Source organism: Pseudomonas sp. GW821-FHT09A09, from assembly GCF_059418405.1.
The window spans coordinates 1-53,629 of sequence record NZ_JBWKPU010000040.1 but is presented as its reverse complement, the minus strand read 5'-3'; the positions used below and the strand labels follow the sequence as shown (position 1 = coordinate 53,629).

The 53,629-nt window shown below is 62.4% G+C and carries 60 protein-coding genes (1 of these 60 cut by a window edge); 35 read left to right on the top strand and 25 right to left on the bottom strand.

The window, feature by feature from the left end; genetic code table 11:
* The 4 genes from ftsY to rpoH all read left to right on the top strand — a co-directional run.
* Positions 1–936: the 3' portion of a signal recognition particle-docking protein FtsY gene (gene ftsY / locus AC07OV_RS26380; protein WP_176996777.1), read on the top strand. Its footprint begins 420 nt before the window's first position; 936 of the gene's 1,356 nt are visible here — the last part of the coding sequence; the start codon falls outside the window, past its left edge; its stop codon occupies positions 934–936.
* Positions 933–1,604: a cell division ATP-binding protein FtsE gene (gene ftsE / locus AC07OV_RS26375; protein WP_003234627.1), complete on the top strand. Its 672-nt coding sequence runs from the start codon at positions 933–935 to the stop codon at positions 1,602–1,604. The genes ftsY and ftsE overlap by 4 nt, the downstream gene beginning before the upstream one ends.
* Entirely contained in the window at positions 1,601–2,626 is a 1,026-nt protein-coding gene (ftsX, locus tag AC07OV_RS26370) for a permease-like cell division protein FtsX (RefSeq protein ID WP_176996776.1), read from the top strand. Before ftsE ends, ftsX begins: the two co-directional genes overlap by 4 nt.
* 129 nt (positions 2,627–2,755) lie before the next feature.
* Complete coding sequence (gene rpoH / locus AC07OV_RS26365; protein ID WP_016972967.1) at positions 2,756–3,610, top strand: RNA polymerase sigma factor RpoH; 855 nt, start codon at positions 2,756–2,758, stop codon at positions 3,608–3,610.
* A gap of 188 nt (positions 3,611–3,798) precedes the next feature.
* Here the strand turns inward: rpoH and mtgA are convergent, their stop codons facing one another.
* On the bottom strand, positions 3,799–4,521 hold the full coding sequence (mtgA, locus tag AC07OV_RS26360) for a monofunctional biosynthetic peptidoglycan transglycosylase (RefSeq protein WP_176996775.1): 723 nt from the start codon (positions 4,519–4,521) through the stop codon (positions 3,799–3,801).
* A gap of 74 nt (positions 4,522–4,595) precedes the next feature.
* On the opposite strand from mtgA, the gene AC07OV_RS26355 reads away from it, so the two are divergent.
* The 5 genes from AC07OV_RS26355 (at position 4,596) to AC07OV_RS26335 (ending at position 7,718) form a co-directional block, all read left to right on the top strand.
* On the top strand, positions 4,596–4,973 hold the full coding sequence (locus tag AC07OV_RS26355; protein WP_494996233.1) for a DUF423 domain-containing protein: 378 nt from the start codon (positions 4,596–4,598) through the stop codon (positions 4,971–4,973).
* Positions 4,974–5,044: 71 nt separating this feature from the next.
* Entirely contained in the window at positions 5,045–5,245 is a 201-nt protein-coding gene (gene thiS, locus AC07OV_RS26350) for a sulfur carrier protein ThiS (RefSeq protein WP_025859525.1), read from the top strand.
* Positions 5,246–5,297: 52 nt separating this feature from the next.
* The gene (locus AC07OV_RS26345; RefSeq protein WP_105521099.1) at positions 5,298–6,092 is read left to right on the top strand and encodes a thiazole synthase; all 795 of its coding nucleotides are present in this window, start codon (positions 5,298–5,300) and stop codon (positions 6,090–6,092) included.
* A 9-nt stretch (positions 6,093–6,101) separates the two neighbouring features.
* Positions 6,102–6,827 (top strand): tRNA (guanosine(46)-N7)-methyltransferase TrmB, encoded by a 726-nt coding sequence (trmB, locus tag AC07OV_RS26340; protein ID WP_178920035.1) that lies wholly within the window; start codon positions 6,102–6,104, stop codon positions 6,825–6,827.
* Between the two features lie 78 nt (positions 6,828–6,905).
* Entirely contained in the window at positions 6,906–7,718 is an 813-nt protein-coding gene (locus AC07OV_RS26335) for a hypothetical protein (protein WP_494996232.1), read from the top strand.
* Between the two features lie 176 nt (positions 7,719–7,894).
* On the opposite strand, the gene AC07OV_RS26330 is transcribed toward AC07OV_RS26335, so the two are convergent.
* The 10 genes from AC07OV_RS26330 to AC07OV_RS26285 form a co-directional block, all read right to left on the bottom strand.
* The gene (locus AC07OV_RS26330; protein ID WP_495093277.1) at positions 7,895–8,443 is read right to left on the bottom strand and encodes an RNA 2'-phosphotransferase; all 549 of its coding nucleotides are present in this window, start codon (positions 8,441–8,443) and stop codon (positions 7,895–7,897) included.
* Between the two features lie 170 nt (positions 8,444–8,613).
* A complete protein-coding gene (locus AC07OV_RS26325) occupies positions 8,614–8,937 on the bottom strand; it encodes a DUF3392 domain-containing protein (RefSeq protein ID WP_010207241.1) in 324 nt (107 codons plus the stop codon).
* 18 nt (positions 8,938–8,955) lie between these two features.
* Complete coding sequence (gene hemW / locus AC07OV_RS26320; protein ID WP_495093276.1) at positions 8,956–10,158, bottom strand: radical SAM family heme chaperone HemW; 1,203 nt, start codon at positions 10,156–10,158, stop codon at positions 8,956–8,958.
* Entirely contained in the window at positions 10,155–10,751 is a 597-nt protein-coding gene (rdgB, locus tag AC07OV_RS26315) for an RdgB/HAM1 family non-canonical purine NTP pyrophosphatase (protein ID WP_176996771.1), read from the bottom strand. The genes hemW and rdgB overlap by 4 nt, the downstream gene beginning before the upstream one ends.
* Positions 10,748–11,182 (bottom strand): DUF4426 domain-containing protein, encoded by a 435-nt coding sequence (locus AC07OV_RS26310; RefSeq protein ID WP_159960660.1) that lies wholly within the window; start codon positions 11,180–11,182, stop codon positions 10,748–10,750. The genes rdgB and AC07OV_RS26310 overlap by 4 nt, the downstream gene beginning before the upstream one ends.
* A 21-nt stretch (positions 11,183–11,203) precedes the next feature.
* Positions 11,204–11,824 carry a methionine biosynthesis protein MetW gene (gene metW / locus AC07OV_RS26305; protein WP_016972957.1) on the bottom strand — a complete coding sequence of 207 codons (621 nt, stop codon included), beginning with the start codon at positions 11,822–11,824 and terminating at the stop codon, positions 11,204–11,206.
* A gap of 7 nt (positions 11,825–11,831) precedes the next feature.
* A complete protein-coding gene (gene metX, locus AC07OV_RS26300) occupies positions 11,832–12,971 on the bottom strand; it encodes a homoserine O-succinyltransferase MetX (RefSeq protein WP_494996230.1) in 1,140 nt (379 codons plus the stop codon).
* Between the two features lie 227 nt (positions 12,972–13,198).
* A complete protein-coding gene (locus AC07OV_RS26295) occupies positions 13,199–13,786 on the bottom strand; it encodes a YggT family protein (RefSeq protein ID WP_494996229.1) in 588 nt (195 codons plus the stop codon).
* A 23-nt stretch (positions 13,787–13,809) separates the two neighbouring features.
* Positions 13,810–14,628 carry a pyrroline-5-carboxylate reductase gene (gene proC, locus AC07OV_RS26290; protein ID WP_494996228.1) on the bottom strand — a complete coding sequence of 273 codons (819 nt, stop codon included), beginning with the start codon at positions 14,626–14,628 and terminating at the stop codon, positions 13,810–13,812.
* Between the two features lie 33 nt (positions 14,629–14,661).
* The gene (locus AC07OV_RS26285; protein ID WP_495093275.1) at positions 14,662–15,348 is read right to left on the bottom strand and encodes a YggS family pyridoxal phosphate-dependent enzyme; all 687 of its coding nucleotides are present in this window, start codon (positions 15,346–15,348) and stop codon (positions 14,662–14,664) included.
* Between the two features lie 57 nt (positions 15,349–15,405).
* On the opposite strand from AC07OV_RS26285, the gene AC07OV_RS26280 reads away from it, so the two are divergent.
* Positions 15,406–16,440, top strand: a complete 1,035-nt coding sequence (locus tag AC07OV_RS26280) for a type IV pilus twitching motility protein PilT (protein ID WP_495093274.1) — start codon at positions 15,406–15,408, stop codon at positions 16,438–16,440.
* A gap of 137 nt (positions 16,441–16,577) precedes the next feature.
* Here AC07OV_RS26280 and AC07OV_RS26275 read toward each other — a convergent pair whose 3' ends face one another.
* On the bottom strand, positions 16,578–17,216 hold the full coding sequence (locus AC07OV_RS26275) for a C40 family peptidase (protein ID WP_259172546.1): 639 nt from the start codon (positions 17,214–17,216) through the stop codon (positions 16,578–16,580).
* Between the two features lie 250 nt (positions 17,217–17,466).
* Here AC07OV_RS26275 and AC07OV_RS26270 point away from each other — a divergent pair, with 250 nt between their 5' ends.
* Positions 17,467–17,895, top strand: coding sequence for an NINE protein (locus AC07OV_RS26270; RefSeq protein ID WP_495093273.1), 429 nt, complete (start codon positions 17,467–17,469; stop codon positions 17,893–17,895).
* Positions 17,896–18,043: 148 nt separating this feature from the next.
* Here the strand turns inward: AC07OV_RS26270 and AC07OV_RS26265 are convergent, their stop codons facing one another.
* From AC07OV_RS26265 to gshB, 7 genes are all read right to left on the bottom strand, one after another.
* A complete protein-coding gene (locus AC07OV_RS26265; RefSeq protein WP_495093272.1) occupies positions 18,044–19,315 on the bottom strand; it encodes a dihydroorotase in 1,272 nt (423 codons plus the stop codon).
* Positions 19,312–20,316 (bottom strand): aspartate carbamoyltransferase catalytic subunit, encoded by a 1,005-nt coding sequence (locus AC07OV_RS26260; protein ID WP_010207224.1) that lies wholly within the window; start codon positions 20,314–20,316, stop codon positions 19,312–19,314. Before AC07OV_RS26260 ends, AC07OV_RS26265 begins: the two co-directional genes overlap by 4 nt.
* A gap of 24 nt (positions 20,317–20,340) precedes the next feature.
* Positions 20,341–20,847, bottom strand: a complete 507-nt coding sequence (pyrR, locus tag AC07OV_RS26255; RefSeq protein ID WP_176996761.1) for a bifunctional pyr operon transcriptional regulator/uracil phosphoribosyltransferase PyrR — start codon at positions 20,845–20,847, stop codon at positions 20,341–20,343.
* Between the two features lie 73 nt (positions 20,848–20,920).
* Positions 20,921–21,358, bottom strand: a complete 438-nt coding sequence (gene ruvX, locus AC07OV_RS26250; RefSeq protein ID WP_003195067.1) for a Holliday junction resolvase RuvX — start codon at positions 21,356–21,358, stop codon at positions 20,921–20,923.
* The gene (locus tag AC07OV_RS26245; RefSeq protein ID WP_176996760.1) at positions 21,358–21,927 is read right to left on the bottom strand and encodes a YqgE/AlgH family protein; all 570 of its coding nucleotides are present in this window, start codon (positions 21,925–21,927) and stop codon (positions 21,358–21,360) included. Before AC07OV_RS26245 ends, ruvX begins: the two co-directional genes overlap by 1 nt.
* A 177-nt stretch (positions 21,928–22,104) precedes the next feature.
* Entirely contained in the window at positions 22,105–23,010 is a 906-nt protein-coding gene (locus AC07OV_RS26240; RefSeq protein ID WP_495093271.1) for an energy transducer TonB, read from the bottom strand.
* Between the two features lie 77 nt (positions 23,011–23,087).
* Positions 23,088–24,041 carry a glutathione synthase gene (gene gshB, locus AC07OV_RS26235; RefSeq protein ID WP_159960633.1) on the bottom strand — a complete coding sequence of 318 codons (954 nt, stop codon included), beginning with the start codon at positions 24,039–24,041 and terminating at the stop codon, positions 23,088–23,090.
* A 239-nt stretch (positions 24,042–24,280) separates the two neighbouring features.
* Here gshB and pilG point away from each other — a divergent pair, with 239 nt between their 5' ends.
* The 18 genes from pilG to madM all read left to right on the top strand — a co-directional run bounded on the left by pilG (position 24,281) and on the right by madM (position 42,968).
* Entirely contained in the window at positions 24,281–24,688 is a 408-nt protein-coding gene (gene pilG, locus AC07OV_RS26230; RefSeq protein ID WP_016972942.1) for a twitching motility response regulator PilG, read from the top strand.
* A 46-nt stretch (positions 24,689–24,734) separates the two neighbouring features.
* Positions 24,735–25,100, top strand: coding sequence for a twitching motility response regulator PilH (gene pilH / locus AC07OV_RS26225; RefSeq protein WP_016976047.1), 366 nt, complete (start codon positions 24,735–24,737; stop codon positions 25,098–25,100).
* A gap of 12 nt (positions 25,101–25,112) precedes the next feature.
* Positions 25,113–25,637 carry a chemotaxis protein CheW gene (locus AC07OV_RS26220; RefSeq protein ID WP_494996222.1) on the top strand — a complete coding sequence of 175 codons (525 nt, stop codon included), beginning with the start codon at positions 25,113–25,115 and terminating at the stop codon, positions 25,635–25,637.
* Complete coding sequence (locus tag AC07OV_RS26215) at positions 25,634–27,685, top strand: methyl-accepting chemotaxis protein (RefSeq protein ID WP_176996757.1); 2,052 nt, start codon at positions 25,634–25,636, stop codon at positions 27,683–27,685. Before AC07OV_RS26220 ends, AC07OV_RS26215 begins: the two co-directional genes overlap by 4 nt.
* 185 nt (positions 27,686–27,870) lie before the next feature.
* Positions 27,871–33,690: an Hpt domain-containing protein gene (locus tag AC07OV_RS26210; RefSeq protein ID WP_495093270.1), complete on the top strand. Its 5,820-nt coding sequence runs from the start codon at positions 27,871–27,873 to the stop codon at positions 33,688–33,690.
* Positions 33,683–34,138, top strand: coding sequence for a chemotaxis protein CheW (locus tag AC07OV_RS26205; protein ID WP_495093269.1), 456 nt, complete (start codon positions 33,683–33,685; stop codon positions 34,136–34,138). The genes AC07OV_RS26210 and AC07OV_RS26205 overlap by 8 nt, the downstream gene beginning before the upstream one ends.
* A 253-nt stretch (positions 34,139–34,391) precedes the next feature.
* Entirely contained in the window at positions 34,392–34,775 is a 384-nt protein-coding gene (locus tag AC07OV_RS26200) for a polymorphic toxin type 44 domain-containing protein (protein ID WP_176996754.1), read from the top strand.
* Complete coding sequence (locus AC07OV_RS26195) at positions 34,753–35,172, top strand: hypothetical protein (protein ID WP_495093279.1); 420 nt, start codon at positions 34,753–34,755, stop codon at positions 35,170–35,172. The genes AC07OV_RS26200 and AC07OV_RS26195 overlap by 23 nt, the downstream gene beginning before the upstream one ends.
* Positions 35,173–35,313: 141 nt before the next feature.
* Positions 35,314–35,547, top strand: a complete 234-nt coding sequence (locus AC07OV_RS26190; protein ID WP_495093268.1) for a DUF6124 family protein — start codon at positions 35,314–35,316, stop codon at positions 35,545–35,547.
* A gap of 300 nt (positions 35,548–35,847) precedes the next feature.
* Entirely contained in the window at positions 35,848–37,518 is a 1,671-nt protein-coding gene (gene mdcA, locus AC07OV_RS26185) for a malonate decarboxylase subunit alpha (protein WP_495093267.1), read from the top strand.
* Positions 37,519–38,352 carry a triphosphoribosyl-dephospho-CoA synthase gene (locus AC07OV_RS26180; RefSeq protein WP_495093266.1) on the top strand — a complete coding sequence of 278 codons (834 nt, stop codon included), beginning with the start codon at positions 37,519–37,521 and terminating at the stop codon, positions 38,350–38,352. It abuts the gene before it with no gap.
* Positions 38,352–38,651: a malonate decarboxylase subunit delta gene (locus tag AC07OV_RS26175; protein ID WP_494996215.1), complete on the top strand. Its 300-nt coding sequence runs from the start codon at positions 38,352–38,354 to the stop codon at positions 38,649–38,651. The genes AC07OV_RS26180 and AC07OV_RS26175 overlap by 1 nt, the downstream gene beginning before the upstream one ends.
* Positions 38,644–39,486 carry a biotin-independent malonate decarboxylase subunit beta gene (locus AC07OV_RS26170; protein ID WP_494996214.1) on the top strand — a complete coding sequence of 281 codons (843 nt, stop codon included), beginning with the start codon at positions 38,644–38,646 and terminating at the stop codon, positions 39,484–39,486. Before AC07OV_RS26175 ends, AC07OV_RS26170 begins: the two co-directional genes overlap by 8 nt.
* Entirely contained in the window at positions 39,483–40,253 is a 771-nt protein-coding gene (mdcE, locus tag AC07OV_RS26165; protein ID WP_495093265.1) for a biotin-independent malonate decarboxylase subunit gamma, read from the top strand. The genes AC07OV_RS26170 and mdcE overlap by 4 nt, the downstream gene beginning before the upstream one ends.
* The gene (locus AC07OV_RS26160) at positions 40,247–40,834 is read left to right on the top strand and encodes a malonate decarboxylase holo-ACP synthase (RefSeq protein WP_495093264.1); all 588 of its coding nucleotides are present in this window, start codon (positions 40,247–40,249) and stop codon (positions 40,832–40,834) included. The genes mdcE and AC07OV_RS26160 overlap by 7 nt, the downstream gene beginning before the upstream one ends.
* Complete coding sequence (gene mdcH, locus AC07OV_RS26155; RefSeq protein ID WP_495093263.1) at positions 40,831–41,730, top strand: malonate decarboxylase subunit epsilon; 900 nt, start codon at positions 40,831–40,833, stop codon at positions 41,728–41,730. The genes AC07OV_RS26160 and mdcH overlap by 4 nt, the downstream gene beginning before the upstream one ends.
* Before the next feature lie 67 nt (positions 41,731–41,797).
* Positions 41,798–42,202, top strand: a complete 405-nt coding sequence (gene madL / locus AC07OV_RS26150; protein WP_429474993.1) for a malonate transporter subunit MadL — start codon at positions 41,798–41,800, stop codon at positions 42,200–42,202.
* 1 nt (position 42,203) lies between these two features.
* Positions 42,204–42,968, top strand: a complete 765-nt coding sequence (madM, locus tag AC07OV_RS26145) for a malonate transporter subunit MadM (protein WP_176996745.1) — start codon at positions 42,204–42,206, stop codon at positions 42,966–42,968.
* A 154-nt stretch (positions 42,969–43,122) separates the two neighbouring features.
* On the opposite strand, the gene AC07OV_RS26140 is transcribed toward madM, so the two are convergent.
* The 3 genes from AC07OV_RS26140 to AC07OV_RS26130 are packed head-to-tail and all read right to left on the bottom strand — an operon-like array spanning position 43,123 to position 45,183.
* Entirely contained in the window at positions 43,123–44,037 is a 915-nt protein-coding gene (locus AC07OV_RS26140; RefSeq protein WP_176996744.1) for a LysR family transcriptional regulator, read from the bottom strand.
* A 37-nt stretch (positions 44,038–44,074) separates the two neighbouring features.
* Positions 44,075–44,617, bottom strand: a complete 543-nt coding sequence (locus AC07OV_RS26135; RefSeq protein WP_178920062.1) for a chromate transporter — start codon at positions 44,615–44,617, stop codon at positions 44,075–44,077.
* Positions 44,617–45,183: a chromate transporter gene (locus AC07OV_RS26130; RefSeq protein WP_494996210.1), complete on the bottom strand. Its 567-nt coding sequence runs from the start codon at positions 45,181–45,183 to the stop codon at positions 44,617–44,619. The genes AC07OV_RS26135 and AC07OV_RS26130 overlap by 1 nt, the downstream gene beginning before the upstream one ends.
* 242 nt (positions 45,184–45,425) lie before the next feature.
* Between AC07OV_RS26130 and trhA the strand changes: the two genes are divergently transcribed.
* Entirely contained in the window at positions 45,426–46,043 is a 618-nt protein-coding gene (gene trhA / locus AC07OV_RS26125) for a PAQR family membrane homeostasis protein TrhA (protein WP_178920063.1), read from the top strand.
* 88 nt (positions 46,044–46,131) lie between these two features.
* Here trhA and AC07OV_RS26120 read toward each other — a convergent pair whose 3' ends face one another.
* A complete protein-coding gene (locus AC07OV_RS26120) occupies positions 46,132–47,040 on the bottom strand; it encodes a LysR family transcriptional regulator (protein WP_495093262.1) in 909 nt (302 codons plus the stop codon).
* A gap of 108 nt (positions 47,041–47,148) precedes the next feature.
* On the opposite strand from AC07OV_RS26120, the gene AC07OV_RS26115 reads away from it, so the two are divergent.
* From AC07OV_RS26115 to AC07OV_RS26105, 3 genes are read left to right on the top strand one after another with little or no spacing between them, the layout of a single operon-like run.
* A complete protein-coding gene (locus tag AC07OV_RS26115; RefSeq protein ID WP_495093261.1) occupies positions 47,149–48,381 on the top strand; it encodes a D-amino acid dehydrogenase in 1,233 nt (410 codons plus the stop codon).
* 9 nt (positions 48,382–48,390) lie between these two features.
* Complete coding sequence (locus AC07OV_RS26110; protein WP_495093260.1) at positions 48,391–48,741, top strand: RidA family protein; 351 nt, start codon at positions 48,391–48,393, stop codon at positions 48,739–48,741.
* A gap of 24 nt (positions 48,742–48,765) precedes the next feature.
* On the top strand, positions 48,766–49,668 hold the full coding sequence (locus AC07OV_RS26105; protein WP_495093259.1) for a transporter substrate-binding domain-containing protein: 903 nt from the start codon (positions 48,766–48,768) through the stop codon (positions 49,666–49,668).
* A gap of 142 nt (positions 49,669–49,810) precedes the next feature.
* On the opposite strand, the gene AC07OV_RS26100 is transcribed toward AC07OV_RS26105, so the two are convergent.
* Positions 49,811–50,530 (bottom strand): 16S rRNA (uracil(1498)-N(3))-methyltransferase, encoded by a 720-nt coding sequence (locus AC07OV_RS26100; RefSeq protein WP_176996736.1) that lies wholly within the window; start codon positions 50,528–50,530, stop codon positions 49,811–49,813.
* 123 nt (positions 50,531–50,653) lie between these two features.
* The gene (locus AC07OV_RS26095; protein ID WP_494996205.1) at positions 50,654–52,060 is read right to left on the bottom strand and encodes an adenosylmethionine--8-amino-7-oxononanoate transaminase; all 1,407 of its coding nucleotides are present in this window, start codon (positions 52,058–52,060) and stop codon (positions 50,654–50,656) included.
* Positions 52,061–52,332: 272 nt separating this feature from the next.
* On the opposite strand from AC07OV_RS26095, the gene AC07OV_RS26090 reads away from it, so the two are divergent.
* On the top strand, positions 52,333–52,884 hold the full coding sequence (locus AC07OV_RS26090) for a cytochrome b (protein ID WP_176996734.1): 552 nt from the start codon (positions 52,333–52,335) through the stop codon (positions 52,882–52,884).
* 32 nt (positions 52,885–52,916) lie between these two features.
* Positions 52,917–53,495, top strand: coding sequence for a YceI family protein (locus AC07OV_RS26085; protein ID WP_176996733.1), 579 nt, complete (start codon positions 52,917–52,919; stop codon positions 53,493–53,495).
* Positions 53,496–53,629 lie beyond the last annotated feature (134 nt).

Here is a 53,629-nt window from a genome sequence, read left to right as displayed (position 1 = left end):
ACCAGCAAAACCGGCTTCTTCGCCCGCCTCAAGCAAGGCCTGAGCAAGACCAGCGCCAGCATCGGCGAAGGCATGGCCAGCCTGTTCCTGGGCAAGAAGGTCATTGATGACGAGCTGCTGGAAGACATCGAGACTCGCCTGCTCACCGCCGACGTGGGTGTCGAAGCTACCGCCGTGATCATCCAGAGCCTGACCCAGAAGGTCGCGCGCAAGCAGTTGACCGACGCCGACGCCCTCTACAAATCCCTGCAGGCCGAGCTGGCCGCGATGCTCAAGCCTGTGGAAGCTCCGCTGGTGATCAAGCCGAACAAGCCGTTCGTGATCCTCGTTGTGGGCGTGAACGGTGCGGGCAAGACCACCACCATCGGCAAGTTGGCCAAGAAGCTGCAGTCCGAAGGCAAAAAAGTCATGCTGGCGGCCGGTGATACCTTCCGTGCCGCCGCCGTAGAACAGCTGCAAGTCTGGGGTGAGCGCAACAAGATCCCGGTGATTGCCCAGCACACCGGCGCCGATTCCGCTTCCGTGATCTTCGATGCCGTGCAGGCCGCCAAGGCCCGTAACATCGATGTGCTGATCGCCGACACCGCAGGCCGCCTGCACACCAAAGACAATTTGATGGAAGAGCTGAAGAAAGTACGCCGCGTGATCGGCAAGCTCGACGCAGACGCTCCCCACGAAGTGTTGCTGGTGCTTGACGCCGGCACTGGCCAGAACGCCATCAGCCAGGCCAAGCAATTTAACCAGACGGTGCAACTGACCGGCCTGGCATTGACTAAGCTCGACGGCACGGCCAAGGGCGGCGTGATCTTTGCCCTGGCCAAACAGTTCGGGTTGCCGATTCGTTATATCGGCGTCGGTGAAGGCATCGATGACCTGCGCACCTTTGAAGCCGAACCCTTTGTACAGGCACTGTTTGCCGAGCGGGAGCGTTCATGATTCGATTCGAACAGGTCGGTAAACGCTATGCCAACGGGCATGTGGGCTTGCATGAGCTGAGCTTTCGAGTGCGTCGCGGCGAGTTTCTGTTTGTAACCGGCCACTCCGGTGCCGGCAAAAGTACCTTGTTGCGCTTGCTGCTGGCCATGGAACGCCCGACCACCGGCAAGCTGCTGCTGGCCGGCCAGGATCTGGCAACCATCAGCAATGCGCAGATTCCGTTCCTGCGCCGCCAGATCGGCGTGGTGTTCCAGAACCACCAGTTGCTGTTTGATCGCACCGTGTTCAATAACGTGGCGCTGCCGCTGCAGATCCTCGGGCTGTCCAAGGCCGAGATCGTCAAGCGCGTGGATTCGGCCCTGGAGCGCGTGGCGCTGTCGGACAAGACCGATCTCTACCCGGGCGACCTGTCCACCGGCCAGCAACAGCGCGTCGGCATCGCCCGCGCCATCGTCCATCGCCCGGCCCTGCTGCTGGCGGACGAACCCACCGGTAACCTCGACCCGCGCCTGGCGGCCGAGATCATGGGCGTGTTCGAAGACATCAACCGCCTGGGCACCAGCGTGCTGATCGCCAGCCACGACCTGGCGCTGATTGCCCGCATGCGCCACCGCATGCTGACCCTGCAACGCGGCCGCCTGATCGGTGACGGGGAGGCCGGAGTATGAGTGCAACACGCAGCCCCAAGGTTTCCGAGCGCGTGGCGCCCAAAGCCGCCGACCCGCAACCGCAGAAAAAGAAAAAACACGACGAGGATGATGGCCCGGACTTCGGTACGCTGCTGCGCGCCTGGATCGAAAGCCATCGCGCCAGCCTGCTGGACAGCCTGCGTCGTCTGGGCAAGCAGCCCATCGGCAGCTTCTTTACCTGCCTGGTGATGGCCGTGGCCTTGAGCCTGCCGATGGGCTTGTCGTTGCTGCTTAATAACGTGGAGCGCCTGGGCGGCTCCTGGCAGCGTGCGGCGCAGATTTCGCTGTACCTGAACATCGATGCCAGCGCCAAAGAGGGCGAAGCCCTGCGCGACGACATCAAGAACCTGCCCGGCGTGGCAGACGCCGAGTACATCAGCCGCGACCAGGCCCTGGAAGAGTTCCAGCAACAGTCCGGGCTGGGCGAAGCGCTGAAAGAGCTGCCGCAGAACCCGCTGCCGGGCGTGGTGCTGGTCACGCCAAATGAAGTGGACAAGCCCGCGCTGGAAGCCCTGCGACAAAAACTCGCAGAGATGCCCAAGGTGCAGCAGGCGCAGCTTGATCTAGTCTGGGTGGAGCGCCTGGCGGCGATTCTCAAGCTGGGCGACCGCTTTGTGTTCGGCCTGACGGTGTTGTTGGTGTCTGCATTACTTTTGGTGATAGGTAATACCATTCGTCTTCATATTGAAAACCGTCGCACCGAGATAGAAGTGATTAAACTGGTCGGCGGCACAGACAGCTATGTGCGTCGTCCTTTTCTGTACATGGGCGCGCTTTATGGCTTTGGTGCCGGGATTTTGTCCTGGGGAGTGCTGGCGTTTGGCCTTGACTGGCTGAACGACGCGGTTATCGGGCTGGCTGGCTTGTACGGCAGCGATTTCGCCCTGGCGGGCGTGCCGGTAGCCGATGGTCTGAGTCTCTTGCTTGGCGCAGTCTTGTTGGGGTATATCGGTGCTTGGATTGCGGTCGCCCGTCACTTACGTGAGTTGGCACCGAAGTAGTTAATGTCAGATTAATGTGGTTTCGTTTGTATTGACCGTATTGGTGGTTTAGGGAACTTGTCCTACGGTTCCCGGTCAATTTTCGCAGTGCTTCACTGCACGAGTTATGTGAGTCGGAGGTTTTTTCGTATGACCACTTCTTTGCAACCTGCTTATGCCTTGGTCCCGGGTGCGAACCTGGAAGCCTATGTGCACACGGTCAACAGCATTCCATTGCTGACGCCCGAGCAGGAGCGTGAACTGGCCGAGAGTCTCTACTATGAGCAGGATTTGGGGGCGGCTCGGCAGATGGTGCTCGCCCACCTGCGTTTTGTCGTACATATCGCCCGTAGCTACAGCGGCTACGGCCTGGCCCAGGCTGACCTGATCCAGGAAGGCAACGTCGGCCTGATGAAGGCTGTGAAACGCTTCAACCCTGAAATGGGTGTGCGCCTGGTGTCGTTTGCCGTGCACTGGATCAAGGCGGAAATCCACGAGTTCATCCTGCGCAACTGGCGCATCGTGAAAGTCGCGACCACCAAGGCCCAGCGCAAGCTGTTCTTCAACCTGCGCAGCCAGAAGAAACGCCTGGCGTGGCTGAACAACGAGGAAGTCCACCGCGTGGCTGAAAGCCTCGGCGTGGAGCCCCGTGAAGTGCGCGAGATGGAAAGTCGCCTGACCGGCCATGACATGGCCTTCGACCCTGCTGCTGAAGCAGACGACGACAGCGCCTTCCAATCGCCGGCCAACTACCTGGAAGACCACCGGTACGACCCGGCGCGTCAACTGGAGGATGCGGACTGGAGCGACAACTCCAACCACAACCTGCACGAAGCGCTGGAAGTGCTGGACGACCGCAGCCGTGACATCCTCTACCAGCGCTGGCTGGCAGAAGACAAAGCCACGCTGCACGACCTGGCGCAGAAGTACAACGTGTCGGCCGAGCGAATTCGTCAGCTTGAGAAGAGCGCGATGAACAAGCTGAAGTTGTCGATCGCCGCTTAACACGCAGTGATAAGACAAAAAAATGCCCCGATCGAAAGATCGGGGCATTTTTGTTTCCGGCCTCACGCACCCCGTGTAGGAGCTGGCTTGCCAGCGATAGCGGTCTACCGGTGGAAAATGAACTGCCTGACACACCGCCATCGCCGGCAAGCCGGCTCCTACAGGGTGTCAGCCAGTTTTGTGCTGTGTCAGTCGGACCAGGGCGCTTTGCGCGAGTTGTTCAACTCCACCAGATAGCCATCCCCACCCAACTGACTCATCTGCTGCCGAATCCACGCCGCCCGCCTTGCCACATACGCCGTCGGATGGCTGGCACTCCACACCCTCGGATTAGGCAACACCGCCGCCAGGTAACTGGCCTGCTGCCGCGAAAGCGCCTTGGCACTCACCCCAAAGTGATGCCGGGCGGCCGCTTCTGCGCCAAACACCCCTTCATCCCATTCCACGCTGTTGAGGTACACCTCAAGAATCCGCTGTTTGGGCCACAACACCTCGATCAGCCCGGTAAACCAAGCCTCCAGGCCCTTGCGCAGATAACTGCGGCCGGCCCACAGGAACAGGTTCTTCGACACTTGCTGGCTCAAGGTGCTGGCGCCACGGATCGAGCCACCGCGCTCGTTGTGCAGGATCGCTGCCTGGATCGCGCCAAAGTCGAAACCCCAATGCTGCGGAAAGCGCTGGTCTTCACCGGCCATCACCGCCACTTTGAGGTCATCGGAGATCTCGTCCCACGGCACCCAGGTGCGCTGCAGGTCAATCGGTTCGCCGTCGACCCAGGACTCCACCTTGCGCTCCACCATCAGCGCGGTGCCGGGCGGCGGGACGACACGGAACAGCAGCACCAGCAGCACACTGCCGATGGCAAACCATTTCACGACTTTGAGAAAACGTTTGAAGAGGAGACGCAGCATAGAGATGGCTTGGCCGAACCCGTTGAGCGGGCCATTATACAGACCCGGCCCTTTGCGTCTGACTGGAGTTCCTCATGTTGCGTGGCTTTCTGATGTTGGCTGCCTTTTTCGGCTTCACCGGTGTCGCCCTTGGCGCCTTCGCGGCCCATGGTCTGAAAAACCGCCTGAGCGCCGAGTACCTGGCGATCTTCCATACCGGCGTGACCTATCAGTTGATACACACCTTGGCGTTGTTCGGCGTGGGGTTGCTGGCGGCGCATATTCCTGGCCGGTTGGTCAGCTGGGCGGGTATCTCGTTTACCGTCGGCATCCTGCTGTTCTCTGGCAGCCTGTATGTGCTGACGCTGACAGGTTTCAGCAAGCTGGGCATCATCACACCGTTTGGTGGCTTGGCGTTCCTGCTGGGCTGGTTCTTCCTCGGCTTGGCGGCGTGGCGCCTGCAAGCGGCCTGACCAAGGGACTTGGGCCCGCAACCCCAATCGGGCTAGAATGCGGGCCCCTAAAAACGATGGCGGCCCGTGGCATGCGCATTCAGTTGAACGGCGAATCCTTTGAACTGCCCGACGGTGAAACCGTTGCGGCCCTGCTGACCCGTCTGGACCTGACCGGGCGTCGCGTCGCAGTGGAACTCAACCTGGATATCGTCCCGCGTAGCCAGCACGCCGAGACCGCGCTCACCGACGGTGACCAGGTGGAAGTGGTCCACGCCATCGGCGGCGGTTAGTCGCGCAGCTTTCTGAATTCTGCAGAACCTCACCCCATTTCGAGGATTTCCCATGAGCATCGTTCGTAGCGACAAGCCCTTCGTCCTGGCCGGTCGTACCTACCAGTCCCGTTTGCTGGTCGGCACCGGCAAGTACCGCGACATGGAAGAAACCCGCCTGGCCATCGAGGCCTCCGGCGCCGAGATCGTCACCTTCGCCGTGCGCCGCACTAACCTCGGCCAGATCGAAGGCGAGCCGAACCTGCTCGAAGTACTGTCGCCAGACCGCTACACCTTCCTGCCGAACACCGCCGGTTGCTACGACGCCATCGAAGCCGTGCGCACCTGCCGCCTGGCCCGTGAGCTGCTCGACGGCCACAACCTGGTGAAGCTGGAAGTGCTGGCCGACCAGAAAACCCTGTTCCCCAACGTGATCGAAACCCTCAAGGCCGCTGAAACCCTGGTCAAGGAAGGCTTCGACGTGATGGTCTACACCAGCGATGACCCGATCATCGCGCGCCAACTGGCGGAAATCGGCTGTATTGCGGTGATGCCGCTGGCCGGCCTGATCGGTTCCGGCCTGGGGATCTGCAACCCGTACAACCTGCAGATTATCCTCGAGGAAGCCAAGATCCCGGTGCTGGTGGACGCGGGCGTAGGCACGGCCTCCGACGCGACCATCGCCATGGAACTGGGCTGTGACGCGGTGCTGATGAACTCGGCCATCGCCCATGCCCAGCAACCGGTCATGATGGCCCAAGCCATGCAACACGCAATCGTCGCAGGCCGCCTGGCGTACCTCGCCGGGCGCATGCCGAAAAAACTCTACGCCAGCGCCTCTTCGCCGCTGGATGGTCTGATCAAGTAAGAGCCATTGATGACTGAATCAAACGAAACGCCGAACACCGTGGAAGAAGGCGACGAGTCCAAGCACCGCCGCATCAAGAGTTTTGTGATGCGCGCCGGTCGCATGACCGAAGGCCAGCAAAAGGGCCTGGAGCAAGGTACGCCGCTGTTCGTGCTGCCATTGGCGGATGCGCCAGTGGACTACGACCAGGTGTTCGGCCGTTCGGCCCCGCGTTCCCTGGAAATCGGTTTTGGCATGGGCCACTCCCTGCTGGAAATGGCGGCCGCCTCGCCGGAACAGGATTTCATCGGTGTGGAAGTTCACCGCCCGGGTGTCGGCGCGCTGCTCAATGGCGTGCTGACGCAAGGCCTGACCAACCTGCGGGTGTATGACTGCGACGCGATCGAAGTGCTCAACCGCTGCATCGCCGACAACAGCCTCGACCGCCTGATGCTGTTCTTCCCCGATCCATGGCACAAGGCCCGTCACCACAAGCGTCGCATCGTCCAGGCGTCCTTCGCGGAACTGGTGCGCAGCAAGCTGAAAGTGGGCGGCATCCTGCACATGGCCACCGACTGGGAACCCTATGCCGAGTACATGCTGGAAGTGATGAACGTCGCCCCTGGCTACCGCAACATCGCCGAAGACGGCAAATGCGTACCGCGCCCGGCGGAGCGCCCGATCACCAAGTTCGAACGTCGCGGTGAGCGACTCGGGCATGGGGTGTGGGATTTGAAGTTCGAGAAGCTGGCTTAAACGGCTACGCATCAGCGGCGGTGAAGCAGGTTTGCTTCACCGCCGTTTTCGTTTCTACTTGTAAAGGAATACAAGGGTTTGAAATTTACGTTCCCCTGCTTGTTGCTGCTGAGTCTGCTGTCCGCGGCAGTATTCGCCACCACGACCGCCTCCCTTCCAGTGATTTCTCCGGACGACTACTTTGAGCGTGCTCAAAAGAAAGCGGAACAACTGCGCGTGTTGATTGAGGAAAACCTGCCTCTGGAAGCCAGTGGCAAACTGGATCCCAAGGTCTCGGCTGAGTTGGCCAAAGAAGGTAAGGATAAGATAGCTGCGTTGCAAAGCGACCTGAAGATGGCTTCCGACGGTGGGCATACGGTAGCGACTTACATGCTGGCCAATATGCAAAGTCGGTTCGGGATGTCGGACGCCGAGCGCAAACAGGTCTGCGAACCGATGCACAGGGCAATGGATCAAGGCCTGTTGGCAGCCGCGGTAGGTTATTACTACCAATGCGACCAGACTTACATGCGCCTTAATTTTCTTGACCCAGGCCATGTGAAGTATCTGGAGGATCTTAAGCAGATGCTCCTGCGCGCTGATGGGTTTCAGGGCTATTACCCTTTGTACACACAGCGCTCGCTCTGTTTCGAGAAAGATCGTCTGGCTGAGATCAAGGAGGAGTGGACCGTAGCCAACCAGCAGGCGCAGGCCAGTGCGCGAATGCTGACCTATGACCAGTACCGAGCCGACGCCTACTACATACTGGCCGCAACTCGAATGAACGAAAAAGGTATGCCCGACAGCCTCAACCTGACCTATCTGAACCAAGCGCTGGCGTTGGGCTGCAAAGACCCGATGACGCTTAAAGAGTATTACGAGAAAGCGTTTGGAGGGCCGGCGTCCAAATAGGGATGCTTCGTTTAACGCTGGTCAGTGACCTGTGTCGCTGAAATTCAAAAAATCGGCCAGCCCAAAACGCACCCCTGTAGGCGCTGGCGTGCCAGCGATAGCGGTCTATAGGCGGCCAATGAACTGCCTGACACACCGCCATCGCCGGCAAGCCGGCTCCTACGATGTCTGTCGAGTCAAAGCACTTCGAGGAACCGCGCAGGCACCCGCTCTGTCAGCCAAACCCCATTCTCAGCCTGAAAAAACCTGTAGCCCTCGGCGAGCATCTTCGGGGTGTCTATCTGCAGAATCGCCACTTTCCCATAGCGTTGCCCGACTTCTCTGGCCGTCTCAAGTTGTTCACTGAGGTGTACATGATGACGCGAGCCTGGAATCAGGCCCTGCTGGCTGATTGACTCCATGAAGCGGGTCGCGGTGCCATGGAAAAGCACCGCGGGCGGTTGTTTTTCGTCGAGTTGCAGCTGGACGTTCTTGTTGGAGTGGCCTTGCACGGCCCGGATACGTCCGTTGTCCTCAGAGAATGCAAAGCGCTTCTTGTCGTTGCCGGACACCACCTGCTCAAGCAATTCACGGGTAAGGCTGCGCCCGTTATTGGCAGCGGCCTCGATCAGTTCGGCAACGCTTGCCCAGCCCTCTGAGTCTAGGGAAAGACCAATTGCCTGAGGCTCGTGACGCAGTACATAGCTAAGGAATTTACTGGTGTCGTCCAGAAGCTTTTTGCTCATGAGATGTCCTTGGCTTTGTCTGGATGAAATCAGCGTCGACCTACTCGTACACGACCCCTGTAGGAGCTGGCTTGCCAGCGATGGCGGTCTATCAGCTGCCCATGAGCTACCTGACATACCGCCATCGCCGGCAAGCCGGCTCCTACAGTTGATTTGTGTCGGGCCTTAAGTCAGCGGCGGTCGGCGACTACGCCAATCAATACCAGCACCACGACTAACACCGGTGCCAGGCTGTAGTTATTGAACTGGCTCAAGCCCCGCACAATCCACGGCGTGGCGTAGATCAGCGCCGCGCCGCTGCCGATCATGCACAGCAGCGCCATCAGCGGCACGCGCAAGGCGCCGGCGACGCTGCCCAGGCGGGCTTCCACCCAACCTTTGATGTCGGCGCCGAACAGCACCAGCAGGCAGCCCACAAGGGCCAGGGAGATTTCCGACAGGTTGCTACGGCTCCAGCGGGATACGGTGGCGAGCAGGTCGAGTACCAAATCCATGTGATTTCCTTAAGAGCGTCAGCTCAAAAACTTCTGCAGCAGGTCATTGAGAAAGAGTTGCCCGCGGTCGGTCGCCGCCAAGCGTGACGGTTCGACCTGCATCAAGCCACTTTGTTCGGCCTGGCGGCGGCCTTCATCCAGGCTCGCCAGGTCCAGCCCGGTGCGCTCGGCGTATAGCTTGGCGTCCACACCTTCGGTGAGGCGCAAGGCGTTCATCAGGAACTCGAACGGCAGCTCCTCGTTCGTCAGCTCTTTCGCACCGGCCTGAAAGCTTTTGGCCGGGTTGAGGTAGTCCTTCGGTGCGCGTGTCTTCCAGGTGCGCACGATGCGCCCGTCCGGGTGGCTGAGCTTGCCATGGGCGCCCGCGCCGATGCCGATGAAGTCGCCAAAACTCCAGTAGTTCAGGTTATGCCGTGCCGGGCGACCCGGTTGGGCGTAGGCCGACACTTCGTATTGCGCATAGCCGTGCTCGGCGAGCAGCGCCTGACCCGCTTCCTGGATATCCCACAAGGTGTCGTCTTCCGGCAGCGCCGGTGGCTGGTTCCAGAACACCGTGTTGGGCTCCAGGGTCAGCTGGTACCACGACAAGTGCGTCGGCTTGAGCGCGATCGCCTGGCGCAGGTCGCTCAGGGCGTCGTCCAGGGACTGATCGGGCAAACCATGCATCAAGTCCAGGTTGAAGTTATCGAAGCCGGCCTGGCGCGCCATGCCGGCCGCACGCACGGCTTCGTCGCCGTTGTGGATGCGCCCCAGGGCTTCAAGCTTCTGCTGTTGGAAACTCTGGATGCCAATGGACAGCCGATTGATCCCCAGCTTGCGGTACGCCACGAACTTCTCTTGCTCGAAGGTGCCGGGGTTGGCTTCCAGGGTGATCTCGATATCGCTGGCAAACGGGATGCGTGCTTCCACGCCCTTGAGCAAACGGCCCAGCGCCGCAGCGCTGAACAGGCTCGGGGTGCCGCCACCAAAGAAGATCGAACTCAGCTCGCGGCCATACACCGCGTGCAGGTCCTGGTCGAGGTCGGCCAGCAGCGCGTCCACATACTCTTCTTCCGGCAGCACCTTGCTGGCGGTGTGGGAGTTGAAGTCGCAATAGGGGCATTTGCGCACGCACCACGGGATGTGGATATACAGCGCCAGGGGCGGCAGCACCGGCAGCGCCGCCCGAGGAGTTTGCGCGCCGCCGTGGATCAGCGGCTGCGCGGAGGTGTTCTGGGTCATTTCAGGCTCAGGCGTTGGCGCAGCAAATCCATTGCGCGAGCACGGTGGCTGATCTGGTTCTTGTCGGCGGGGCTCAGTTCGGCGCTGGAGACATTGCGCTCCGGCACCCAGAACAGCGGGTCGTAGCCAAAGCCATGCTCACCGCTGGCCGCATGCAGGATGCGCCCGTGCCACAGGCCTTCACACAGGATCGGCAACGGGTCGTCGGCGTGGCGCACCAGCGCCAGCACGCAGACGAACTGCGCGCCGCGCTCGGCGTCCGGCACGTCCTTGAGGGCGTCCAGCAGCTTGGCGTTGTTGGCCGCATCGCCCTTGCCGTCGGCATAACGCGCCGAATAGATGCCCGGGGCGCCGCCGAGGAAATCCACCGCCAGGCCCGAGTCGTCGGCCAATGCGGGCAGGCCGGAGATGCGTGCGGCGTTGCGTGCCTTGAGGATGGCGTTTTCGACGAACGACAGGCCGGTCTCTTCCGGTTCTACCTGGCTGAACTCGCCAATCGAGCGCAGCTGCACGGACTCACCGAGCATGGCTTGCAGTTCTTTGAGTTTGCCGGCGTTATGGCTGGCCAGTACGAGTTGGGTGAGTTTCATCATTCGGCCGGGAAGAGTTCTTGGACAAAACTGAAGCCGTGGGCCTTGCCGCCGGTTTCAACATTGATGGTGAAAGTCTTGAATTCCTGCTGCGGCACCGAGTAGGGCGCGAGGTAGTTGGTCACGCCTTTTTCGGTGATCTGCTTGAAGGTCAGCACTTCGCTTTTGCCGAGCGAGTCCTTGATGGTGCCGGTCACTTGCGCCACCACCGGGGTCACGCCCTTGAACACGGACACGTTGATCAGGCCCTTGTTCTTGCTGCGCACCACGCCGACGGCCTGGGCGGTTTCCGGCTGCAGGAAGCTGGAAGTGAAGGTGTTGTAGCGCACGGTGATATCGCCGAATTCCTTCGTGCGGTTAGGGTCGATAACGTCGGCGGCCATGGCGTTGGCGCCAAGCAGTGCGGTCAATAGAAAAACAGCCAAACGACTCATGAGCGTCCCTCTTGAAAATGATTAGACGGCAATCTTGTGGTCGGTCAGGCCAGGGCTGCTGACCCGGTAAATGCCGATTTCTCCCAACAGATTAGGCCACAGCTTACTCGCCCAGCCATGGCGGTGCTGTTGATCGACGGCAAGGCGGTTGATCACCTTGGCTTCACGCTCGCCACACAAGGCTTCGAAGTCTTCGAAGGTGCAGAAGTGGATGTTCGGCGTGTTGTACCACGTGTACGGCAGGAAGTCCGACACCGGCATGCGGCCCTTGGTGGCCAGGTACCAGCGGCAGCGCCAGTGGCCGAAGTTGGGGAAGGTGATGATGCACTGGCGGCCTACGCGCAGCATCTCGTCGAGGATGCGGTCCGGGTAGTGCACCGCCTGCAGGGCCTGGGTCATCACCACGATGTCGAAGCTGTTGCTGGCAAAGTTGCCCAGGCCCTTGTCCAGGTCCTGCTCGATCACGTTGATGCCCTTGGCCACGCACTGGGCGATGTTGTCCGGGTCGTTTTCCAGGCCGTAGCCGGTGACTTGCTTGTTGTCGCGCAGCCAGCTCAGCAGTTCGCCATCGCCGCAGCCCAGGTCGAGCACGCGGCTGCCGGCGGGGATCCAGTCTTGGATGATTTCCAGGTCGGCTCTCATGGCGTTCTCACACAGTAATCCGGTTCATGTAGTTGCCGAACGCCTGCAGGTAGCGCGGGATCGGAATCAGGAAGGCGTCGTGGCCCTGCGGTGCGTCGATCTCCAGGTAGCAGACGTCTTTGCGCGCCGCCATCAAGGCATCCACCAGCTCGCGGGAGCGCGCCGGCGAGAAGCGCCAGTCGGTGGTGAACGACATCACGCAGAACTTGGCCGTGGCGCCCTCGAAGGTTTTCGCCAGGTCATCGTCGTGGTTGGCCGCAGGGTCGAAGTAGTCCAGGGCCTTGGTCATCAACAGGTAGGTGTTGGCGTCGAAACGCCCGGAGAACTCCTCGCCCTGATAACGCAGGTAGCTTTCCACCTGGAACTCGACGCTGTGGAAGTCGTAGTTGAGCTTTTCGCTCTTGAGGCCACGGCCGAATTTCTCGCCCATGGAGTCATCGGACAGGTAGGTGATATGCCCGACCATCCGCGCCAGCATCAGGCCGCGCTTGGGGATCACACCGGCTTCCTGGAACGAACCGCCGTGGAACTCGGGATCGGTGAGGATGGCCTGGCGCGCCACTTCGTTGAAGGCGATGTTCTGCGCCGACAACTTGGGGGCCGAGGCGATAGCCAGGCAATGACGCACGCGGTCCGGGTAGGTGATGGTCCATTGCAGGGCCTGCATGCCGCCCAGGCTGCCACCGATCACGGCGGCCCACTGGCTGATGCCCAGCAGGTCGGCCAGGCGCGCCTGGCTGTGCACCCAGTCTTCCACGGTGAGCACCGGGAAGTCGGCGCCGAACGGCTTGCCGGTTTCCGGGTTGAGGCTGCTCGGGCCGGTGGAGCCGTTGCAGCCGCCGAGGTTGTTCAGGCTGACCACAAAGAACTTGTTGGTGTCGATGGGCTTGCCGGGGCCGATGCAGCTGTCCCACCAGCCGGGCTTGCGCTCGTCGGCCGAGTGATAGCCTGCGGCGTGATGATGGCCGGACAGGGCGTGGCAGATCAGCACGGCATTGCTCGCTGTAGCGTTCAATTGGCCGTAGGTTTCGTAGATCAGGTCGTAGGCTGGCAGCGACCGGCCGCAGGCCAGGGCCAGCGGTTCGCTGAAGTGCGCCATTTGGGGCGCGACCAGTCCAACAGAATCGGGGGGGAAGGCAGCTGGCATCGACCCTGCTCTCGTTTAAATGAGGCGTAAGTCTAAAGAGCGGGGGGGCCAGCGGCAAGCAAAGGCCTGCACGGATTCAAATCAGGGCACAGATACAAAATGTGGGGGCTGGCTGTGTGGGAGCTGGTTTGCCTGCGATACAGGCACCTCGGTCTTTCAGATGCACCGCGGTGATGCTATCGCAGGCAAGCCAGCTCCCACACAAGCCAGCTCACACAGGAGGCTTGTCAGATCAGGCCGAACAATTCCTTAGGCATGAACGCGTAGTAGGCCAGGCGCGGGATCACCCAGCTTTGCAGCAGCTGGATCGCGATGAATGCAAAGATCGGCGAGATATCCAGGCCGCCCAGGTTGGGGATCAAGCGACGGAACGGCGCCAGCACCGGCTCGGTGATCTGGTACACCAGCTCGGCGCCCGGGCTGCGGCTGCCGGGAGCGACCCACGAGAGGATCACGCTGATGATCATCGACCAGAAGATGATCTTCAAAAACAGCGAGAAAATGCCGATCAGGCCCCACGGCAACAGCAGCACGGTGTTGGCCTGGTAGCCGTTGAGCAGCAGGATCACCGCAAACAGCAGGATTTGCAGCAGCAGTGCCAGCACCAGCGACGACATGTCCAGGCCGAACATGCTCGGCACAACCCGGCGCAGTGGCTTGAGCAGCGGCTGGGTGGCCTTCACCACGAACTGGCACAGCGGGTTGTAGAAGTTCGCCCGCACCAGTTGCAGGATAAAGCGCATCAGCACGATCAGCAGGTACAGGCTGCCCAGGGTCTGGATGATGAAAATGGCAGCGTCATTGATTCCAAGCATGTTTGATTCCTTGTAGGGGACGACTATTTGCCCAGCTGCTCGGCCATCTCGGCCGAACGATGTGCTGCAGCACCCAGTGCTTTTTCCACCAGGGCTTCAAAGCCCCCGGCCTGGAACGATTCGATGGCAGCCTGCGTGGTACCGCCCGGGGAGGTCACGCGGCGGCGCAGTTCGGCGGCGTCCACGTCGCTGGTCACCGCCATCTTCGCGGCGCCCAGGGCCGTTTGTTCGGCCAGTTGCTTGGAAATGTCCTGCGGCAGGCCCAGTTTCACGCCGGCGGCGGTCATGGCTTCGATCAGCAGGAAGAAATACGCCGGGCCGCTGCCTGACACGGCGGTGACGGCGTCCAGTTGCTGTTCCTGTTCCAGCCACAGCGCGATGCCCACGGCAGACAGCAGTTCCTGAGCCTGGCCACGCTGCTCGGCGCTGACTTCGGATGTGGCGTACAGGCCACTCACACCCTGGCGCAACAACGAAGGCGTGTTGGGCATGCAACGCACGATCGGCTGCGCGCCAAGCCAATTAGTCATGCTGGCACAGGTGATGCCAGCGGCAATCGAGACCACCAGTTGATGGGGCAGCAGGCTTGGGCGCAGGCTTTCGCACACGGCCTTCATGGCTTGCGGCTTGACCGCCAGCACGATCACGTCGACGCCTTGAATGGCCTCGGCGTTGTCGGCAAAGGTTTCAATGCCGTGCTCGGCGCTGACGCGGGCGCGGGTTTCGGCGCCCGGGTCGCTGGCGCGGATCTGCTGGGCTTGCAAGCCCTTGGCCCGCAGGCCACCGATCAGGCTGGCCGCCATGTTACCGGCGCCGATAAAGGCAATACGCGTGTTACTCATGACAGGTCCTTACTCAGAGGGAAGTCAGCCATTTCAAGGCTGGCCGTAGTCGCGGGCGCCAAACAGGGCGGTACCGATCCGCACCCAGGTGGCACCTTGGGCGATGGCCGACTCAAGGTCGTGGCTCATGCCCATGGAAAGTGTGTCCAGCGGCAGGTTCAAACTGGCTTGCAGGTTACGCACCGTGGCGAAGGCTGCATCTTGCGCGGCACGATCTTCCGTCGGCTCAGGGATTGCCATCAAGCCCCGCAGTTGCAAGCGCGGCAGTGCGCTGATCGCCTGGGCCAGCGCCGGCAGGTCGGCGGGCGTACAGCCGGACTTGCTGGCTTCGCCACTGACATTGACCTGAATGCAGATGTTCAGCGGCGGCAGGTCGGCCGGGCGTTGTTCGGACAGGCGTTGTGCGATTTTGAGGCGGTCCACGGAATGCACCCAAGCGAAGTTCTCGGCGATAGCGCGCGTCTTGTTCGATTGAATGGGGCCGATGAAGTGCCAACTCAAGGGCAGGTCGGTTAATTCGGCCTGTTTGCCCAAGGCTTCCTGCAGGTAGTTCTCGCCAAAGTCGCGCATCCCGGCGGCGTAGGCTTCACGCACGGCTTGCGCGGGTTTGGTCTTGCTCACGGCCAGCAGGTGGATGCTGCTTGCGTCACGTTGCACGGCGTCGGCTGCGGCGCGGATGCGCTGGCTAACCAGGCCAATGTTGTCTGCTATCGTCGACATTCAAGATGCGCCCGTGGATATGGAGTCCGCGGCATTCTACTGGAAATGGAAAGCCCTATGGATATCACTGAATTGCTGACGGTCAGCGTGCGCCGAGGCGCCTCCGACCTGCATTTATCGGCCGGCCTGGCGCCGATGCTGCGTGTGGATGGGGAGGTGTGGCCTTTGGACGGGCCGGTGCTTTCAGCCTCGCACGTTGCGGATTTATTGCGCCCTTTGCTCAACCAATACCAACAAAAGGATTTCGAAACATCTCTTGAAACGGATTTTGCCTTCGCGTTGCCGGGCGTAGGGCGTTTCCGTGCGAACGTGTTCCAGCAGGACCGTGGCATGGGGGCCGTATTTCGTACGATTCCCGCTGAGGTCCAGAGCCTGGAAAGCCTGGGACTGGGCGAGGTGTTCCAGCGTATCGCCCAGTTACCGCGTGGCCTGGTGCTGGTCACCGGGCCTACCGGGTCCGGCAAGTCCACGACACTGGCGGCGATGATCGATTACCTCAATCAGCATCGGCGCCAGCACATCCTGACTCTGGAAGACCCCATCGAATTTATCCACCGGCCGAAAACGGCGTTGATCAACCAGCGCCAGGTGCATCGGGACACCCACAGCTTCTCGACGGCCTTGCGCTCGGCGTTGCGCGAAGACCCGGACGTGATCCTGGTGGGCGAACTGCGCGACCTGGAAACCATCCGCCTGGCCCTGACGGCGGCCGAGACCGGGCACCTGGTGTTTGGCACCCTGCACACCACGTCGGCGGCCAAGACCGTGGACAGGCTGGTGGATGTGTTCCCGGCAGGGGAAAAGACCATGGTGCGCTCGATGCTGTCCGAGTCGCTGCAGGCGGTGGTGTCTCAGGTGCTGGTGAAGAAGATCGGCGGCGGGCGCGTGGCGGCCCATGAAATCATGCTGGGCACGCCGGCAATCCGGAATTTGATTCGTGAGGACAAGGTGGCGCAGATGGTCTCGGCGATCCAGACAGGCGGGGCGCTGGGGATGAAGACCCTGGATATGAGCTTGAAGGCGCTGGTGAGCGAGGGGGTGATCAGCCGGGAGCACGCGCGGGAGAAGGCGAGGGTGCCTGCAGATATCTAAAGGATACAAAAATCACTGTGGGAGCTGGCTTGCCTGCGATAGCTGTCTGGCAGCTTGCACAGATATTGCCTGACAGTCCGCTTTCGCAGGCAAGCCAGCTCCCACAGTTGATTGCATTTCAAATGGGGAGCTAGGTATCAGCGCTGAACGACGCGCAGGTTGTTCTGCTCTTTTGGCAACACCCGCTTGGCAATCACGTAGTTCTTGTCCCAGAACGGCTTTTTCAGCGTGTCGATGCTGACGGCCTTGCCGCGACGCGGTGCGTGGATAAAGCGGTCATTGCCCAGGTAGATGGCAACGTGGTTGACCTGGCGGCTCTTCAGTTTGAAGAACAACAGGTCACCGGGTTTCAGGTCCTTGCGATCAACCTTCAGCCCGTGGCCAGCGGCCATGGCGTTGGAAGTACGCGGCAAATCCACGGCTTTTACGTCGTTAAACGCATATTTCACCAAACCACTGCAGTCGAACCCTTTACTTGGGCTGCTGCCGCCCCAACGATAAGGAGTACCGAGCACGTTGACGGCGCGGCTGAGGACGTTGCTGCTTTGCTTGGTGTTGCTGGCAGCCAGTGCGGTGTGAACAGCTTTACCGTGAACCTTGCTCACTTGAGTCGGGCGGTTGACGGTCAGCTTTACCGACTTGGCGGTGCTCGGTGTGCTGTGGACTTTAGGGGTGAAACCATTAACGTTCGGAAGTCGTTGCTCACGATTGGTGGCGTGGGCGGCCAGTGGCATTAATAGGCAGATGGTTAGCCATGTCTTGAAAAATGGTCGCATTAGGCGTGGCTCTTTTAGGTTTGCGCGCAACTTTATAACAGCTTTTTGTGTCGTTCTCAGGCCGTTTGTCGACTGAATGTTGACGTCAAAATCAGGAAATACGCGACGAAACGCCGCAATTGTCCTACACAAGTCAGGTGGCATAAGGCTTTCAGGGGAGGGAAGATACCATTTGCCGTACGTCGGGCGCCCGTAAAAAAGTCACAAAGAAAATGAAAAAATTTATCTATCGAGGCAAAAGAGGTCCTTCATGAACACCTATCGACAGGATTATTCGCAGTCAGACACCCATAGCAAGGTGATTGGCTACCTGCTGTGGATTTTCGGTTTTACCGGTGCCCATCGCTTCTACTACGGCAAACCGGTGACCGGGACGATCTGGTTTTTCACCTTCGGCTTGTTGGGCGTAGGTTGGCTGATCGACCTGTTCCTCATCCCGGCCATGGACCGTGAAGCGGACATGCGTTTTACCGCCGGACCGATCGAATACAACGTGGCCTGGATTCTATTGGCGTTCCTCGGCGTGTTCGGTGTGCACCGCATGTACCAGGGTAAATGGATCACCGGCCTGATCTACCTGCTGACCGGCGGCTTGTTCCTGGTGGGGGTGCTGTACGACTTCTGGACGCTGAATACGCAGATTTCGATCCGCAATGCCGAGCGCAATAACGGCCGCTGAATCTGCACACCCTTAAATGTGGCGCCGACTTGTGTGGGAGCTGGCTTGCCTGCGATGCAGGCACCTCGGTCTTTCAGTTCAACCGAGGTGATGCTATCGCAGGCAAGCCAGCTCCCACAGGGACCGAACCCACATTAGATGTGTTCTATCAGGCCTGGTAGCTGATGCGTCCGTCTACCAGCGTGTAACGCACCGTCGCCGGCAGGCTATGGCCGATGAACGGGCAGTTTTCACCCTTGGACAGCCACTGCTCCCCGGCAACCGTTGAGCTGCCCAGGTCGAACAGCACCAGGTCGGCCGGCGAACCCACCGCCAACTTCCCCGCCGGCAGGCGCAAAGCCTGGGCCGGGCCTGCGCTCAGGCGTGCCAGCAGTGTCGGCAAGTCCAGCAAACCGTCTTCCACCAGCGTCATGGCCAGCGGCAGCAACAGTTCGACACTGCTGATGCCCGGCTCAGTTGCACCAAACGGTGCCAGCTTGGCATCCCGCTCGTGCGGCTGGTGATGGCTGGAGATCGCCGAAACCACACCCGACTTCACCGCCGCGCGCAAACCTTCGCGGTCGGCGTGGGTGCGCAGCGGCGGCTGCACGTGGTAAAGGCTGGAGAAATCGATCAGCGCCTCATCCGTCAGAATCAGCTGATACAGCGCCACGTCCGCCGTGACCGGCAGGCCACGGGCCTGGGCCTGGGCGATCAAGGCGACACCGCGTGCGCTGGTCAACTGGCTGAAGTGCGCGCGTACCCCGCTTTGTTCCACCAGCAGCAGATCGCGGGCCAGGGCCACGGTCTCGGCGGTTTCCGGAATGCCCGGCAAGCCGAGGAAGCTGGCCACGGCGCCTTCATGGGCCAGGCCGCCTTCGGCCAGGTCGCGGTCCTGGGAATGGAAGATCACCGTCAGGTCGAAGGTGGCTGCGTATTCCAGGGCGCGCAACAGCGTGCGGGTGCTGCGAAAGCTCTCCAGGCCATTGCCGAAGGCCACGCAACCGGCGTCACGCAAGGCGATCAGCTCGGCGAGCTGTTCGCCTTCCAGGCCTTTGCTCAGGGCGCCGATAGGGAACACCTTGCAATTGCCGGCTTCGCGGGCGCGGTCGAGGATCAGCTCGGTCACGGCCGAGGTGTCCAGGATCGGCTTGGTGTGCGGCGGGCAGCACAGGCTGGTCACGCCACCGGCAGCGGCGGCGCGGGTTTCGCTGGTGATGTTGCCTTTGCGGCTGTAGCCCGGCTCGCGCAGGGCGACGTTCAGGTCGACCAGGCCGGGTGCAGCCACCAGGCCTTTGGCATCGATGGTTTCAATCGCGCTGAAACCCGCAGGCGCAGCGCCGATGGCGATGAGCTTGCCGGCTTCCATGTGCAGATCGGTAACGTGATCCAGGCCACTGGCCGGATCAATGACTCGGGCGCCGAGAATGCTGAGCTTCACTGGGCGTTCTCCTGCTCGAATTGACGTTGCGCGGTTTGCCCGCTCATGGCCATGGACAGTACGGCCATGCGCACGGCGATGCCGTAGGTGACCTGGTTGAGTATCACCGACTGTGGGCCGTCGGCCACCGCCGACTCAATCTCCACCCCCCGGTTGATCGGGCCCGGGTGCATCACGATGGCATCCGGCTTGGCGCCGGCCAGGCGCGCAGTGGTCAGGCCGAACAGGCGGTAGAACTCGCCCTCGCTCGGCAGCAGGCCGCCAGCCATGCGCTCGCGCTGCAGGCGTAGCATGATCACCACGTCCACATCCTTGAGGCCTTCGGCCATGTCGGTGTAGACCTTCACGCCGTATTGCTCGATGCCGATCGGCAGCAGGGTTTTGGGTGCGATCACGCGGATATCCGGGCAGCCCAGGGCCTTCAGGGCCAGCATGTTCGAGCGTGCTACCCGCGAGTGCAGGATGTCGCCGACGATGGCCACCGAGAGGTTTTCAAAGCTGCCCTTGTGCCGACGGATGGTGAGCATGTCGAGCATGCCCTGGGTCGGGTGGGCGTGACGACCGTCGCCGCCGTTGATGATCGCCACCTGTGGGCACACGTGCTCGGCGATGAAGTGCGCGGCGCCGGAGTCGCCGTGGCGCACCACGAACATGTCGGCGGCCATGGCTTCCAGGTTGCGCAGGGTGTCGAGCAGGGTTTCGCCCTTGCTCGCCGACGAGGTGGACACGTTCAGCGTGATCACGTCGGCTGACAACCGCTGGGCCGCCAGTTCAAAGGTGGTGCGGGTGCGGGTCGAGTTCTCGAAGAACACGTTGCAGATGGTCTTGCCGCGCAGCAGCGGGACCTTCTTCACCGCCCGGCCACCGACTTCGAGGAACGAGTCGGCGGTGTCGAGGATCTCGGTGAGCAGTTCGCGGGGCAAACCGTCGAGGGACAAGAAGTGTTGCAACTGGCCCTGAGCATTGAGCTGCAGCGGGCGCTTGGCATCTAGAGGCGTCATCGCGGGGACTCTTTACAAGGCGGTTTAAAGGGCGAGGTCTTGCAGTTCGAGTTCGAGCGGCGTAGGACCGGTCAATTTTACCCGCTGGTGGGGTGCAAGCGACAGTGTGGCGCCGACCACATCCGGGCTGATAGGCAATTCGCCGGCGTCCAGGTCCAGCAGGCATACCAGGGTCACGCTGGCCGGGCGGCCGTAGTCGAACAGTTCGTTCATGGCGGCGCGGATGGTGCGGCCGCTCATCAGCACGTCGTCGATCAGCACCAGGTGCTGGCCTTCGATCTCGAACGGCAGGGCAGAAGGGCGCACTTGCGGGTGCAGGCCGTTCTGGCTGAAGTCATCGCGGTAGAAGGACACGTCGAGGGTACCCAATGGCGAATCGCTGCCCAGCGCTTCCAGCAGCGCCTGGGCCACCCACACGCCGCCGGTGCGAATGCCGATGAAGCGCGGCTCGCTGATGTTGCGGTGTTGCAGATGGGCCGTGAGGCTTGTGGCCATCTGGCTGATCAGTTCGGCGGGGTTCGGCAGGCTCATGCAGGCTCCTTCAGGACCTTGCCGCAGGCAGGGTCCGGGCTCAAACGTAAAAAGACGCGGCAAGCCGCGTCAGTCAGGATTCAAATAAAGCGGTGTTTTCATCCAACCAGCCCTGCAACAACAAGGCGGCGGCGATGGCGTCCACGGGGTTGTCGCGGTAGCTGCCTTTCTGCCCGCCACGGTCACGGCGTTCACCCTTGGCTTCAAAGGTGGTGAGGCGTTCGTCGTGGGTATAGAAGGGCAGGTTGTAGCGGCCGTTGAGGCGGCGGGCGAATTTCTCAGCGCGCAGGCACATGTCGCTGGGAGTACCGTCCATGTTCAAGGGCAGGCCGACCACCACGGCGTCGGGCTTCCACTCTTTAATGAGGGCTTCGACCTGGTTCCAGTCCGGCACGCCGTTCTGGGCTTTCAAGGTGCACAGCTCGCGGGCCTGGCCGGTAATGACCTGGCCGACCGCCACGCCGATCTGTTTGGTGCCGTAGTCAAACCCTAAAATCAGCCGCAAAGCCATCAGGCGTGCCCCGCCTGGCTGGTCAGCAGGCTGAGGTTGACCCGCAGCTTGGCCGCCGCTGCTTCCAGGCGCAGTTCGCTGGGGGTGTTGAACAGGATTTCGGCATCGAACGGGCAGGTCAGCCAGGCATTACTGGCCAGTTCGGCCTCCAGCTGGCCTGCTTCCCAACCGGCGTAACCCAGGGTGATCACGCTTTGTTCGGGGCCTATGCCGTCGGCGATGGCGAACAGCACGTCCTGGGACGTGGACAGCGAAACCCCTTCAAGGTCGACCGTGGCCTGGAACTTCGGCCCGGTGGGGTGCAGCACGAAACCGCGATCGGTCTGCACCGGCCCGCCAACGTAGATCGGTACATGCTGGCAACGGGCTGGCGGATCGATTTCCGGGCGCAGTTGCTCAAGGATGTCCGCCAGGTTCAGCTCTTGCGGGCGGTTGATCACCAGCCCCATGGCACCATTGGCGGTGTGCTCGACGATGTAGGTCAAGGTCTGCGCAAAGTTCGGGTCGGCCATGTGGGGCATGGCGATCAGGAATTGGTGCTTGAGGTAGGTCGGGCTGACATTTTTCATGTCCGCTAGTGTGGCGGTGGAGGGGCGAACTGACAAGCCGGGGATGCACGGCAGGCCCACCTTTCATGTTAAACGCGAACCCTGTAGGAGCCGGCTTGCCGGCGATGGCGTCCGTTCAGACACCGCAAGACACACATGCCGCATCGCCGGCAAGCCGGCTCCTACGCGGGATCTGCGTCAGTTGCTGGACAGGCGGTCGCCCTTGGCGAACTTCCAGGTGCGGATAATTTCCAGGCGGTCGACATCGTTCAGGTCCCCGGTAAACGGGGCAAAGGGCGCGGCCAGGCGCACGATGCGCTGGGCGGCCTGGTCCAGCAGCGGCTGGCCGGACGATTCCAGCACCTGCACTTCATAGAGTGTGCCGTCGCGGTTGATCGACACCAGCAAGCGCAAATTGCCGTAAATCTGCTGGCGACGTGCCTCATCCGGGTAGTTGAGGTTGCCGATGCGCTCGACCTTCTTGCGCCATTCGTCCTTATACCAGGCGCCTTTGTCGCGCATGGTCGAGGCCGCGTTCAGCCGGTAGATGCGCGGGCGCTTGGCGTACAGCTGTTGTTCGTTGGCCAGTTCGGCTTCCAGGCTGGAGATCTGGTCGGAAAGCTGTGAGCTGTCGAAGGTGGGCGCCGGCTTCACCGGTTCAGGGGTTGGTTCGGTCTTGGCTTTTACGCGCTGGGTTGGTGCTTTTTGCGGCTTGGGCGCGACGGTAGTCACGGCGGCCTTGGGCGCGGCTTGCTTGACCTCGGGTTTGGGGGCCGGAGGCGGGGTGACTTTATTGACCTTGTTGTCCTGGAACGGCGCCACTTCGGTGGTCTTGGGCACGGCCTTCTTGTCGAGGGTGCCGCTGCCTTGCTGGTTCTCCTGGGCGAGAAAGTCGGCTTTTTCCGGCTTTTTCTCGCTCTTGAACGTGGCGAGGGTGATTTCCAGGGTCTTGGTGATCTGCTTGGGCTCGACCATGGTGAAACCCACGCCGAGGATCAGGGCCAGGTGAATCAATGCTGCCAGGAACAGGGTAAATCCGAGCCGATCAGCCGGGCGCACGCCGCTGTGGGAGAGTTCGGGGGGCAGATCGGACGGGAGTGTCATGACAAAAAAACCAACATCGCGCGTTTCACAGGTGGCGCATGATAACGCAATGTTGGTTGGTGTCCGGCTGTTCTATGTCACTTGGCTTGTAGCTTGCGCTCGATGGCGGCCATCAACATTTCGCCGATGTTGGTACCAAAGGCGTTGTCGATCTCGCGGATGCAGGTCGGGCTGGTCACGTTGATTTCGGTGAGGTTTTCACCAATCACGTCCAGGCCTACAAACAGCAGGCCTTTTTCGCGCAGGGTCGGGCCGACCTGGGAGGCGATCCAGCGATCCTTGTCCGACAACGGGCGTGCTTCGCCACGGCCACCGGCCGCCAGGTTGCCACGGGTCTCGCCGGCTGCCGGGATGCGCGCCAGGCAGTAATCCACGGGCTCGCCGTCGATCATCAGGATGCGCTTGTCGCCGTCCTTGATCGCCGGCAGGTACGCCTGGCCCATGATCTGCTGGGTGCCCAGCGCGGTCAGGGTTTCGAGGATCACCGACAGGTTCGGGTCTCCGGCGCGGTGACGGAAGATCGAGGTGCCGCCCATGCCGTCCAGTGGCTTGAGGATTACATCACCGTGCTTGGCCGCGAATTCACGCAGCACGTCGGCGCGGCGGCTGACCACGGTCGGCGGCGTGCACTGCGGGAACAGGGTGGCGAACAGCTTTTCATTGCAGTCGCGCAGGCTCTGCGGCTTGTTGACGATCAACACGCCGGCGCGCTCGGCCTGCTCCAGCAGGTAGGTGGAGTAGACAAACTCCATGTCGAACGGCGGGTCCTTGCGCATCAGGATCACGTCCAGATCGCTCAGCGGGCTGTCGATTTCGTCGGCCAGCTCGAACCACTTCTCCGGGTTGGCAAACACCTGCAGCGGGCGCATGCGTGCACGGGCCTCGCCGTCGCCCTGGTAAAGGTCGCGCTGCTCCATGTAGAACAGGGTCCAGCCGCGGGCCTGAGCGGCCAGGAGCATGGCCAGCGAGCTGTCCTTTTTATAGGAAATGCTGGCGATAGGGTCCATGACAATGCCGACGCGAACGCTCATGGGGGATTTCCTCTAGCAAATTAGGGCGCATAAAAGTGGCGTCAGAGTGGCGCTGCGGCTGTTGTGGGTCAAGGAAAAACCACCGGGCAGGCCGCTCGATAGATTGCACCCCAAGACTGTGCTAAAAAGACTGCCACGGTGCAGCAGCCCTTGGATTTCAGGGCTTGCGGCGCTCATCCTGTGAGACATCAGGCAGTACACACCGAAAACCGATTCGCTGTGGCGATGGTAGAGCAGATATGGAACAGCATTCCAACGCCTTGAGAGTGATGGTGATCGACGATTCGAAAACGATCCGCCGCACCGCCGAAACACTGTTGAAGAACGCAGGGTGCGACGTCATCACGGCCATCGACGGTTTCGATGCCCTGGCCCGGATTGTTGATCATCACCCGCACATTATTTTTGTCGACATCATGATGCCGCGCCTGGATGGCTACCAGACTTGCGCGCTGGTGAAGAACAACCCGGCGTTCAAGTCGATCCCGGTGATCATGCTGTCCTCCAAGGACGGCCTGTTCGACAAGGCCAAGGGGCGCATCGTGGGTGTCGATCAGTTTTTGACCAAGCCTTTCAGCAAGGAAGAACTGCTGGGTGCGATCAAGGCCTACGTGCCTGCCTTCGCCGCAGTAGAACAAGCACACTGACGTCGCCTCACAAGGGCTGGCGCCAACCAATGTAGTGGGGAAAACCATGGCACGTGTTCTGATCGTCGACGATTCGCCGACCGAAATGTACAAACTGACCGGCATGCTGGAAAAGCATGGCCACCAGGTCCTGAAAGCCGAAAACGGCGCGGACGGCGTGGCCCTGGCCCGCCAGGAACTGCCCGACGCTGTGCTGATGGACATCGTGATGCCGGGCCTCAATGGCTTCCAGGCCACCCGCCAGCTGTCCAAGGAGCCGGAAACCAACGGTATCCCGATCATCATCATCACCACCAAGGACCAGGAGACCGACAAGATCTGGGGCGCCCGCCAAGGGGCCAAGGACTACCTGACCAAGCCGGTGGACGAAGAAACCCTGATTGCCACCCTGAACAAGGTGCTGGCCGGCTGACGGTTCGCCACCATGACCGAGTCGCAAACCGCCTTCGAGCTGTTGCTGGACATTGACCGCCGCTGCCGCCTGCTGGCCGCCGACCTGCCATCCCAGGAAACCCGCCTGCAACGCTGGAGCGGGATCGGCTTTCGCCTGGGGCCGCACTGGTATGTGGCGCCCATGGGCGAAGTCGCCGAAGTCCTGCATGAGCCGCGCTGCACCGTGATGCCGGGCGTAAAACCCTGGGTCAAGGGCGTGGCCAACCTGCGCGGGCGCTTGCTGCCGGTGATGGACCTTGGCGGTTTTCTCGGCCTGGAGCTGTCCCGGGTGCGCAAGCAGCGGCGGGTACTGGTAGTGGAATACAACGACCTGTTCGTCGGACTGCTGGTAGACGAGGTGGTGGGCATGCAGCATTTCGCGCAAGACGCATTGTTGACGGGCACGCTCTCCAGCGCGCCGTTTATCCAGGGCCAGTTCGACGGCGACCAGCTGTGGCAGGTCTTCAGCCCCTTCGCTCTGGCCCAGGCCCCAGGCTTCATGGATGTTGCCGCATGACCACCGCTACCACGCCCAAACCCCAAGCCGCCTCGCGCAGTCGCTCGCAGATCATCGTGCTGTTCATCGCGTTGATCGTGTTCATCATGTTGCTGTTCGCCAACTTCGCGTACCTCAACACCCAGTCCACCTACGACAAACAGTACATCGGCCACGCCGGCGAGCTTCGCGTGCTGTCCCAGCGTATCGCCAAGAACGCCACCGAAGCCGCGGCCGGCAAGGCGGCGGCGTTCAAGTTGCTGTCTGACGCGCGCAACGACTTCGCCCAGCGCTGGGGCTACCTGAAAAAAGGCGACATCGAGACCGGCCTGCCTGCCGCACCCAACGCCGTGCGTGCCGAGATGCGTGCGGTGCAGACCGATTGGGAAGCGCTGCTGAAAAACACCGACGCGATTCTCGCCAGCGAGCAGACGGTGCTGTCATTGCACCAAGTGGCCGCGACCCTGGCCGAAACGGTGCCGCAGTTGCAGATGGAGTCGGAAAAAGTCGTCGACATCCTTCTGCAACGTGGTGCCCCGGCCAGCCAAGTAGCCCTGGCCCAACGCCAGTCGTTGTTGGCCGAGCGAATCCTGGGCGCCGTGAACACTGTGCTCGCCGGCGACGAAACCGCCGCCCAGGCCGCCGACGCCTTTGGTCGCGACGCCAACCGCTTCGGCCAGGTGCTCAACGGCATGCTCCAGGGCAACGCCGGGTTGCGCATCAGCCAGGTCGAAGACCACGACGCCCGGGCACGGCTGGCGGAAATCGCCGAGTTGTTCGAATTCGTCTCGGGCTCTGTGGATGAAATCCTCGAAACCTCGCCGCAACTGTTCCAGGTGCGGGCGTCGGCGAGCAATATCTTCAACCTGTCGCAAACCCTGCTCGATGAAGCCTCGCACCTGGCCACCGGGTTTGAAAACCTCGCCAGCGGGCGCAGTTTCGACACCATCGGCGGCTATGTGCTGGGCCTGCTGGCGCTGACCTCGATCATCCTGATCGGCCTGGTAATGGTGCGCGAAACCAACCGCCAGCTGCATGAAACCGCCGAGAAGAACGAGCGCAACCAGAACGCGATCATGCGCCTGCTCGATGAAATCGAAGACCTCGCCGATGGCGACCTGACGGTGACTGCTTCGGTGACTGAAGACTTCACCGGCACCATCGCCGATTCGATCAACTACTCCGTGGACCAACTGCGCGACCTGGTCGCCACCATCAACCTCACCGCCGGCCAAGTCGCCGGCGCGGTGCAGGACACCCAGGCCACCGCCATGCACCTGGCCCAGGCTTCGGAGCACCAGGCCCAGCAGATTGCCGAAGCGTCCACCGCGATCAACGAGATGGCCCAGTCCATCGACCAGGTCTCGGCCAACGCCGCCGAATCCTCGGCGGTGGCGGAGCGCTCGGTAGAGATCGCCAACAAGGGCAACGAGGTGGTGCACAACACCATCCACGGCATGGACAACATTCGCGAGCAGATCCAGGACACCGCCAAGCGCATCAAGCGCCTGGGCGAGTCGTCCCAGGAGATTGGCGACATCGTCAGCCTGATCGACGACATTGCCGACCAGACCAACATCCTGGCCCTCAACGCCGCGATCCAGGCGAGCATGGCCGGGGACGCCGGGCGCGGTTTTGCCGTGGTCGCCGACGAAGTGCAACGGCTGGCCGAGCGCTCGTCGGCGGCTACGCGGCAGATCGAAACCCTGGTGCGCGCGATCCAGGCCGACACCAACGAAGCCGTGATTTCCATGGAGCAGACCACCACCGAAGTGGTGCGCGGTGCACGGCTGGCCCAGGACGCGGGGGTGGCCCTGGAAGAAATCGAAGGCGTGTCGAAAACCCTGGCGGCGTTGATCCAGAGCATTTCCAACGCGGCGCAGCAGCAGACTTCGTCGGCAGGGCAGATTTCCCTGACCATGAACGTGATCCAGCAGATCACCACCCAGACCTCGTCGGGCTCCACGGCCACCGCCGAAAGCATCGGCAACCTGGCGAAGATGGCCAGCCAGTTGCGGCGGTCGGTGTCGGGGTTCACCTTGCCGCCGCCCAAGCAGGTCGACAATTGAAATGCATTTTAAAGAACACCACTGTCCAATTGTGGGAGCTGGCTTGCCTGCGATAGCGATCTATCAACTGGCCCATGTATAGCTGACCCACCGCTATCGCAGGCAAGCCAGCTCCCACAGTTGATCTCCACCCGTCTGGAGATCCTAGCAACACCAGCAACCCACGAATTCTAAGCGGAGCAGTTATGGTTGATCGGCACGACTACGTGGCCCTCGAATGGGTCAAGGGCGACATTGCCGAAACCCTGAAACAGGCGCGTTCGGCGCTGGATGCCTTCGTCGAGACCGCTGACGCCGACGCCATCGGCGAGTGCCTGGCCGGCATCCATCAGGTGCATGGCGCGCTGCAGATGGTCGAGTTCTACGGCGCGGCCCTGCTGGCCGAAGAGCTTGAAGAACTCGCCCTGGCACTCCAGGCCGGGCACGTCAGCCAGCGCGACGAAAGCATCCGCCTGCTGCAACAGGCCCTCAACCAGCTGCCGCTGTACCTGGACCGCGTGCACAGCGCCCGCCGCGACTTGCCGCTGGTGGTCTTGCCACTGCTCAACGACCTGCGCAGTGCGCGCGGCGAAAGCCTGTTGTCGGAGACCAGCCTGTTCAGCCCGCAGCTGCTGTCGATTGCGCCGCTGCCCGACGAAGCCCTGGCCCAGCGTGCGTTGCCCGACCTGCACGAACAACTGCGTCAGTGGCACCAACTCTTGCAACAAGCCCTCGCCGGCCTGCTGCGCGAAGACCACGGCCCCAGCAACCTGGAAGACATGGCGCGGGTCTTTGCGCGCCTCGAAGCGCTGTGCCAAGGCGCGCCGCTGCTGCCGTTGTGGCAAGTCACCTCGGCGCTGGTCGAAGGCATGCTCACCGGCGTGATCGCCAACAGCCCGGCCCTGCGCAGCCTGCTCAAGGCCAGCGACAAGCAACTCAAGCGCCTGTTGGCCCAAGGCATCGGCGGCATCAACCAACCAGCGCCGGATGAACTGCTCAAAAGCCTGTTGTTCTACGTCGCCAAAGTGACCCGACCGACGCCGCGCATGCAAAGCCTGAAAGAACGCTACGGCCTGGACGAAGCCTTGCCCGACAGTGCCGTGGTCGATGCCGAGCGTGCGCGCCTGGCCGGGCCGGACCGCAATGCCATGGGCTCGGTGCTTGGCGCGTTGTGCGAAGAACTGGTGCGGGTCAAGGAGCGTCTCGACCTGTTCGTGCGCAGCGATCGCCAGCACACCAGCGACCTTGAGGCCTTGCTCGCGCCGCTGCGGCAGATCGCCGACACCCTGGCGGTGCTGGGCTTCGGCCAGCCGCGCAAAGTGATCATCGACCAGTTGGCCGTGGTACTGAGCCTGGTCCAGGGCCAACGCGAACCCAACGACGCCGTGTTGATGGACGTTGCGGGCGCCTTGCTTTATGTCGAAGCCACGCTGGCGGGCATGGTCGGCACCGTCGAACCGGAAAGCCGCGAAGAAAGCCGCCTGCCCACCACCGACCTGACTCAGATCCACCAGTTGGTGATCCGCGAATCCTGCCAGTGCCTCAAGCAAGCCAAGGAACTGGTGATCGACTGCATCGAGGCCCATTGGGACCGCCAGCGCCTGGAGTCTCTGCCGGAGTTGCTGAGCCAGGTGCGCGGCGCCCTGGCGATGATTCCCCTGCCACGCGCAGCGAGCCTGATGCGCGGCTGCACCGATTACGTCGATGAGCAGCTGATGAGCGGCGACACGACGCCGTCCGAGGTGCAACTGGGGCATTTTGCCGATGTGATCAGCAGCCTGGAGTACTACCTGGAACGCATGCTCCAGGACCCGGATGCCGCAGGCGAGCGGGTGCTGGAATTGGCCACCGAAGGCCTTGCGGCACTCGGTTACCTGCCGGCTGAAAAACCGTGGCGCCAGGCGCTGGTTGCGCCGGAGGGTGCGCTGACCACCGAAGCCACCCCGAGCCAGTCCCAGTTCGATGCGCTGGCCAGCCCGACGTCGCGCCTGAACCCGCCGGCCCTGCAACGCCCGGGCAGCCTGTTGCCACCCCCGGACGATGAAGAACCCATCGACGACGAACTGCGCGAAGTCTTCCTTGAAGAAACCGACGAAGTCCTCGAGGTGCTGCACCGCTACCTGCCCAACAGTGCCGACAAAACCGCCCAGGGCGAAATGCGCCGCGCCTTCCACACCTTGAAAGGCAGCGGCCGCATGGTGCGCGCCCTGGTGCTGGCCGAGCTGGCCTGGGCCGTGGAGAACCTGCTCAACCGCGTGCTGGAACGCAGCGTGGCTTTGGGCCCCGAAGTACAAGAAGTGTTGGATGAAACGGTGGCCTTGCTGCCGGAGCTGATCGCCGATTTCGCCACCGACGATCAACACCAGCGCGATGAAGTCGACGCCCTGGCCGCCCGCGCCCACGCCTTGGCCAGCGGCACGCCCGAGCCAGCGGCTGAAGCCCATGACCCGATGTTGCTGGAGATCTTCCGCAACGAAGCCCAGAGCCATCTGGACAGCCTCAACCACTTCCTGCAACAGGCCGCTGAACATGTGCCGCTGCAAGTCAGCGATGAACTGCAACGCGCCCTGCACACCCTCAAGGGCAGTGCCTATATGGCCGGCGTGTTGCCTATCGCCGAACTGGCCCGCCCGCTCGACCACCTGACCCGCGAGTACAAGGCTCACCGCCTGCCGCTGGACCTGGACGAAGTGGAGTTGCTGCTGGAGGCCGAAGGCCTGTTCCAGCGTGGGGTGCGCCAGCTGGACCGCGACCCGCTGGCGCCGATCAAGGGCGCCGAAGACTTGATCAGTCGCACCCAAAGCCTGCTCGACAGCCAACTGACCGCGCTGCTCGACGCCCCGCACACGGGCCTGCGCATCAAGCGCGACCCGCAGTTGATCGCCAACTTCCTGGCCCAGGGCATGGACATCCTGCTCGACGCCGAAAACCTGCTGCGCCGCTGGCAACAGCACCCGGGCGAGCGTCAGGAACTGACGGCGCTGCTGGATGAGCTGACCACCCTGGGGGAGGGCGCGCACATCGCCGACCTGCATGCCATCGACGCCCTGTGCGAAGCGCTGCTCGACCTGTACGGCGCGGTGGAAGAGAGCAGCCTGGCGGTGAGCGAGCGGTTTTTCCATGAGGCCGAACAGGCCCATGAAGCCCTGATCAACATGCTCGACCAACTGGCGGCCGGCCAGGAAATCAGCCCGGCCCCTGCTCGGGTCGAGGCGCTGCGTGAGCTGCTGGATGAGGCGTTGGATCCATCTGCCACTGGCCTGATCAAAAGCGATGGCAGCCGAGCGCTGAGCATTGCCGAGCTGGGTGCCGCGACCCAGCAGTTGGAGCATGAAACGGCCATGGACGACGAGATCGTCGAGATCTTCCTCGAAGAGGCCGTGGACATCCTCGACAGTGCCGGGCAGTCGCTCAAGCGTTGGCTCCTGGAGCCTGAAAACGCCGCGCCGTTGTCGTCGTTGCAACGCGACCTGCACACCCTCAAGGGCGGCGCGCGCATGGCCGAAATCGGCCCGATCGGCGACCTGGCCCATGAGCTGGAATGCCTGTACGAAGGCCTGGTAGACCGTCGCTACAGCTACAGCGCCGAGCTGTCCCAGGTGCTGATGGCCAGCCATGAACACCTGGCCTTGCAGCTGGAAGAGCTGCAAGGCCAGCAACCCTTGAGCGACAGCCGTGAGCTGGTCGACAAGCTGCGCGCCGTGCGCCAGGGCAACCCACCGACGGCACCCGCGGTGGTGGCGCCAGCGTCGGGAGCCGACCCTGAGTTGCTGGATATCTTCCTCGAAGAAGCCGCCGACATTCTCGACAGCTCCAGCAGCGCCTTGGTGCGCTGGCAAGCCGAGCCTGGCAACCGCCAGGAAGTGGAAACCCTGCTGCGCGACCTGCACACCCTCAAGGGCGGTGCGCGCATGGTCGAGATTGTGCCGATTGGCGATCTGGCCCACGAGTTGGAGACGCTGTACGAAGGGCTTTCGGCGGGGTTGTTGGTGCCGTCGGCAGAACTGTTTGCGCTGCTGCAAGGCTGCCATGACCGCCTGGCCCAGATGATCGACGCGGTGGCCGATGGCTTGCCGGTGGGCTCGGTGGACAAGCTGATCCAGCGTATCAAAAGCCTGGTACACCCCAGCGATGAGCCGGTAGTACCGGTAGCATTGCCGACTGGCAAGGCCGAGGCGGCGGTCGACCCGACGGCCGACATGGTGAAGATCTCCGCCGAGCTGCTGGACGACTTGGTCAACCTGGCCGGTGAAACCTCGATCTTCCGTGGCCGCATCGAGCAACAAGTCAACGACGCGCGCATCGCCCTGACCGAAGTGGAAACGACGATTGAGCGCATGCGCGACCAACTGCGCCGGCTCGACACCGAGACCCAGGGCCGCATCCTCAGCCGCCAGCAGGCCGAGGCCGAACGTCTGGGTTATGAAGAATTCGATCCGCTGGAAATGGACCGTCATTCCCAGTTGCAGCAACTGTCGCGCGCGTTGTCCGAATCTGCCTCCGACCTGCTCGACCTCAAGGACACGCTCGACCGTCGCAATCAGGACGCCCATGACCTGTTGCAGCAACAGGCACGCATCAACACCGAGTTGCAGGAAGGCCTGATGCGCACGCGCATGGTGCCGTTCGAACGCATGCTGCCGCGCCTCAAGCGCATCGTGCGGCAAGTGGCGGGCGAGTTGGGCAAGGACGTGGAATTTGTGGTCGGCAACGCCGAGGGCGAGATGGACCGCAATGTGCTCGAACGCATGGCGGCGCCCCTGGAACACATGTTGCGCAATGCGGTGGACCATGGCCTGGAATCCCGCGATGCGCGGCTGCTGGCCGGCAAGCCGGAGAAGGGCCGTATCACCCTGGACCTGACTCACGAAGGCGGCGATATCGTTTTCGATATGCGCGACGACGGCGCCGGCGTACCGCTGGAGGCCGTGCGGCGCAAGGCGATCAAGCGCGGCTTGCTCGACCCGAATCAAGAGATCAGCGACCGCGACGTGTTGCAGTTCATCCTGCAGCCGGGTTTTTCCACGGCCGAAAAAATCACGCAGATCTCCGGGCGTGGCGTGGGCATGGACGTGGTGCATGAAGAGGTGCGCCAGTTGGGCGGCTCGATGTTCATTGAATCGACGCCTGGGGTGGGCGTGCACTTTCGTATTCGCTTGCCGTTTACCGTGTCGGTCAACCGGGCGTTGATGGTGCAGTGCGCGGACGACCAATACGCAATCCCGCTCAACACCATCGAAGGCCTGGTGAGCGTGCTGCCCCATGAGCTGGCGGGGCATTATCAGCAGGATCCGCCGCGTTATGAATACGCCGGCCAGCGCTACGAACTGTTCTACCTTGGCGACCTGTTGCACACCATCAGCCGTCCGAAACTGCTGGGCCAGTACCAGCCCGTGCCGGTGCTGCTGGTGCAGTGCAACGAGCGGCGCGTGGCGGTGCAAGTGGACGCCATGGCGGGTACGCGGGAGATCGTGGTCAAGGGGCTGGGGCCGCAGTTTGCGGGGGTGCAGGGCTTGTCCGGCGCGACCATCCTGGGCGACGGCCGTGTGGTGCTGATCATCGACTTGCTCGCGCACATCCGCGCTCGGCAGCCGGTCTTGCCGGCCCAGACATTCGACGCGCCGCTGGTCCTCAATGACCCGCTGAAAAAGCGCCCATTGCTGGTGCTGGTGGTGGACGACTCGGTCACCGTGCGCAAAGTCACCAGCCGCCTGCTGGAACGCAACGGCATGAACGTGCTCACCGCCAAGGACGGCATCGACGCCATCGCGGTGCTGGAAGAACACACGCCGGACCTGATGCTGCTGGACATCGAAATGCCGCGCATGGACGGCTTCGAAGTGGCCACCCAAGTGCGCAACGATCCTCGGCTGATGCGCCTGCCGATCATCATGATCACCTCCCGCACCGGCCAGAAACACCGCGACCGCGCCATGGCCATTGGCGTGAATGACTACCTCGGCAAGCCGTACCAAGAGTCGGTGCTGCTCGAAAGCATCGCCTACTGGAGCAAGTCCCATGCTTGACCACCGCACCAGCCAACTCACCGGCCTGCTGCTGCCCCTGGCCGACCGCCACCTGGTGTTGCCCAACGTCGCGGTTGCCGAGCTGATCGACTTCCAGCGCGGCGAACCCGCCAGCGACGCGCCGCCGTGGTACCTGCGGCAAGTGACGTGGCGCGATCAGCAACTGCCGCTGATCAGCTTTGAAGCCGCGTGCGGCGAAGCCATCGTCGCCGGCGAACGCTCACGCATCGTGGTGCTCAACGCCCTGGGCGGGCGGCCGACGTTGAAGTTCATTGCGCTGGTAATCCAGGGGATCCCCCGCTCGTACAAGCTCGACAGTCAACTCAGCTACGTGGACGTGCCGCTGTGCCCGCTGGAACTGGCGGCAGTGCAGGTGGGTGAGCATGTGGCGAAGGTGCCGGATTTGTTGGGGCTTGAAGCCCTGTTGATAGAGTCCGGCCTGGCCTGAACCTACGCCCTCTGAAGATCCAATGTGGGAGCTGGCTTGCCTGCGATAGCGGCTTGTCAGTCACTGCATCAACAGCTGGCCTACCGCAATCGCCGGCAAGCCGGCTCCTACAAATTGCTGTGCGACCTCCACCCCTCGGTGTAGGGCCCGGACTGAAAGTGGGTCTGAAATCTCTTTAAGTCTCTCGCGGGGATTTTTGCCGATTGTTGAGTGCTAGCGTTTCTTGCTCAACCCCATCAGCAAGGACTCGCAAATGGCCGTTCCACCCGCGCCCCCAGGCGTTTCGCTGCAAGACAATATCGCTATCGCCAACAACCGCAGGCTGCACTTGAAGCCAGGTTCGGCGTTCATGTATTCGTGGTTCTACTCACAGGTCCGAGGGCGTGGCCCTTGGGATTACAAACAGAAAAGCCTGAAGTATGAGGCGTTCGGAAACTTCAATTATGGTGCCACAGGTACGGTGCTGGGCATTCCCGAGCATGTCCTGTTGCGGGCAGCAGGTGCCGCTCAAACATTCGCAGAAACCACCAAGCCGGAATATGGGTCATGGTGGGGAGGAGAACCTTTTGGCGATGATCCTCGCGATCAATATTGGATAAGGAGGGGGATTGAGTATGCAATTTCTCAGGGCTACTAAAGGCCTCTTGCCGATCCTGCGCAACTGCCTGCTGGTAGCCTGCCTGATGTATATCGGGGGCAATTGGATCATGTCATCCGGCACGCCGGATTTGGACGAAGTGGTTTTGAAACACTCTTTGGGCAACGGCAACTCAATTTATGGAGCGCGTGACGGACAAGGCGGCGCGACAGTGGGATTTTCCTACAGGTACTACGTTTATAAGGACTTAGGCAGTGACCGGGAGATACTGACAGCGCTGATGTCGGCACACCCCTTTTTGAAAACCAAAGAGCCTGGTGTCCAAGTGACTCGGGTGGATGGCGTCATCCACCTCATTGTTCGTGGTGAGGTTTATGAGTACCGCAGCTATCCGCTCGAAGGTTTGGGGGGGGTGAGCATAGACATGAAGTTGTAGACCGGCGGGCTTCGGATTTTTCCTGCAGGATTTTGGGCTGTACATGAACTTGTCGCGTGCAGCCAGCGCGCCTAGTCTTCGTCCGGTCATCGCAAAAAAACGGTGACACGGACGTGCAAGTCCGACGAAATCTGTTTAAGCATGTCGAACCCTTCATCCAACCTCTTCAGCGTAAATCCGCACGAAAACACCGAAACCCTGCTGGTCAACGCCAGCGAAACCCTTTCGTCCCTCAGCGCATTGACCTGCAATCTCGCCTTCGACCTGGACACCTCCCAGCGCGCAATCCTGCTCGGCATCCAGCAAATGGCGGAGCTGGGGCAGTTGCTGATTGATAGGGCGTTGGAGCAAGTCAGCCCGGCGACAGCTGCTTAAAACGGTCCCAAGCAGGGACTGATCGTTCCCTTTTGGGGACCGCTATTTAACAAGCGCCACTGAACAAATGTGGGAGCTGGCTTGCCTGCGATGGCGGACTGTCAGTTGACCTATCTACAGCTGACCCACCGCTACCGCAGGCAAGCCAGCTCCCACAGTTTTAATATTCGTACGGGCGAAGTTCGTGGCTGTTGAGGTTTTGTTACTCCAGCCGTAACGATCCACCGCCGGGCTTGATTGATCCCCCCCCCGATTCACTCCTAAGGTACAGCCCACGACAGCAAACCCCGTGGAGCGACCATGACAACAACCATCACCCCCGACTCGCGCTGGACGCGGCGGCGCGACGAGAAGCAGCGGCGGCTCGGGCTGGTCAAACAGTACGCAGACGGGGCCGTGTTGCCCAGCGACAAGATCGTCGAGGCTCTGGAAGCCCTGATCCTCCCCGGCGACCGTGTGGTGCTGGAAGGCAACAACCAGAAACAAGCCGACTTCCTCTCCCGCTCCCTGGCCAAGGCCGATCCCTCCAAGCTCCACGAATTGCACATGATCATGCCCAGTGTCGGCCGTTCCGAGCACCTGGACCTGTTTGAAAAAGGCATCGCCCGCAAGCTCGATTTCTCCTTCGCCGGTACCCAGTCCCTGCGCATCAGCCAGTTGCTCGAAGACGGCCTGCTGGAAATCGGCGCGATCCACACCTACATCGAACTCTACGCACGGCTGGTGGTGGACCTGATCCCCAACGTCGTGCTGTCTGCCGGTTTCATGGCCGACCGCGCCGGCAACATCTACACCGGCGCCAGCACCGAAGACACCCCCGCGTTGATCGAGCCCGCGGCCTTCAGTGATGGCATCGTGATCGTGCAGGTCAACCAGTTGGTGGACGACGTCACCGATTTGCCCCGCGTCGACATCCCGGCCAGTTGGGTGGACTTCGTAGTGGTGGCTGACAAGCCGTTCTACATCGAGCCGCTGTTCACCCGCGACCCGCGCCACATCAAGCCGGTGCACGTGCTGATGGCGATGATGGCGATCCGTGGCATCTACGAAAAACACAATGTGCAGTCCCTCAACCACGGCATCGGTTTCAACACCGCCGCCATTGAATTGATCCTGCCCACCTACGGCGAATCCCTGGGTCTCAAGGGCAAGATCTGCCGCAACTGGACTCTCAACCCGCACCCCACGCTGATTCCCGCCATCGAAAGCGGCTGGGTGGAAAGCGTGCATTGCTTTGGTACCGAGCTGGGCATGGAGAACTACATCGCCGCACGGCCGGATGTGTTCTTCACCGGCCGCGATGGCTCGATGCGTTCCAACCGAATGTTCTGCCAACTGGCTGGCCAATACGCGGTGGACCTGTTTATCGGCGCCACCCTGCAAGTCGACGGCGACGGCCATTCCTCCACCGTGACCCGTGGCCGGCTCGCCGGTTTCGGCGGTGCGCCGAACATGGGCCACGACCCACGTGGTCGTCGTCATGGCACCCCGGCGTGGCTGGACATGCGCCACGACGACGCGCCCGAAGCCCTGTTGGAGCGCGGCAAAAAGCTCGTCGTGCAAATGGTCGAGACCTTCCAGGAAGGCGGCAAACCCACCTTCGTCGACACCCTCGACGCGGTGGAAGTCGCGCGCAAAAGCGGCATGCCCCTGGCGCCGATCATGATCTACGGCGACGACGTCACCCACCTGCTCACCGAAGAAGGCATCGCCTACCTGTACAAGGCGCGCTCCCTGGAGGAGCGCCAGGCGATGATCGCCGCCGTCGCCGGCGTCACCGCCATCGGCCTGCGCCACAACCCCAAGGACACCGCACGCATGCGCCGCGAAGGCCTGATCGCCTTGCCCGAAGACTTGGGCATCCGCCGCACCGACGCCACCCGCGAGCTGTTGGCCGCCAAGAGCGTGGCCGACCTGGTGGACTGGTCCGGTGGCCTGTACAACCCGCCCGCCAAGTTCAGGAGCTGGTAAATGCGCGCCCTCAAACTGCATGAATTGACCCTTGCTGATCGCCTGGCGGACATGGCGGTCGACGCCTTGATTGATGAGGCGGACCTGTCGCCCAAGCCGGCCTTGGTGGACCGTCGCGGCAACGGCGCCCACAGCGATTTGCACCTGGGCCTGATGCACGCCTCAGCGCTCTCGCTGTGGCCGATGTTCAAGGAAATGGCCGAAGCGGCCATCGAATTCGGCGAAGTCGGTTTGCCCCTGCGTGAAGCCTTGGGGCGGATCGGCCGCGAAGGCGAGCAAGCCATGCTCGCCACCACTCACGGCGTGAATACCCATCGCGGCGCGATCTGGGCCCTCGGTTTGCTCACCGCTGCGGCAGCGCTGGCGCCCCGTGCCGTCACGCTGACCGCCGCCCGGCTGGCCCTGCTCAACGACCGCTATGCCCCACAACCGATGAGCCACGGTGCCCAGGTCGCGCAACGCTACGGCGCACGCGGCGCCCGTGAAGAAGCGCAACTGGGCTTCCCTTCGGTGATGCAGCGCGGCCTGCCGCAACTGCGCAAAAGTCGTCTGCAAGAGGCCGGCGAGCAGAACGCCCGGCTCGATGCCTTGCTCGCGATCATGACCGAGCTGGCCGACACCTGCGTGCTCTACCGCGCAGGCCCTGAAGGCATCAGCGCCATGCAACACGGCGCCCAGGCCGTGCTGGATGCGGGCGGCAGCGCGACCCTGGCCGGTCGCCGCCACCTGCATGCGCTGGACCAACACCTGCTGGCCCTGAATGCCTCCCCGGGCGGCGCCGCCGATCTGTTGGCCGCCTGCCTGTTTATCGACCGCCTCGACGGAGCGTTGTGATGGAAACCTTATCCTTTGAATTCCCCGCCGGGCAGCCGCCCAAAGGCCGTGCGCTGGTGGGGTGTGTCGGCTCCGGCGACCTGGAAGTGCTGCTGGAACCGGGCACGTCGGGCACCCTGACCATCCAGGTGCAGACCTCGGTCAACGGCGCCGAGCAGCGCTGGCAACACCTGTTCGAACGCATTTTCCAGGAACAGACGCCACCCGCCTTGAAGATCGATATCCACGACTTCGGCGCGACACCCGGCGTGGTGCGCCTGCGCCTGGAGCAAGGGCTTGAGGAGGTCGGCCATGACTGACTTACTCGCCAAACACAGCTTCGTCGAACTGGGTGCCCGCCAGCGTGCCAAGGCCTTGCTGGACGCTGGCACTTACCGCGAACTGATCGACCCGTTCCAGCGCGTCATGTCGCCATGGCTCAGCCGCCAGGGCGTGGTGCCGCAAGCCGATGACGGCGTGGTGATCGCCAAGGGCAGCGTCGCCGGCAAACCGGTGGTGATCGCGGCCATCGAAGGTAACTTCCAGGGCGGCAGCCTCGGCGAAGTCGGCGGTGCAAAAATCGCCGGGGCGCTTGAGCTGGCGGCCGAAGACAACCGCCAGGGCATTCCCACGCGTGCCGTGCTGTTGCTGGAAACCGGTGGCGTGCGCCTGCAGGAAGCCAACCTGGGGTTGGCGGCGATTGCCGACATCCACGCGGCGATTGTCGACCTGCGCCAGTACCAGCCGGTGATCGGTGTGGTGGCGGGCAGCGTCGGTTGCTTTGGCGGCATGTCCATTGCGGCCGGGCTGTGCAGTTACCTGGTGGTCACCCGCGAAGCACGGGTGGGCCTGAACGGCCCGCAGGTGATTGAGCAGGAAGCCGGCCTGGACGAATACGACTCCCGCGACCGGCCATTCATCTGGAGCCTTACCGGTGGCGAACAACGCTTCAACAGCGGGTTGGCCGACCGTTACGTGGCCGATGATGTGGCCGAGATTCAGCAGACCGTCAACGCCTTGCTGGAGCAGGGCCTGCCCGCTCAACCACGCAGTCGCCAGGCCGAGCACTACCTGGCGCGCCTGGCCGAACTGGACGCCACGCCACAAATCGACGCGGCGACGGTGCGTGCGCTGTATCAAGGAGATCGCTCATGAGAGGTTTGCAGTGGTTCAACGCGTTAAGCGTGGGGGCAACGCCTGTCGAGGGTTTGCCGGCTTCGCTGACAGTGGCTGACGGCCTGTTGGGCGGACAACCTGTGCGCTTTATCGCCGTGGTCACCGACCCGCACAACCGCTTTCCCCGCGCACGCAACGGCGAGGTCGGTTTGCTCGAAGGCTGGGGCCTGGCCAAGGCGGTGGATGAAGCCATCGCCCGTGGCGACAAGCGCCCGCTGATCGCCATCGTCGACGTGCCGAGCCAGGCCTACGGCCGTCGCGAAGAAGCCCTCGGTATCCACCAGGCCCTGGCCGCCGCCGCTGACAGCTATGCCCGCGCACGGCTGGCCGGGCACCCGGTGATTGCGCTGCTGGTGGGCAAGGCGATGTCGGGCGCGTTCCTCGCCCACGGCTACCAGGCCAACCGCCTGATCGCCCTGCGCGACCCGGGCGTGATGGTGCACGCCATGGGCAAGGCCTCGGCGGCGCGGGTCACTCTGCGCAGTATCGAAGAGCTGGAAGCGTTGGCCGCCAGCGTGCCGCCCATGGCGTATGACATCGACAGCTATGCCAGCCTGGGTTTGCTGTGGGAAACCTTGTCGGTTGAGCAGATTGAACAGCCGACGCCACAGGATGTGGCGCGGGTGGGCGATTGCCTGGTGAATGCAATCAAGGACATCGACAGCACCGATTTGAGCAACCGCCTGGGTGCTCCCCATCGCGCCGCCTCCAGCCACGTGCGCCACCTGCTGCGGGAGCAATGGTGAACGCGCACGACTTGCTCTGGGGCATGACCCCGGCGCACCTGCCCGCTGACGCCCCGGCGTGGGCGGCGCAGGCGGTGGGCACGGTGGTGGTGCGCCGCGCCACCGTTGCCGCAGGTTATGTCCCGGTGGGCGTGCGCGGCGGGTCGCGTGAGCAACGGTTTGCGGCATTGATGCCGCTGGCCGCCGTGCAACGGCGCGTAGCACCGGAAGCATTGCGTGACGTTGTCTCTCGACGGGACTTGCCCGCATTGCAGGCTCTGGATCAATTGCGGCCGGTGCTGGCGACCTTGAATTGGGGGGTCACCGGCAGCGCCGGATTTGAGTTGGCCACGGGTATTGAAGCGCTGCATGCCCAGAGCGACCTGGATCTGATGCTGCGCACGCCCCAGCCGCTGGACCGCAGCGAGGCGCGCGACCTGCTGGCAACCTTGGACCAGGCGGTGTGCGCCGTGGACTTGCAATTGCAAACGCCCTTCGGCGCAGTGGCCTTGCGCGAATGGGCCGGCTCCTCACGGCGGGTGCTGTTGAAAACCGCCAGTGGCGCCCATCTGGTGCTCGACCCTTGGCAGGCCGTGGCATGAGCAGTCTTCTGGTGTTCCCCGGGCAAGGCGCCCAGCGGCCGGGCATGCTCCAGGCGCTGCCCGCCGATGTGCTGGATGAAGCCAGCCAGGCGTTGGGTGAGGACGTTCGCACCCTGGATTCAGCGCACGCCTTGGCCGATACCCGCGCCGTCCAGCTGTGCCTGCTGATCGCCGGCGTGGCCCACGCCCGGCTGTTGCAACACACCCCGGATTACGTCGCGGGCCTCTCCATCGGGGCGTACCCGGCCGCCGTGATCGCCGGTGCCCTGGAGTTTGCCGACGCGGTGAAACTGGTCAGCCTGCGCGGCGAGCTGATGCAAAACGCTTATCCACACGGCTACGGGATGACGGCCATCATCGGCCCGCCGTTATCCACCGTCGAAGCGCTACTGGCTGAAATGAATAGCCCCGAAACCCCGGTGTACCTGGCCAACATCAACGCCGACAACCAGACCGTGATCGCCGGCAGCGACGCCGCCATGGCGCGTGTGGCCCAACGTATCAAAGGCAGCGGCGTGGCCAAGCGCCTGGCCGTGAGTGTGCCGTCGCACTGTGCATTGCTGGAGCAACCGGCCCAGGTGCTGGCCCAGGCGTTTGTTGCGCTCAAGCCGCCGCGCATCACCTACCTGAGCAGCACCCGTGCGCGACCTGTGCACAACCCCGAACAACTGCGCGACGACCTGGCGTTCAACATGTGCCGCGTCGTCGACTGGCGCGGCACGGTGCAAAGCGCCTACGAGCGTGGCGTGCGCCTGCAAATCGAGCTGCCCCCCGGCGCCGTGCTCACCGGTTTGTCACGCCGCGTGTTCGAGCAAGGCACGGTGATCGCCTGCGAGGGCGCACGCCTGGACACCTTGCAGGCCCTGCTGCAAGAGGAGGAGCGCCGCCACCGATAAAGCACCACCCAAGGCTTTCGAAGCACAACAACAACAATTTCGATCGAGCACTTTGAGGACAACAACGATGATTATCTACGGTGTGGCATTGCTGGCGATCTGCACGCTGGCGGGCGTGATCATGGGCGACATGCTCGGCGTGTTGCTGGGCGTCAAATCCAACGTGGGCGGGGTAGGCATCGCAATGATTCTGCTGATCTGCGCCCGTTTGTGGATGCAAAAACGCGGCGGCATGACCAAGGACTGCGAGATGGGCGTGGGCTTCTGGGGCGCCATGTACATCCCGGTGGTGGTGGCGATGGCGGCGCAACAAAACGTGGTCACGGCCTTGCACGGCGGTCCTGTCGCGGTCCTGGCGGCGATTGGTTCCGTGGTGGTCTGCGGTTGCACCATCGCGCTCATCAGCCGCACCCATAAGGGCGAACCCTTGCCCGCCGAAGAGCCGCTGATCGCTGCTGCGGGAGGTCGCTGATATGTGGGATCTCATCGAAAAAGGGTTGGAGCATAACGGCCTGATCACCGCCTTTGCCTTCGTCGGCGTGGTGATGTGGATTTCCGTGGTGCTGTCCAAGCGCCTCACGTTTGGGCGCATTCATGGTTCGGCAATTGCCATCGTCATCGGCCTGGTTCTGGCGTGGGTCGGTGGCACGGTCACCGGCGGGCAAAAGGGCCTGGCCGACATGGCGCTGTTCTCCGGCATTGGCTTGATGGGCGGTGCGATGCTGCGTGACTTCGCCATCGTTGCCACGGCGTTTGAAGTGCAAGCCACCGAGGCGCGCAAGGCCGGGTTGATTGGTGTGATTGCGCTGCTGTTGGGCACGGTGTTGCCGTTCATTGTGGGCGCCAGCATGGCGTGGGCATTTGGTTATCGTGATGCGATCAGCATGACCACCATCGGTGCTGGCGCGGTGACGTACATCGTCGGTCCGGTGACCGGGGCGGCCATTGGCGCGACCTCGGATGTGATGGCGCTGTCGATTGCCACAGGCTTGATCAAGGCGATTTTGGTGATGGTCGGCACACCGGTGGCGGCACGTTGGATGGGCCTGGACAACCCGCGCTCGGCCATGGTGTTTGGTGGGTTGGCTGGCACCGTCAGCGGTGTGACAGCGGGGCTGGCGGCGACGGATCGGCGGTTGGTGCCCTACGGCGCGCTGACGGCGACGTTCCATACCGGGCTTGGGTGTTTGCTCGGGCCTTCGGTGTTGTATTTCATCGTACGCGGCCTCGTCGGCTAACCCCCGGCCCGGCGTTGTCTGGCCTGGCGTCTTCGCGGGCAAGCCCGCTCCCACATTTTGATTTGTGAATACAGTTAAATGTGGGAGCTGGCTTGCCTGCCATGGCGATTTTGAGGACGACATCGCCGGCAAGCCGAGCTCCTACAAGGGATGGTCAAGATTGGCGATTGGCGTACATCCGACACTCTGCCAACAACGCCAACAGGTTTGGGTCCCTTTCCTTGGCTTTGAGGAACACCACCCCAATCTGCTGCTGCAACCGGTACCGGGGTTGCAGCGGGATCAGCTTCACCCGGTTCTCATACACCGCTGCAATCCGCCCGGGTAGCAGCGCATAACCCACGCCCGAGCTGACCATGCTCAGCAGGGTGAAGATGTCATTGACCTGCATCGCCACCTTCGGCTCGAACCCCGCCTGCTGGAACACGCGGTTGCCATCTTGGTGGGTGGCGAAGCCTTGGGTGAGGGTGATGAAGGTGGCGTCGCGTACATCCGCCAGGTCGATCTGCTGTTCGCGGTCGAAGGGTGAGTCGGCCGGGGTAGCCAGGAAGATGTCATCGGAAAACAGCGCGATCTGCTCGCAATCGGGGTCGTTGGCATGCTCATCCAGGGAGATGAGGATGGCGTCCACTTCCATGTTCTTGAGCTTGTAGAGCAGGTCGAAGTTGGAGCCCAGGATCAGGTCGATGTTGAGTTCGCTGCGGCGGATCTTCAGGCCCATGATCAATTGCGGCACGGTCTTCACCGTGAGCGAATACAGTGAACCCAGCTTGAAGCGCTCCGCCGAATAGCCCGCCGCTTCACGGGTGAGGCGCACGCTGTCGACCACGTCGGCCACCAGTTTCTGTGCGCGCTCCTCCAACACGTAGGCACTTTCCAGCGGCGTGAGGTTGCGCCCTTCGTGCTTGAACAACGGGCAGCGCAGGGCGTTTTCCAGGGAGTGGATGGCGCGGTGCACGCTGACGTTGCTGGTTTGCAGCTCGGCGGCGGCGCGGGCCAGGTTGCCGGTGCGCATGAACGCCAGGAAGATTTCCAGCTTCTTGAGGGTGAACTCTTCGTCGATCAGCATGGCGGTCACTCTTGTTCGAATGCCGTCGATTGTGCCCCTAAAACCAGTTCACTCCCAGCCATGCACTGCCCAGGCCCAGCAGTACGCCGACGATGATCAGCCAGATCGCGTTGAGCCGCGTGTAATAGACCACGGCAGCGCTGGCCAGGGTCAGGACCAGGCTGGTGGTGTTGTTTTCCAGGCTGTTCATCAGGATGTAGGTGGAGGCGAGGATCAGGCCGATGGAGATCGGCAACAGGCTGCGCTTGACCCGTTGCACCCAGGGCGTCTGGGTGTGTTTTTCCAGCCAGCCGGCGCCGACGTAGGCCAATACCGAGCAGGGCACGAGCTTGGCCAGCAAGGCCACCAGCGCCCCCGGCAGCCCTGCCGCCTGTTGGCCGATGAACACCAGGAACATGCCGTTGGGCCCCGGCAGCGCCTGTGACAGGGCGAAGAACGCGACGAATTGCGCGTCGGTGATCCAGTGCATGTCCACCACGGTGTAACGGTGGATGTCGCCAATGGCCACGGTATTGCCGCCAATCGCCATCAGCGACCACAGCGCGCATTGGATCATCAGGTGCAGGAGGACGGTCTGCATCAGCCGGCCACCTTTTTCGTGTCGATGAAACTCAAGGCCAGGGAGCTGGGGATGCTGATCAGCAGCACCATCCACAGTGGCAGCACCAGCACCGCCATCAACACGAAGGTCAGCACAAAGGCGCTGTAATTGGCCAGGTTGCGGGGCATGGCCTTGAGCAAGCGCAGTGTTGTACCCAGCATCAGCCCGGTGGCAATCGGCATCACCGCGCCGAAAATTTGCTGCACCACCTCATGGCTCCACCACTTGGCATAAGCGAAACCGGCCAACACGGTGATCAGCGAGGGGAACAGGTACAGCCCGCAGACGGTCACAACCGCACCCGGCAAGCCGTGCAGGCGACGGCCGAAGATGATGCCGACGTTGGCAATATTGGGGCCGGGGAAGAATTGGCCGGTGGTGAGCAGTTCGTTGAAACCCTGCTCGCTGACCCAGCGCCTGCGGTCGACCATCATCTGCCGTGCCCAGGGCATCACGCCGCCAAAGCCGAACAGGCCGACCATGGCGAAGTTGTAAAAAAGCTGCCATAGGCTGGGGGGCGGCGCGTCGGGTTCAAGCTCGGGCATGGATAACACCACTCTAAAGGGCGGAAACACCCCCTGTAGGAGCCGGCTTGCCGGCGATGGCGGCAGTCAGGCCACCACCACGCTCAAGGGCCTCATCGCCGGCAAGCCGGCTCCTACAAGGATTGTGCGAATCATCCGATGGGCAGTGGTCGTTGGGCAAATGAAGAAAGGGTGTTACCTGAAAGTGAGTGTCTGGCGTCAGAATGCTCAGGGTGATAACGGTTATTCGAGGTGAGTGACACATGTATCACGGGGAACGATTCAACGCCTGGAGCCATTTGCTTGGGGCAGTCGCAGCCTTTGCCGGCGCAGTGTGGATGCTGGTGGTGGCGAGCCTGGATGGCAGCCCCTGGAAGATCGTCAGCGTGGCGATCTATGGCTTTACGCTGCTGGTGCTGTACAGCGCGTCCACCGTGTACCACAGCGTGCGCGGGCGACGGAAAGAGATCATGCAGAAGGTCGATCACTTTTCGATTTACCTGCTGATCGCCGGCAGTTACACGCCGTTTTGCCTGGTGACCCTGCGTGGCCCATGGGGCTGGACGCTGTTCGGCATTGTCTGGGGGCTGGCGGTGATTGGCATCCTGCAGGAGATCAAGCCGCGCTCTGAAGCACGGGTGCTGTCCATCGTGATCTACGCGGTGATGGGCTGGATCGTGCTGGTGGCGGTCAAGCCGCTGATCGCCGCGCTGGGCACGGCGGGGTTTACCTGGCTGGCGGCCGGTGGGGTGCTGTACACCGTGGGCATCATCTTCTTTGCCCTGGAAGATCGCCTGCGGCACTCCCACGGCATCTGGCACCTGTTTGTCATTGGCGGCAGCCTGCTGCACTTTGTGGCGATCATGCATTACGTGCTGTAACGAACACCTGTAGGAGCCGGCTTGCCGGCGATGAGGCCCTTGAGAGGTGCAGTGATCTCGAGGCCGCCATCGCCGGCAAGCCGGGCTCCTACAGGGATAGGCGTTTCAGCAGTTCCTGGGCGCGGTGGCCGAAGATCTGCAGCAGCTTGGCCAACATATGCGGCGGCGGTTCGTCGGCGCGGGTCAGGGCGTACAGGGTGATCGGCAGCGGCGGGGTGAGTGTGCGGATGCAGGTGGTGGCCGTGGAGGCACCGAGCGCCGTGAAGGGGTCGATGACAGTGAGCCCGGCGCCGGACTCGACCATGGCGCGTGCCAGGGAATAGGTTTGCACCGAGATCGTCACCCGAGGCGCGGGGTCGACGTTTTCCAGGTAGCTGTCGAGCTTGGCGGCCAGGGGATCGGCGCTGGAAAGGCCAATCAACGGCGCACCGGCCAGATCCGCCAAGGGCAACGGTGTGCTCGATTCTGCGTCAGACCAATAGCCTTTCGACGCCAACGCCACCAGCACACCGTTGGCCAACACCTGCGTGGTCAGCCCCGGATGCCCGGAGAAATTGAGGGTCAGTGCCAGGTCGATCTCGCGCATCAACAGCTTCTGCACCAGCTCACGGCTGTGGTCGCTGGACAGCTCGCAGGCGATGTCCGGGTAGTCGCGTTTCCATTCCAGGATCGCCGGTGGCAGCAGCGACAAGGCCAGTGCCGGGATTGCGCCAATGCGCACGCTGTGCCCGGGTTCGCGCCGCAAACTCTTGGCCAGGCGCCGCACACCTTGGAGGCTCTCGGTGACTTTCTCCACTTCGCTTTCCAGCGCCAGGGCTTCCGGGGTGGGCTGCAATTTGCCGCGCACCCGCAGGAACAGGGGGAAGCCCAGCTGCAGTTCGGCGTGTTGCAACACCTTGGTCACCGCCGGCTGCGACACGTGCAGCAACTGCGCGGCGGCACTGACGGAGCCGGTTTGGCGAATGGCCTGGAAGATTTCGATATGACGCAAGCGCATGGCAAGTCCATAACCTTTGTTTATAGGTGACCCATCTTTATTCATTGTCGATGGCCTGTCACCTACCCCTACGCTTGAGGCCTCTTCAATCAATGGCTGGGGGCTGGGATGGCCAAGCAGGTTTGCATCATCGGCGGTGGGGTTATCGGCCTGGCCAGCGCCTATGCGTTGGTTCGCGCCGGTCACGAGGTCACGCTGATCGAAGCCCGCGACACGCTGGGCAGCGAAACCAGTTTCGCCAACGGCGGGCAGTTGTCGTACCGCTATGTCGCGCCGCTGGCGGATGTCGGCGTGCCATTGCAAGCCATCGGCTGGCTGCTGCGCGGGGACTCGCCGCTCAAGCTGCGCCCGCGCCTGGACCCGCAGCAATGGCGTTGGATGGCTGCGTTTCTCGGCGCCTGCCGTGGCTCGGTCAACACACGCAATGCCGCGCATCTGTTGCGCTTGGCGTCCTTGAGCCAGGCCACGTTGCAGCAATGGCGCGAAGACGATCATCTGGACGGCTTCCACTGGCGCCGCAACGGCAAGCTGGTGACCTTCCGCAACGCCAGCAGCTTCGAGCATGCCCGCAGCAAAGTCACCGATATCCTGCAGCAGCAGGTGTTGTCGGCTGATGACTGCGCGCGGCTGGAACCGGCGCTGGCGGACGGTGGTTTTGTCGGCGGGATCTATACGCCAAATGAAGAAGTGGCCGATTGTCATGCCTTCTGCCAACGCTTGGCGGCGCGGCTTGAAGCGTCCGGGCGCTGCCGTTTCCTGCTGGGGCGCAAGGTCACTGGCCTGCGCCATGCTCACGGCGCCGTACAGGCGGTCGAGATGGGCGACGAGGTGATGCCGGTGCAGAACCTGGTGCTGGCGGCGGGGTATCGCAGCGCGGAGTTGGGTGTTTCGCTGCCGTTGTATCCGCTCAAGGGTTACAGCCTCAGCGTGCCGATTGGTGCACAGCATCAGGCGCCGAACGTGAGCATCACCGATTACGACCGCAAGATCGTCTACGCCCGTATCGGCGAGCAACTGCGGGTGGCGGCCATGGTAGATATCGTCGGCTTCGACGTGCGTCTGGAGCCCAAGCGGTTGGCATTGATGAAACGCCAGGCGCTGGAGACTTTTCCTAATGCCGGTGACTACGCCCACGCGGTGGAATGGGCCGGCATGCGCCCGGCCACGCCGACCGGCGTGCCGCTGATCGGCGCCAGTGTCTACCGCAACTTGTGGCTCAACCTGGGCCACGGCGCGCTTGGTTTTACCTTGGCCAGCGGCAGCGGCCAATTGTTGGCCGAACTGATCGACCAGCGCACGCCTTCCATTGACCTGCAGGGCCTCGCGCCCCGCGCCGCTTGAGGTGTACCCATGAGCATCAACCGCATCAGCAGCAACGACCGGCTTTCTGGCGCAGTGACCTTCAAGGACCTGGTGTTTCTCTCGGGCCAGGTGCCTGGCGATGGTCAGGACGTGGCGACCCAGACCCGAGAAGTGCTGGCCAAGATCGACGGGCTGCTGGCCCAGGCCGGCAGCGACAAGGATCACCTGCTCAACGCGACGATTTACCTGAAGGACATCGGCAGCGGTTTCGCGCCGATGAACGAAGTGTGGTCCGCCTGGTTGTCGCCGGGCTGCGCGCCGACGCGCACGACCCTGCAAGCGGAGCTGGCGCGGCCGACAGTGCTGGTGGAAATCAGCGTGATCGCGGTACGTAAATAACGACAAAACCAACGGAGCATAACAATGAAAAAAATCCTGTTGACCGGCTGCACCCTGGGGCTCTTGTTCGGCGCACAGGCACAGGCCAATCAAGCGCCTTTGGAAGGCACGCTGGGCAAGATCGCCAGTGCCCAATCCATCACCTTGGGTTATCGCGATGCCTCGGTGCCGTTTTCCTACGTGGGTGATCACAGCGGCAAGCCGATGGGCTATTCAGTGGACCTGGCGAACAAGATTGTCGAGCGCGTCCAGCAGAAAACCGGGGTGACCAACCTCGCGGTGAAATACAACCTGGTGACCTCCCAAACGCGTATCCCGCTGGTGCAGAACGGCACCGTCGACCTGGAATGCGGCTCCACCGGAGTGACGGCCGAGCGGCAGAAACAGGTGGCGTTTTCCTACGGGTTTATCTACGTGAAAGGCCAGTTGCTGACGGCCAAGGACAGCGGCATCCAGGGCTTTGCAGACCTGACGGGCAAGAACGTGGTGACCACGGCGGGCACCACCAATGAGCGCTTCCTCAAAAGCTACAACGCCGAGCACAAGGCCAATATGTTTGTGATCAGCGCCAAGGACCACGGTGAAGCGTTCAAGATGCTTGAGACCGGCCGTGCGGCCGCGTTCTACATGGACGATGCCTTGCTCTACGGCGAGCGCGCCAAGGCCAGGGACCCGCACAACTGGGTGGTGGTGGGTAAAGAACAGTCGCGGGAAATCTACAGCTGCATGGTGCGCAAGGACGACCCGCAGTTCCTGGCGGTGGTCAACGATACGCTGGGCGACCTGTACCGTTCGGGGGCGATCAACGGGATTTACCAGCGCTGGTTTGAACAGCCGATTCCGCCCAAGGGGCTGAACCTGGAGTTCCCGATGACCAGCGAGTTGAAGGCGATCATTGCCACGCCGGTGAGTGACCCGGTGGAATAGTTGCCTGGTAACCCAATCAACACTGTGGGAGCTGGCTTGCCTGCGATAGCGGTGGGTCAGGCGCCAGTGGGGTTGGCTGGAAGACCGCCATCGCAGGCAAGCCAGCTCCCACAGGGGGGATTGGGTTTGCAAAGGAAGGGCGTTAGAAATCGCCCCACAGTTGTTGGGCCACCGACAGCGCCACCACCGGCGCGGTCTCGGTGCGCAGCACACGCGGGCCGAGGCGGGCGGCGTGGTAGCCGGCCGCTTGGGCGCTCTGGACTTCGTTATCGGTCAAACCGCCTTCAGGCCCGATCAGGAAAGCCAGGCTGGCTGGCTTGGCATGGCTGACCATCGGCTCGGCCACCGGGTGCAGCACCAGCTTCAAATCGGCCTCGGTCTGCTTCAGCCAGTCCGCCAGCAACAGTGGCGGGTGAATCACCGGCACGGTTGAACGCCCACACTGCTCGCATGCGCTGATTGCCACTTGGCGCCAGTGCAGCAGGCGTTTGTCGGCGCGTTCGTCCTTGAGGCGTACTTCGCAGCGGTCGCTGAAAATCGGCGTGATTTCATTCACACCCAATTCGGTGGCTTTCTGAATCGCCCAATCCATACGCTCGCCCCGGGACAGGCCCTGGCCGAGGTGGATGTGCAAGGGCGACTCGGCCTGGCCGTTGAAGCGTTCTGTGAGCTGCACGGTGACGCGCTTCTTGCCGACTTCCAGCAGGCTGCCCAGGAACTCCTGGCCGGAACCGTCGAACAATTGCACGGCGTCGCCTTCGCCCATGCGCAGCACGCGGCTAATGTAGTGCGCCTGGGCTTCGGGCAGTTCATGCTCGCCAAGGCTCAGCGGGGTGTCGGTGAAAAAGCGGGACAGTCTCATTTCTGTTCTCTGGAAATAGGGTTTTTCTGTAGGAGCCGGCTTGCCGGCGATGAGGGCGCTGGCTATGCGGTGAATGTGAGACCGCCATCGCCGGCAAGCCGGCTCCTACAAGGGTGTGGGTGATCAGCCGGGGTCGCGGAAGCCAGGATGGAAGTTTTCTGGCACGGCAACGCTGACCTTGCTGTTGGTGGCGATGTCGATGCCTTCGCTGGCAACCTCAGCCAAAAAGTCGATCTGCTCGGGCGTGATCACGTAAGGCGGCAGGAAATACACCACGCTGCCCAACGGCCGCAACAGCGCACCGCGCTCCAGGGCGTGCTCGAACACCTTCAGGCCGCGGCGCTCCTGCCACGGGTAGGCGGTCTTGGTGGCTTTGTCCTGGACCATCTCGATGGCGAGTACCATGCCGGTCTGGCGCACTTCCGACACGTGGGGGTGGTCCACTAGATGGGCGGTGGCGGTGGCCATGCGTTGGGCCAGGGCCTTGTTGTTTTCGATGACGTTGTCTTCTTCGAAAATATCCAGGGTCGCCAGGGCCGCCGCGCACGCCAGCGGGTTGCCGGTGTAGCTGTGGGAATGCAGGAAGGCGCGCAGGGTTGGGTAGTCATCGTAGAAGGCGCTGTACACGTCTTCGGTGGTGACCACGGCCGCCAACGGCAGGTAACCACCCGTGAGGGCCTTGGACAGGCACAGGAAGTCCGGGCGGATGCCGGCCTGTTCACAGGCAAACATGCTGCCGGTGCGGCCGAAACCGACGGCGATTTCGTCGTGGATCAGGTGCACACCGTAGCGGTCGCAGGCTTCGCGCAGCAGCTTGAGGTACACCGGGTGGTACATGCGCATGCCGCCGGCGCCCTGGATCAGCGGTTCGATGATCACGGCGGCGACGGTATCGTGATGCTCGGCGAGGGTCTGCTCCATCACCTGAGCCATCGTGCGCGAGTGGTCTTCCCAGCTCACGCCTTCGGGACGCAGGTAGCAATCGGGGCTCGGCACTTTGATCGTGTCGAGCAGCAGCGCCTTGTAGGTCTCGGTAAACAGCGGCACGTCGCCCACTGACATCGCGGCGATGGTTTCGCCGTGGTAGCTGTTGGTCAGGGTGACGAAGCGTTTCTTGTTCGGCAGGCCACGGTTGAGCCAGTAGTGAAAGCTCATTTTCAGCGCGACTTCGATGCACGACGAGCCGTTATCGGCGTAGAAACAGCGCGTCAGGCCTTCGGGCGTCATCTGCACCAGGCGTTCGGACAGCTCGATCACCGGCTGGTGGCTGAAACCGGCGAGGATCACGTGTTCCAGTTGGTCCACCTGGTCCTTGATGCGCTGGTTGATGCGCGGGTTGGCGTGGCCGAATACGTTGACCCACCAGGAGCTGACGGCGTCGAGGTAGCGCTTGCCTTCGAAGTCTTCCAGCCAAACGCCTTCACCCCGTTTGATCGGGATCAGGGGCAGTTGCTGGTGGTCTTTCATCTGGGTGCAGGGATGCCACAGCACGGCGAGGTCGCGTTGCATCCACTGGTTATTCAAGCCCATCCGGGGTCTCCTCGAAGCGGCCCGCGTGGCACGCGGGCGTAACAATCGCGCAAGCCTATGCAATGGATGGCCGTGTCACAACCCATAACCTGCGAATAGGCAGTAAACACAGGACGGTCTGTCACGTTTCTTCTGGATAGTCCTTAATCCGTTGTTAATTTACGCTTCATACCCTCAAGATCGTATTTCTCGATATTTCAAAGCGAAAATTTCCGCTTTAATTCGATAGGTAAATCGCTAGTCTTGGGCGCAGCTCTTACGGGATTAAGTACATGCAGTTACGCAATTCTCCGGCCCGCTACGGTTGGGTCAGCATGGTGTTGCACTGGGGCGTGGCCCTGGTGGTGTTCGGTCTGTTCGCCCTGGGCTTGTGGATGGTCGGTCTGGATTACTACAGCGCCTGGCGTAAAGACGCGCCGGACCTGCACAAGAGCATCGGCATCACGCTGTTTGCCATCATGCTGGTGCGTATCGTCTGGCGTCTGGTCAGCCCGCCACCACCACCGCTTGCCAGCTACAGCCGCTTGACCCGTATCGGTGCCGCATTTGGCCACGCGTTCCTTTATCTCGGGCTGTTTGCCGTGATGATTGCCGGATACCTGATTTCCACCGCAGACGGTGTCGGTATTCCGGTGTTTGGCCTATTTGAGATTCCTGCCGTGGTTTCCGGGCTACCGGACCAGGCAGACAACGCCGGCGTGGTGCATCTGTACCTCGCCTGGGTATTGGTGGTCTTCGCCGGCTTGCACGGCGTGGCGGCCTTGAAACACCACTTTATCGATCGTGATGCGACCCTCACGCGAATGCTGGGGCGCAAAGCCTGATGTTCAACCTCGACTCACAAGGAATAGAACGCATGTTGAAAAAGACCCTCGCTGCTCTGGCAATCGGTACTGCCCTGCTGTCCGCAGGCCAGGTAATGGCTGCTGACTACAAGATCGACAAGGAAGGCCAGCACGCCTTCATCGACTGGAAAATCAGCCACCTGGGCTACAGCTTCATCCACGGTACCTTCAAGGACTGGGATGGCACCTTCAGCTGGGATGCCGCCAAGCCTGAAGCCAGCAAAATCGCTGTCGACGTGAAAACTGCCAGCCTGTGGTCCAACCACGCAGAACGTGACAAGCACGTTGCCAGCAAGGACTTCCTGGACGTTGCCAAGTTTGCCGACGCCAAGTTCGTGTCCACCGCCGTTAAATCCACCGGCGAGAAAACCGCTGACGTGACCGGCGACCTGACGTTCCACGGCGTGACCAAGCCGGTGACCTTCAAGGCAACCTTCAACGGTGAAGGCAAGGACCCATGGGGCGGTGAACGTGCTGGCTTCAACGCCACCACCACGCTGAACCTGAACGACTTCGGCATCAAAGGCCCAGGCCCGTCCTCGCAGACTGTAGACCTGGACATCTCGCTGGAAGGTGTGAAGCAGAAGTAATTTCTGCCCGCACAAAAAAACCGGATCTCGCGATCCGTTTTTTTTATGCCTGAAATGCAATCAATGTGGGAGCTGGGGTGGGGGGGGGGGGGGGGGGGGGGGGGGGGGGGGGGGGGGGGGGGGGGGGGGGGGGG

What these genes read in the sequence shown, in the direction of transcription:
- ftsE (WP_003234627.1), top strand. Translation starts at nt 933, where the DNA reads ATGATTCGATTCGAACAGGTCGGTAAACGCTATGCCAACGGGCATGTG.
- ftsX (WP_176996776.1), top strand. Translation starts at nt 1,601, where the DNA reads ATGAGTGCAACACGCAGCCCCAAGGTTTCCGAGCGCGTGGCGCCCAAA.
- rpoH (WP_016972967.1), top strand. Translation starts at nt 2,756, where the DNA reads ATGACCACTTCTTTGCAACCTGCTTATGCCTTGGTCCCGGGTGCGAAC.
- mtgA (WP_176996775.1), bottom strand. Translation starts at nt 4,521, where the DNA reads ATGCTGCGTCTCCTCTTCAAACGTTTTCTCAAAGTCGTGAAATGGTTT.
- AC07OV_RS26355 (WP_494996233.1), top strand. Translation starts at nt 4,596, where the DNA reads ATGTTGCGTGGCTTTCTGATGTTGGCTGCCTTTTTCGGCTTCACCGGT.
- thiS (WP_025859525.1), top strand. Translation starts at nt 5,045, where the DNA reads ATGCGCATTCAGTTGAACGGCGAATCCTTTGAACTGCCCGACGGTGAA.
- AC07OV_RS26345 (WP_105521099.1), top strand. Translation starts at nt 5,298, where the DNA reads ATGAGCATCGTTCGTAGCGACAAGCCCTTCGTCCTGGCCGGTCGTACC.
- trmB (WP_178920035.1), top strand. Translation starts at nt 6,102, where the DNA reads ATGACTGAATCAAACGAAACGCCGAACACCGTGGAAGAAGGCGACGAG.
- AC07OV_RS26330 (WP_495093277.1), bottom strand. Translation starts at nt 8,443, where the DNA reads ATGAGCAAAAAGCTTCTGGACGACACCAGTAAATTCCTTAGCTATGTA.
- AC07OV_RS26325 (WP_010207241.1), bottom strand. Translation starts at nt 8,937, where the DNA reads ATGGATTTGGTACTCGACCTGCTCGCCACCGTATCCCGCTGGAGCCGT.
- hemW (WP_495093276.1), bottom strand. Translation starts at nt 10,158, where the DNA reads ATGACCCAGAACACCTCCGCGCAGCCGCTGATCCACGGCGGCGCGCAA.
- rdgB (WP_176996771.1), bottom strand. Translation starts at nt 10,751, where the DNA reads ATGATGAAACTCACCCAACTCGTACTGGCCAGCCATAACGCCGGCAAA.
- AC07OV_RS26310 (WP_159960660.1), bottom strand. Translation starts at nt 11,182, where the DNA reads ATGAGTCGTTTGGCTGTTTTTCTATTGACCGCACTGCTTGGCGCCAAC.
- metW (WP_016972957.1), bottom strand. Translation starts at nt 11,824, where the DNA reads ATGAGAGCCGACCTGGAAATCATCCAAGACTGGATCCCCGCCGGCAGC.
- metX (WP_494996230.1), bottom strand. Translation starts at nt 12,971, where the DNA reads ATGCCAGCTGCCTTCCCCCCCGATTCTGTTGGACTGGTCGCGCCCCAA.
- AC07OV_RS26295 (WP_494996229.1), bottom strand. Translation starts at nt 13,786, where the DNA reads ATGCTTGGAATCAATGACGCTGCCATTTTCATCATCCAGACCCTGGGC.
- proC (WP_494996228.1), bottom strand. Translation starts at nt 14,628, where the DNA reads ATGAGTAACACGCGTATTGCCTTTATCGGCGCCGGTAACATGGCGGCC.
- AC07OV_RS26285 (WP_495093275.1), bottom strand. Translation starts at nt 15,348, where the DNA reads ATGTCGACGATAGCAGACAACATTGGCCTGGTTAGCCAGCGCATCCGC.
- AC07OV_RS26280 (WP_495093274.1), top strand. Translation starts at nt 15,406, where the DNA reads ATGGATATCACTGAATTGCTGACGGTCAGCGTGCGCCGAGGCGCCTCC.
- AC07OV_RS26275 (WP_259172546.1), bottom strand. Translation starts at nt 17,216, where the DNA reads ATGCGACCATTTTTCAAGACATGGCTAACCATCTGCCTATTAATGCCA.
- AC07OV_RS26270 (WP_495093273.1), top strand. Translation starts at nt 17,467, where the DNA reads ATGAACACCTATCGACAGGATTATTCGCAGTCAGACACCCATAGCAAG.
- AC07OV_RS26260 (WP_010207224.1), bottom strand. Translation starts at nt 20,316, where the DNA reads ATGACGCCTCTAGATGCCAAGCGCCCGCTGCAGCTCAATGCTCAGGGC.
- pyrR (WP_176996761.1), bottom strand. Translation starts at nt 20,847, where the DNA reads ATGAGCCTGCCGAACCCCGCCGAACTGATCAGCCAGATGGCCACAAGC.
- ruvX (WP_003195067.1), bottom strand. Translation starts at nt 21,358, where the DNA reads ATGGCTTTGCGGCTGATTTTAGGGTTTGACTACGGCACCAAACAGATC.
- AC07OV_RS26245 (WP_176996760.1), bottom strand. Translation starts at nt 21,927, where the DNA reads ATGAAAAATGTCAGCCCGACCTACCTCAAGCACCAATTCCTGATCGCC.
- AC07OV_RS26240 (WP_495093271.1), bottom strand. Translation starts at nt 23,010, where the DNA reads ATGACACTCCCGTCCGATCTGCCCCCCGAACTCTCCCACAGCGGCGTG.
- gshB (WP_159960633.1), bottom strand. Translation starts at nt 24,041, where the DNA reads ATGAGCGTTCGCGTCGGCATTGTCATGGACCCTATCGCCAGCATTTCC.
- pilG (WP_016972942.1), top strand. Translation starts at nt 24,281, where the DNA reads ATGGAACAGCATTCCAACGCCTTGAGAGTGATGGTGATCGACGATTCG.
- pilH (WP_016976047.1), top strand. Translation starts at nt 24,735, where the DNA reads ATGGCACGTGTTCTGATCGTCGACGATTCGCCGACCGAAATGTACAAA.
- AC07OV_RS26220 (WP_494996222.1), top strand. Translation starts at nt 25,113, where the DNA reads ATGACCGAGTCGCAAACCGCCTTCGAGCTGTTGCTGGACATTGACCGC.
- AC07OV_RS26215 (WP_176996757.1), top strand. Translation starts at nt 25,634, where the DNA reads ATGACCACCGCTACCACGCCCAAACCCCAAGCCGCCTCGCGCAGTCGC.
- AC07OV_RS26210 (WP_495093270.1), top strand. Translation starts at nt 27,871, where the DNA reads ATGGTTGATCGGCACGACTACGTGGCCCTCGAATGGGTCAAGGGCGAC.
- AC07OV_RS26205 (WP_495093269.1), top strand. Translation starts at nt 33,683, where the DNA reads ATGCTTGACCACCGCACCAGCCAACTCACCGGCCTGCTGCTGCCCCTG.
- AC07OV_RS26200 (WP_176996754.1), top strand. Translation starts at nt 34,392, where the DNA reads ATGGCCGTTCCACCCGCGCCCCCAGGCGTTTCGCTGCAAGACAATATC.
- AC07OV_RS26195 (WP_495093279.1), top strand. Translation starts at nt 34,753, where the DNA reads ATGCAATTTCTCAGGGCTACTAAAGGCCTCTTGCCGATCCTGCGCAAC.
- AC07OV_RS26190 (WP_495093268.1), top strand. Translation starts at nt 35,314, where the DNA reads ATGTCGAACCCTTCATCCAACCTCTTCAGCGTAAATCCGCACGAAAAC.
- mdcA (WP_495093267.1), top strand. Translation starts at nt 35,848, where the DNA reads ATGACAACAACCATCACCCCCGACTCGCGCTGGACGCGGCGGCGCGAC.
- AC07OV_RS26180 (WP_495093266.1), top strand. Translation starts at nt 37,519, where the DNA reads ATGCGCGCCCTCAAACTGCATGAATTGACCCTTGCTGATCGCCTGGCG.
- AC07OV_RS26175 (WP_494996215.1), top strand. Translation starts at nt 38,352, where the DNA reads ATGGAAACCTTATCCTTTGAATTCCCCGCCGGGCAGCCGCCCAAAGGC.
- AC07OV_RS26170 (WP_494996214.1), top strand. Translation starts at nt 38,644, where the DNA reads ATGACTGACTTACTCGCCAAACACAGCTTCGTCGAACTGGGTGCCCGC.
- mdcE (WP_495093265.1), top strand. Translation starts at nt 39,483, where the DNA reads ATGAGAGGTTTGCAGTGGTTCAACGCGTTAAGCGTGGGGGCAACGCCT.
- AC07OV_RS26160 (WP_495093264.1), top strand. Translation starts at nt 40,247, where the DNA reads ATGGTGAACGCGCACGACTTGCTCTGGGGCATGACCCCGGCGCACCTG.
- mdcH (WP_495093263.1), top strand. Translation starts at nt 40,831, where the DNA reads ATGAGCAGTCTTCTGGTGTTCCCCGGGCAAGGCGCCCAGCGGCCGGGC.
- madL (WP_429474993.1), top strand. Translation starts at nt 41,798, where the DNA reads ATGATTATCTACGGTGTGGCATTGCTGGCGATCTGCACGCTGGCGGGC.
- madM (WP_176996745.1), top strand. Translation starts at nt 42,204, where the DNA reads ATGTGGGATCTCATCGAAAAAGGGTTGGAGCATAACGGCCTGATCACC.
- AC07OV_RS26140 (WP_176996744.1), bottom strand. Translation starts at nt 44,037, where the DNA reads ATGCTGATCGACGAAGAGTTCACCCTCAAGAAGCTGGAAATCTTCCTG.
- AC07OV_RS26135 (WP_178920062.1), bottom strand. Translation starts at nt 44,617, where the DNA reads ATGCAGACCGTCCTCCTGCACCTGATGATCCAATGCGCGCTGTGGTCG.
- AC07OV_RS26130 (WP_494996210.1), bottom strand. Translation starts at nt 45,183, where the DNA reads ATGCCCGAGCTTGAACCCGACGCGCCGCCCCCCAGCCTATGGCAGCTT.
- trhA (WP_178920063.1), top strand. Translation starts at nt 45,426, where the DNA reads ATGTATCACGGGGAACGATTCAACGCCTGGAGCCATTTGCTTGGGGCA.
- AC07OV_RS26120 (WP_495093262.1), bottom strand. Translation starts at nt 47,040, where the DNA reads ATGCGCTTGCGTCATATCGAAATCTTCCAGGCCATTCGCCAAACCGGC.
- AC07OV_RS26115 (WP_495093261.1), top strand. Translation starts at nt 47,149, where the DNA reads ATGGCCAAGCAGGTTTGCATCATCGGCGGTGGGGTTATCGGCCTGGCC.
- AC07OV_RS26110 (WP_495093260.1), top strand. Translation starts at nt 48,391, where the DNA reads ATGAGCATCAACCGCATCAGCAGCAACGACCGGCTTTCTGGCGCAGTG.
- AC07OV_RS26105 (WP_495093259.1), top strand. Translation starts at nt 48,766, where the DNA reads ATGAAAAAAATCCTGTTGACCGGCTGCACCCTGGGGCTCTTGTTCGGC.
- AC07OV_RS26100 (WP_176996736.1), bottom strand. Translation starts at nt 50,530, where the DNA reads ATGAGACTGTCCCGCTTTTTCACCGACACCCCGCTGAGCCTTGGCGAG.
- AC07OV_RS26095 (WP_494996205.1), bottom strand. Translation starts at nt 52,060, where the DNA reads ATGGGCTTGAATAACCAGTGGATGCAACGCGACCTCGCCGTGCTGTGG.
- AC07OV_RS26090 (WP_176996734.1), top strand. Translation starts at nt 52,333, where the DNA reads ATGCAGTTACGCAATTCTCCGGCCCGCTACGGTTGGGTCAGCATGGTG.
- AC07OV_RS26085 (WP_176996733.1), top strand. Translation starts at nt 52,917, where the DNA reads ATGTTGAAAAAGACCCTCGCTGCTCTGGCAATCGGTACTGCCCTGCTG.